Annotated in this window: 38 protein-coding genes, 1 tRNA gene, 1 rRNA gene and 2 pseudogenes; 24 read left to right on the top strand and 18 right to left on the bottom strand. The window is 70.5% G+C overall.

All coding sequences use genetic code 11. The features are described 5' to 3' along the window. Window positions 1-7: 7 nt before the first annotated feature. Window positions 8-124 (top strand): 5S ribosomal RNA (rrf, locus tag E1166_RS08455). A gap of 189 nt (window positions 125-313) precedes the next feature. Further along, the gene (locus E1166_RS08450) at window positions 314-940 is read left to right on the top strand and encodes an NADPH-dependent F420 reductase (RefSeq protein WP_132337279.1); all 627 of its coding nucleotides are present in this window, start codon (window positions 314-316) and stop codon (window positions 938-940) included. Between the two features lie 63 nt (window positions 941-1,003). Here the strand turns inward: E1166_RS08450 and E1166_RS08445 are convergent, their stop codons facing one another. After that, entirely contained in the window at window positions 1,004-2,821 is a 1,818-nt protein-coding gene (locus E1166_RS08445; RefSeq protein WP_165944287.1) for a VanW family protein, read from the bottom strand. 273 nt (window positions 2,822-3,094) lie between these two features. Here E1166_RS08445 and E1166_RS08440 point away from each other — a divergent pair, with 273 nt between their 5' ends. Then, window positions 3,095-3,826 (top strand): FkbM family methyltransferase, encoded by a 732-nt coding sequence (locus E1166_RS08440; RefSeq protein WP_207914101.1) that lies wholly within the window; start codon window positions 3,095-3,097, stop codon window positions 3,824-3,826. A 1-nt stretch (window position 3,827) separates the two neighbouring features. Here E1166_RS08440 and E1166_RS08435 read toward each other — a convergent pair whose 3' ends face one another. After that, window positions 3,828-5,105, bottom strand: a complete 1,278-nt coding sequence (locus tag E1166_RS08435) for a polysaccharide biosynthesis protein (RefSeq protein WP_207914099.1) — start codon at window positions 5,103-5,105, stop codon at window positions 3,828-3,830. Window positions 5,106-5,257: 152 nt separating this feature from the next. Here E1166_RS08435 and E1166_RS08430 point away from each other — a divergent pair, with 152 nt between their 5' ends. From E1166_RS08430 to E1166_RS31875, 5 genes and pseudogenes are all read left to right on the top strand, one after another. After that, complete coding sequence (locus E1166_RS08430; protein WP_132337277.1) at window positions 5,258-7,042, top strand: hypothetical protein; 1,785 nt, start codon at window positions 5,258-5,260, stop codon at window positions 7,040-7,042. Further along, window positions 7,039-7,194 carry a hypothetical protein gene (locus tag E1166_RS30820; protein ID WP_165944286.1) on the top strand — a complete coding sequence of 52 codons (156 nt, stop codon included), beginning with the start codon at window positions 7,039-7,041 and terminating at the stop codon, window positions 7,192-7,194. The genes E1166_RS08430 and E1166_RS30820 overlap by 4 nt, the downstream gene beginning before the upstream one ends. Window positions 7,195-7,203: 9 nt before the next feature. After that, the gene (locus tag E1166_RS08425; RefSeq protein WP_132337275.1) at window positions 7,204-8,061 is read left to right on the top strand and encodes a glycosyltransferase; all 858 of its coding nucleotides are present in this window, start codon (window positions 7,204-7,206) and stop codon (window positions 8,059-8,061) included. Beyond that, window positions 8,058-9,533, top strand: coding sequence for a glycosyltransferase family 4 protein (locus tag E1166_RS08420; RefSeq protein WP_165944285.1), 1,476 nt, complete (start codon window positions 8,058-8,060; stop codon window positions 9,531-9,533). The genes E1166_RS08425 and E1166_RS08420 overlap by 4 nt, the downstream gene beginning before the upstream one ends. Beyond that, a pseudogene (locus E1166_RS31875) lies at window positions 9,521-12,010 on the top strand (alpha-(1->3)-arabinofuranosyltransferase family protein); the annotation flags it as partial. The gene E1166_RS08420 and the pseudogene E1166_RS31875, both read left to right, overlap by 13 nt. A gap of 1,629 nt (window positions 12,011-13,639) precedes the next feature. Here E1166_RS31875 and E1166_RS31870 read toward each other — a convergent pair. Beyond that, a complete protein-coding gene (locus E1166_RS31870; protein ID WP_132337269.1) occupies window positions 13,640-15,070 on the bottom strand; it encodes an acyltransferase in 1,431 nt (476 codons plus the stop codon). A 148-nt stretch (window positions 15,071-15,218) separates the two neighbouring features. Here E1166_RS31870 and E1166_RS08405 point away from each other — a divergent pair, with 148 nt between their 5' ends. Continuing rightward, window positions 15,219-16,271 (top strand): DUF3068 domain-containing protein, encoded by a 1,053-nt coding sequence (locus E1166_RS08405; protein ID WP_132337267.1) that lies wholly within the window; start codon window positions 15,219-15,221, stop codon window positions 16,269-16,271. Between the two features lie 76 nt (window positions 16,272-16,347). Here E1166_RS08405 and E1166_RS08400 read toward each other — a convergent pair whose 3' ends face one another. Beyond that, the gene (locus E1166_RS08400) at window positions 16,348-17,082 is read right to left on the bottom strand and encodes a class I SAM-dependent methyltransferase (RefSeq protein ID WP_132337265.1); all 735 of its coding nucleotides are present in this window, start codon (window positions 17,080-17,082) and stop codon (window positions 16,348-16,350) included. A gap of 430 nt (window positions 17,083-17,512) precedes the next feature. On the opposite strand from E1166_RS08400, the gene E1166_RS08395 reads away from it, so the two are divergent. Beyond that, entirely contained in the window at window positions 17,513-18,118 is a 606-nt protein-coding gene (locus E1166_RS08395; protein WP_132337263.1) for a DUF6230 family protein, read from the top strand. 81 nt (window positions 18,119-18,199) lie between these two features. Beyond that, entirely contained in the window at window positions 18,200-19,771 is a 1,572-nt protein-coding gene (locus E1166_RS08390; protein ID WP_132337261.1) for a DUF6114 domain-containing protein, read from the top strand. A 62-nt stretch (window positions 19,772-19,833) separates the two neighbouring features. Here E1166_RS08390 and E1166_RS08385 read toward each other — a convergent pair whose 3' ends face one another. Beyond that, a complete protein-coding gene (locus tag E1166_RS08385) occupies window positions 19,834-21,504 on the bottom strand; it encodes a DUF885 domain-containing protein (RefSeq protein ID WP_132337259.1) in 1,671 nt (556 codons plus the stop codon). Window positions 21,505-21,665: 161 nt separating this feature from the next. On the opposite strand from E1166_RS08385, the gene E1166_RS08380 reads away from it, so the two are divergent. After that, window positions 21,666-22,655 carry a DMT family transporter gene (locus E1166_RS08380; RefSeq protein WP_207914098.1) on the top strand — a complete coding sequence of 330 codons (990 nt, stop codon included), beginning with the start codon at window positions 21,666-21,668 and terminating at the stop codon, window positions 22,653-22,655. A 19-nt stretch (window positions 22,656-22,674) separates the two neighbouring features. Here the strand turns inward: E1166_RS08380 and E1166_RS08375 are convergent, their stop codons facing one another. From E1166_RS08375 to E1166_RS08365, 3 genes are all read right to left on the bottom strand, one after another. Continuing rightward, complete coding sequence (locus tag E1166_RS08375; RefSeq protein WP_132337257.1) at window positions 22,675-23,745, bottom strand: PHP domain-containing protein; 1,071 nt, start codon at window positions 23,743-23,745, stop codon at window positions 22,675-22,677. A gap of 75 nt (window positions 23,746-23,820) precedes the next feature. Beyond that, window positions 23,821-26,697 carry a glycosyl hydrolase gene (locus E1166_RS08370; protein WP_132337255.1) on the bottom strand — a complete coding sequence of 959 codons (2,877 nt, stop codon included), beginning with the start codon at window positions 26,695-26,697 and terminating at the stop codon, window positions 23,821-23,823. A 163-nt stretch (window positions 26,698-26,860) separates the two neighbouring features. Further along, on the bottom strand, window positions 26,861-27,604 hold the full coding sequence (locus E1166_RS08365; protein WP_132337253.1) for a M23 family metallopeptidase: 744 nt from the start codon (window positions 27,602-27,604) through the stop codon (window positions 26,861-26,863). A gap of 128 nt (window positions 27,605-27,732) precedes the next feature. Here E1166_RS08365 and E1166_RS08360 point away from each other — a divergent pair, with 128 nt between their 5' ends. From E1166_RS08360 to E1166_RS08350, 4 genes are all read left to right on the top strand, one after another. After that, the gene (locus E1166_RS08360) at window positions 27,733-28,071 is read left to right on the top strand and encodes a hypothetical protein (protein ID WP_132337285.1); all 339 of its coding nucleotides are present in this window, start codon (window positions 27,733-27,735) and stop codon (window positions 28,069-28,071) included. A gap of 73 nt (window positions 28,072-28,144) precedes the next feature. Next, entirely contained in the window at window positions 28,145-28,312 is a 168-nt protein-coding gene (locus E1166_RS30815; RefSeq protein ID WP_165942613.1) for a hypothetical protein, read from the top strand. A gap of 118 nt (window positions 28,313-28,430) precedes the next feature. After that, window positions 28,431-28,958: a tRNA adenosine deaminase-associated protein gene (locus E1166_RS08355; RefSeq protein ID WP_132337251.1), complete on the top strand. Its 528-nt coding sequence runs from the start codon at window positions 28,431-28,433 to the stop codon at window positions 28,956-28,958. A 208-nt stretch (window positions 28,959-29,166) separates the two neighbouring features. After that, complete coding sequence (locus E1166_RS08350) at window positions 29,167-29,631, top strand: nucleoside deaminase (protein WP_132337283.1); 465 nt, start codon at window positions 29,167-29,169, stop codon at window positions 29,629-29,631. Window positions 29,632-29,690: 59 nt separating this feature from the next. Here E1166_RS08350 and E1166_RS08345 read toward each other — a convergent pair whose 3' ends face one another. The 3 genes from E1166_RS08345 to deoD all read right to left on the bottom strand — a co-directional run bounded on the left by E1166_RS08345 (window position 29,691) and on the right by deoD (window position 31,618). Beyond that, window positions 29,691-30,158, bottom strand: coding sequence for a hotdog domain-containing protein (locus tag E1166_RS08345; protein ID WP_132337249.1), 468 nt, complete (start codon window positions 30,156-30,158; stop codon window positions 29,691-29,693). Next, window positions 30,155-30,793 (bottom strand): TetR/AcrR family transcriptional regulator, encoded by a 639-nt coding sequence (locus E1166_RS08340; protein WP_132337247.1) that lies wholly within the window; start codon window positions 30,791-30,793, stop codon window positions 30,155-30,157. Before E1166_RS08340 ends, E1166_RS08345 begins: the two co-directional genes overlap by 4 nt. A 117-nt stretch (window positions 30,794-30,910) precedes the next feature. Beyond that, on the bottom strand, window positions 30,911-31,618 hold the full coding sequence (deoD, locus tag E1166_RS08335; protein WP_132337245.1) for a purine-nucleoside phosphorylase: 708 nt from the start codon (window positions 31,616-31,618) through the stop codon (window positions 30,911-30,913). Window positions 31,619-31,693: 75 nt separating this feature from the next. On the opposite strand from deoD, the gene E1166_RS08330 reads away from it, so the two are divergent. Then, window positions 31,694-31,780 (top strand) — tRNA-Ser (locus E1166_RS08330). 62 nt (window positions 31,781-31,842) lie between these two features. On the opposite strand, the gene E1166_RS08325 is transcribed toward E1166_RS08330, so the two are convergent. Beyond that, complete coding sequence (locus E1166_RS08325) at window positions 31,843-33,330, bottom strand: aldehyde dehydrogenase family protein (protein WP_132337243.1); 1,488 nt, start codon at window positions 33,328-33,330, stop codon at window positions 31,843-31,845. A 149-nt stretch (window positions 33,331-33,479) separates the two neighbouring features. On the opposite strand from E1166_RS08325, the gene E1166_RS08320 reads away from it, so the two are divergent. Both E1166_RS08320 and E1166_RS08315 read left to right on the top strand, forming a co-directional pair. Next, window positions 33,480-33,899, top strand: coding sequence for an SCP2 sterol-binding domain-containing protein (locus E1166_RS08320; RefSeq protein WP_132337241.1), 420 nt, complete (start codon window positions 33,480-33,482; stop codon window positions 33,897-33,899). Continuing rightward, the gene (locus E1166_RS08315; protein ID WP_132337281.1) at window positions 33,868-35,925 is read left to right on the top strand and encodes a glycogen debranching N-terminal domain-containing protein; all 2,058 of its coding nucleotides are present in this window, start codon (window positions 33,868-33,870) and stop codon (window positions 35,923-35,925) included. The genes E1166_RS08320 and E1166_RS08315 overlap by 32 nt, the downstream gene beginning before the upstream one ends. 85 nt (window positions 35,926-36,010) lie before the next feature. Here the strand turns inward: E1166_RS08315 and E1166_RS08310 are convergent, their stop codons facing one another. The 3 genes from E1166_RS08310 to E1166_RS08300 all read right to left on the bottom strand — a co-directional run bounded on the left by E1166_RS08310 (window position 36,011) and on the right by E1166_RS08300 (window position 37,797). Continuing rightward, on the bottom strand, window positions 36,011-36,541 hold the full coding sequence (locus tag E1166_RS08310) for a hypothetical protein (protein WP_132337239.1): 531 nt from the start codon (window positions 36,539-36,541) through the stop codon (window positions 36,011-36,013). Continuing rightward, window positions 36,538-37,152, bottom strand: coding sequence for a hypothetical protein (locus E1166_RS08305; RefSeq protein WP_132337237.1), 615 nt, complete (start codon window positions 37,150-37,152; stop codon window positions 36,538-36,540). The genes E1166_RS08310 and E1166_RS08305 overlap by 4 nt, the downstream gene beginning before the upstream one ends. Before the next feature lie 75 nt (window positions 37,153-37,227). Continuing rightward, entirely contained in the window at window positions 37,228-37,797 is a 570-nt protein-coding gene (locus E1166_RS08300) for a TetR/AcrR family transcriptional regulator (RefSeq protein ID WP_132337235.1), read from the bottom strand. Between the two features lie 66 nt (window positions 37,798-37,863). On the opposite strand from E1166_RS08300, the gene E1166_RS08295 reads away from it, so the two are divergent. Beyond that, the gene (locus E1166_RS08295) at window positions 37,864-39,771 is read left to right on the top strand and encodes an ABC transporter ATP-binding protein (RefSeq protein WP_132337233.1); all 1,908 of its coding nucleotides are present in this window, start codon (window positions 37,864-37,866) and stop codon (window positions 39,769-39,771) included. 278 nt (window positions 39,772-40,049) lie between these two features. On the opposite strand, the gene E1166_RS08290 is transcribed toward E1166_RS08295, so the two are convergent. Further along, window positions 40,050-40,331, bottom strand: a complete 282-nt coding sequence (locus E1166_RS08290; RefSeq protein ID WP_132265280.1) for a hypothetical protein — start codon at window positions 40,329-40,331, stop codon at window positions 40,050-40,052. An 812-nt stretch (window positions 40,332-41,143) separates the two neighbouring features. On the opposite strand from E1166_RS08290, the gene E1166_RS08285 reads away from it, so the two are divergent. Further along, complete coding sequence (locus tag E1166_RS08285; RefSeq protein ID WP_132337231.1) at window positions 41,144-41,947, top strand: hypothetical protein; 804 nt, start codon at window positions 41,144-41,146, stop codon at window positions 41,945-41,947. Window positions 41,948-43,217: 1,270 nt separating this feature from the next. On the opposite strand, the gene E1166_RS08275 is transcribed toward E1166_RS08285, so the two are convergent. Beyond that, window positions 43,218-43,772 (bottom strand): cysteine hydrolase, encoded by a 555-nt coding sequence (locus tag E1166_RS08275; protein WP_132337227.1) that lies wholly within the window; start codon window positions 43,770-43,772, stop codon window positions 43,218-43,220. A 4-nt stretch (window positions 43,773-43,776) separates the two neighbouring features. Next, complete coding sequence (locus E1166_RS08270) at window positions 43,777-44,943, bottom strand: hypothetical protein (RefSeq protein WP_132337225.1); 1,167 nt, start codon at window positions 44,941-44,943, stop codon at window positions 43,777-43,779. Window positions 44,944-45,651: 708 nt separating this feature from the next. On the opposite strand from E1166_RS08270, the gene E1166_RS08265 reads away from it, so the two are divergent. The 3 genes and pseudogenes from E1166_RS08265 to E1166_RS08255 form a co-directional block, all read left to right on the top strand. Continuing rightward, window positions 45,652-45,897, top strand: a complete 246-nt coding sequence (locus E1166_RS08265; RefSeq protein ID WP_132337223.1) for a DUF6284 family protein — start codon at window positions 45,652-45,654, stop codon at window positions 45,895-45,897. Next, a complete protein-coding gene (locus E1166_RS08260; protein WP_132337221.1) occupies window positions 45,897-46,271 on the top strand; it encodes an RRQRL motif-containing zinc-binding protein in 375 nt (124 codons plus the stop codon). The genes E1166_RS08265 and E1166_RS08260 overlap by 1 nt, the downstream gene beginning before the upstream one ends. Next, window positions 46,268-46,520: pseudogene (locus tag E1166_RS08255) on the top strand (ABC transporter permease); the annotation flags it as partial. The gene E1166_RS08260 and the pseudogene E1166_RS08255, both read left to right, overlap by 4 nt.

Below are 46,520 nucleotides of genomic sequence, written 5' to 3'. Positions count from 1 at the left end.
ATAGTGTTACGGCGGTCATGGCGGAGGGGAAACGCCCGGTAACATTCCGAACCCGGAAGCTAAGCCCTCCAGCGCCGATGGTACTGCACTCGTGAGGGTGTGGGAGAGTAGGACACCGCCGGACAATTCTTCATGGTTCAGGGTCACCCCCCGGTCGGGGGTGGCCCTGAACTGCATACCCGACCCAAAAAACCCGCCACGAGCGAGTGACGTGGCGTACGCCTCCTAAAGGATCGGGGCGGGCCGGTTGGGGTACCTGCTTCCCGTACGGACCGGGAACTGACCGCCGGGACCGGCGGAGGCAGGAGTGGCCATGAAGATCGGAATCATCGGCTCAGGGAACATCGGTGGGACGCTCGCCCGGCGGCTGTGCGCCCTGGGCCACGACGTCACCATCACCAACTCGCGGGGGCCGCAGAGCCTCACCGACCTGGCTCAGGAGACCGGTGCCACCGCCGGCACCCTGGAAGACGCGGTACAGGACGCCGGCCTGGTGGTCGTGGCGATCCCACTGTTCGCCGTGACCCAACTCCCGGCGGAGCTGTTCGACGGCAAGGTGGTCGTCGACGCCAACAACTACTACCCACAGCGTGACGGCGACATTGCCGAGCTGATCGACCGCAGTCTCAGCTCCAGCCGCTGGACCGCCGACCACCTCAAGGGCGCCCGGGTGGTCAAGGCATTCAACAACATCCAGGCGCGGCATCTGATGGACAACGGGCACCCCGCCGGCTCCCCCGGTCGGATCGCGCTGCCGGTCGCCGGGGACGACGCCGAAGCCAAGCAGGTGGTCATGCAGCTGGTCGACGCGCTCGGGTTCGACCCCGTCGACGCCGGCACCCTCGACGAGAGCTGGCGACAGCAGCCCGACACCCCGGTCTACGGCACCGATCGCGACGCGGCCGGCGTACGGCAAGGACTGGCCGAGGCGCGGCCCTGAGCGCGTACGACACGCAGAAGCCCCGCTGGCGATCAGCCGGCGGGGCTTCTGCGTGGCCTGCGGTCAGGACGGCTTGGGGCCGCAGATGAAGCGGGGCTCGGCATCGTAGGTCCAGGTGAACCTCTCCCGCTTCACCACCTTGCCGTCCTTCTTGATGACCCGGAAGGCGTCCTGGGTGAATCCGTCGCTACCCGCGGCGGCGATGCACGTCGGGCCGGGCTCCAGGTGGACGGTCTTCGGCTTGGTGATGTTCCGGCGGGGCCCGTACTCGGTCTTGACGCTGTCGTAGATCTTGGTGCTCCAGACCGACACGGTGATCGTGCTGGACGTCCACGAGGTGTCGAGGAGAACCCCGTGCGGGGTGTTGTTGCGGAACTTGAAGTCCAGATCAGGCCAGAAGATGGTTGACTCGATCACCGCCGGGTAGCGGCTGAAGTAGTACGAGTGCGGCTTGTGCTCGACGTCCTCCAGCCCCGCGTAGTAGGTGGCGTTGAACAGCGTGGTGGTGAACTGCGAGACGCCGCCGCCCACCCCCGGGACCAACTTGCCGTTGAGGATCACCGGGGCGTCCTTGTAGCCCTGGGCGTAGCCACGCTCGCCGGTGTGCCCGTTCAGTGAGAACGTCTGACCCGGCTTCACCACCGTGCCGTCGACCTCCTTGGCGGCCTGAATGATGTTCTGGCTGCGCGGCGAGGAGAGACCACCGGGGAACCGGGTCGTGAAGGTGGAGACCCGCTCCTTGATGCCGAGGCTGGCCAGTTTCTCCTCGGTCAGCTCCGGCTCGGCCGTCTTCAGCGTCGCGGTGACCGTCCGGCCCTGCGTCTTCGGCAGCACGGCGAGCAGGGCCGGGCCGAGGGCCGCCGCGTCGAGCTGCTGGCCGGCCCGCCCCGGCACGACCTTCGGTTTGCCGCCGGAGATGCTCAGCGTCGCGTCCTTCGGCTGCACCTCGATCTTCGCCAGCTTGTCGCCGAGGGCGTCGCGGAGCCGCTTGACGTCCACCCGGGGAGTCAGCTTGCCGGCGTCGTCGGCGGAGAAACGCAGGCTACGGGCGATCGCGGCCGGCGGGATGCGCACCGAACCCTTGTCGGTCGTCAGCGTCACCGGGGCGGCGACGGCCGGCTCGGCCAGCTCGGCCACCAGCCGGTCCACCTCCTCGCGGGTGGTCGCGGGAGCCTTCTCCACCAACGGAACGGTCACCGGTTCCTGCGCGAGCCAACCGGCCCGCACAACCTCGGCGGACCGCTCCGCGTCCAGGGAGAGGGCGGGCTTCGGGTACACCGGCTTCGGGGTGGTGCCGGTGAAGATGATCGCCGGCATGGTCATCTCCCGGCCCTGCTTGCCCAGCACCTTGCGCAGCGCGGCGTCGAGCTTGGCGGAGTCGACGGTCACCACCGGTTCGACCGTACGGGAGCCGACCAGCCGGCTCATCGGGTCCGCGTCGGCCTTCGCCGCGGCGGCCACCGTGGCGTCCACGTTTACGGTCAGGCCCACGTCGGCCGGGTTGATCTCGGCCCGGTTCTCGCCGACCACGACGGTCAGTGGAGCGCTCAGCGCCGCCGCCCGGCGTTCCAGCGCGGCGCGGAGTTCCTTGGCCGCGTCAGCCCTGCTGCGGCCGCCGAGTTCGGTGCCGAGCACGCTCGTGCCCCGGGGGACATCGCCGGCGTAGGCCCAGGCGCCGGTGAGGCCGACGCCGGCCAGCACCGTGACGGTCAGCCCACCGGCGAGCAGCAGCTTCGTGCGGCGCGACCGTGCGCCACCGGTCGGGGCCGCGGAAGTGCCCGCCGGCTCCGGTGCGTCGTCACCGGGCCAGGTCACCGCGGTGACCTGCACCGTGGGCCGGTCGTCGGAGAGACGTTTGTCGCCGTAAAGGGTCACAGCCACCTCGATAGGGACGTACCACAGGGGGGGTTGCCGACCCCCGGGAGACAACTACGGTAACCAACGTGCGGACCGCTCGGCACTGTGCGTCTGCCCATTGCGTGGCGCGCGTGTCGCGCCCCCACCCGGCGGTCGCTCAGCGTGACGTAGGGGCAACGATCGGGCCATATTGGAGTGGGTGGCCATCCGCGAACATCATGGTCACGAGGTGGTCTGCGCGACCCTGGGCCGTTAAGCTCTCCGCTCATGCCGTCCTCGACCGGTCTGATGACCGCGGTGAGTTCACAGGTTGCCGCTCTGCTGCCTGACCGGCTGGTCGGGGGAGCCCTTCGCGCCGTCTACCCCCGCGTCGAGCCCGAACTCGCGCGTATCGCGGACTTCGTGCCGCGCGGTGGCACCGCCGTGGACGTCGGTGCCTGGTACGGGCCGTGGACCCAGCGCCTGCGCAGGCTGGCCGAGCAGGTCGTCGCGATCGAACCCAACGACCGGCTCGCTCGGAGCATCCAACGTGCCTTCCCCGAGGTGCGGGTGGTCCGCGCGGTGGCCTCGGACCGACTCGGCACGGCTGAACTCTTCCTTCCCGACGGCGACCCCGCCGTCGGGACATCCTCGCTGGAGACGGGCAGCGGCCGTTCGGTGACGGTCTCCCGGGTGACCGTCGATGGCCTCAGCCTGCGGGATGTGCGATTCATGAAGATCGACGTAGAGGGCCACGAGTTGGCCGCACTGCGGGGTGCGGCCGAGACGATCCACCGGGACGGGCCGGTGCTGCTGGTCGAGGTCGAAGAACGAATCCAACCGATTGAGCCGATCATCGACCTGCTCGGTGAGTGGAACTACCGCGGCTACGTGATGCCGGAGCAGCAGTGGATCCCCCTCGCCGACTTCGACATCCGGGCCCACCAGCGCGAGGCGATTGTGCGGGTCCGGCAGAGTTTCGCGCGGCGGGTCCTGGTCCCTCGGCCGCGCTACGTCAACTCGGTGCTGTTCAAGCGGGACCGAAGCTGACTCAACCGACCAGGCGCTGAGAGCCGACGGACTTCTCCGCCGCGGCCGGGTGGCCTTCGTGTCTGGCCTCGACGCTGCCGTTGCGGGCCGCGGCCAGGAACGTCAGGACGACCGCGATGAACGCGGCGGCCAGACTGGCCCACATGATGCCCGGGAACGTGCGCGGCACCAGGAGGACCGCCGCGACAGCGAGACCACCGGTAGCGACCCACAGGGGCAGGGAGGGCCACCGGGCACCCGCCGCGATCTGGGCGTTGATCTGCACGAAGACCAGGGCGTAGAGGGCGCCGGTGGCGGCGAAGAACGGGGCGTGTCCGCCGAGCGGCGCGTAGCTCTCGCCACCGGCGAGCCGGAACGCGAGCCCACCGGCCAGAGCCGAGGCGATGACGAGCACGACGCCGCAACCTCCGACAACTGCCAACGCCACGCTGCGCGTTCTGCCGTCCCGGCGAGCCATCCGCGGAAGAGCCAGCACCGTCACCACCTGTGGCGCCCAGAGCGCGCCCTTCGTCAGCACGGTGCCGACGGAGTACGCGCCGGACTCTGCCGCCGGCAGCAGGAGCCGGGCCAGGATCAGATCGGCGTACGACACCACCAGCATCGCCAGCACGGCGGTGCTGGCACTCAGAACCCGTCGGATCGGCATCGCGACCGTCGCGTCGCCTCCGCTGGCCCGGGCCGCGGCCCTCGGGCCCCCTGGCCGTGCGATCCAGGCGATGACCGGTAGCGCGACGTAGACGCTCGCCAGACCGGCGAGGAGGGCACCGGTCGCCCCGGCGCCGAGGACGAGGCCGCCGATCGTTCCTGCGTAGCGTCCTAGGGCCAGCAGCCCCATCCCGACCGCGAGACGCACGAAGCGCTCGTCGCCCTGCAACTCGCCGAGCCACCTGCCGGCCAGTACGACTGCCACGGTCGCCGCCACCACGACCGTCACCAGATGGATCGAGAGATGCAGGGTGCTCACCATGAGGGGAGCGGCCGTGACCAGGGTGCCGGCGGTGATGGCGGTCGTGACGAGGGTGACGCGGCCGGTGGACGCGCCCGGGGACCGGACCCGGTGCACGGCGACGGCCAGCTGCAGACCGACGCCCGGCACACCGGCTATCGCGACGAGGGCGAGCACGGTGGCGAGCACGCTCAGCTCCTCGGCCGGGAGGTGCCGGGCACCGAGCATCGGCACCAGATAGGCCAGCCCGTTGGTGACCATGCCGGCACCCGCCACCGCGGCGCCCGCCGTCCCCAGGCCGCCCGCCCGGGACCTGGCCGTTGTCTCTGTCATCATGCCTCGTGTCGGTGGTGCCGTACCGCAGCGGCCATCGCCACGGGCCTCGCCTCGTCATCCCGGGTCGGGGTCGTCTGGCAAACTACCGCCAGCATCGGGCGATGCCTAGAGTGCTGACACGAGCGCCGGGGCGCTGGACGCTGACATCCGTGGGGGTTCGTGTGCGTCGACCGTCGGCGTTGCCCGGTCCGGCGTCCTTCGGGGCCGGCGCCGGACTGCGCAGTCGGTGGCCGGAGGTGCTACTCGGACTCGGTGTCGTCCTGGCGATCCTCGGTCCGGTACTCGGTCGCGGCTACCTGCTCCGATACGACCTGGTGTTCGTACCCGACCCCCCGTTCGGCGCGACGGTCTGGGGCAGCGGCTCCGAGCTGCCCCGGGCGGTACCCAGCGAACTTCTCGCCGTGGGTCTGTCCCGGCTGCTGCCGGCGGACGTCGCCGAGAAGCTGCTTCTCGCCGGCTGCCTGGCGTCCGCGGCGGTCGGCGCCGCCCGGCTCACACCCGTCCTGCACCCGATGGCCCGGGTCGCCGCCGGGCTCGGCTACGTCTGGAACCCCTGGGTGTACGGACGGTTGCACCTGGGCCAGTGGGCGATCCTCGCGGGTTACGCCGCGCTGCCCTGGGCGTACGCCTGGGCGGCCGGCGTGGTGCGGCGGTGGCCGGGCCCTCCCGCGCCGGGTCGGAACGCGGCGGTCGGCGGCGGACTCGCGATCGTTCTGGGTGGCCCGGCGATGGTGCTGGCCGCGGTGCTCACCTGCGCACCCGCGCTCGCCCTGGCCCGCCAGTGGCGTGCGTTCGTGGCCGGCACCGCGACGCTGCTCGGGCTGACCGCCCCCTGGCTGCTGGCGCTGGTGTCCCGCACCGCACCGCTCGACGTCGACGAGCAGGGGGTGGCGGCGTTCGCGGCCCGGGCCGACACGCCACTCGGCGTGCTCGGAAGCGTGGTGACGCTGGGCGGCGTCTGGAGCCGTAACGCCGTTCCGTTCGGGCGCGACCAGTGGCCGGTCGCGGTCCTGGCGCTCGCGCTCGCCGCCGCCGCCGGGTGGGGGTTCGTCATGCTCCGTAGCCGGTGGCCGGCGGCGCTCTGGTGGGGGCTCCTCGCCGGCGCCGTCGCCGGCACCATGATCGCCCTCCTTCCGACCGTTCCGATCGGCGAACGGGCGATGGAGTGGCTCCTCGGTCACCTGCCGCTGGCCGGTGCCGTCCGGGACGGCACCCGGTTGCTCGCGCCGTTGGCGCTGTTGCAGGCGGTCGGCCTCGGGGTGCTCGTCGAAGCGATGGTCGTGGCCGGCGCCCGGGCCGTGGCCGCGGTGGTGTCGGTCGCCCCGGTTCTGCTCGTGCCGGGTCTCGCGTGGGGTCTGGCCGGCCAGCTCGACACCGTGCGCTACCCGGCCGAGTGGGGCGCGGTGCGTGCGGTGGTGAACGCCGACCCGGTCGGCGGACGTCTCGTCTCACTGCCGTGGTCGTCGTTCCGGGCGTACGGGTGGGCCGGCAATGTGCCGGTGCTCGACCCGGCGCCGCGGGCGTTCCGTCGCGTGGTCGTCGGTGACCAGGACGTCTTTGTGGGGCACCAGCGGGTTCGCGGCGAGAGTCGCGCGGCGGAACAGGTGGCTGCGGTGCTGGCGGCACCGGGCGATCCGGTGCCGGCGCTCCGCCGGCTCGGCGTCCGGTACGTTCTCGTGCAGACTGATCAACCGGGTGCCGCGGAAATCATGGGCCGTTTCTCGACAGTCGAGCCGCTGCGTCGAGGTGAGACATTGACGCTGCTGCGTCTGTCTCAGCTGGCTTCTGTCCCCGGGGAGACGAGTACCAGCAATGTGCCCGTTGTGGGGTATTTGGTCCTCGGGGGCACCCTGATAATCGCCCTGTTGGACCCCGCCAAACGTCGCCGACGCATGCTACTGTCCGGTCACTTGTTTGGAAGGGACCATCAATGAAGGCATCCTTCAACCCGCTCCTCACGGCGATCGTGGCCGCGGCGGTGGGCGCAGTGCTGGGAATCCTGGCCGTTTCACTCGGGACGTCCTACGTCACGAGCACGACTCCGGTCAAGGTGGACCAGCCGCTCATCGTGTACGGCGAGCGCTGACGGCGCTTCATGGAGGCGAGTCCTCCTGAGGCGTCGTCGCCCGCCCCGGTCCTCGACGTCATCGTCCCCTCCTACAACGAGGAACGTCGCCTGCCGGACACGCTCGTCCTGCTGCGCGCCGCGCTGGCCGACCTCGGCGTGCCCTGTCAGGTGACGGTCGTCGACAACGCGAGCACCGACGGCACCGCCCGCGTCGCCGCCGAGGCGCCGGCCAACCCGGTCCCGGTCCGCCTGCTGCGCTGCGACGAGCGGGGCAAGGGCTTCGCCGTCCGTACCGGCGTGCTGGCCACGCGGGCCCGGTACGTGGGTTTCTGCGACGCCGACCTGGCGACCGCGCTCGACGACCTCGGGCACGTGCTCGCCCTCCTCGCCGGGGGCGCGGACGCGGTGGTGGGATCGCGGGCCCACCCGGATTCGGTCGTGCAGGACCGGCACAGCTCGCTGCGGCGGTGGGGCGCGGTGGCGTTCCGAAGCGCCGTCCGTCAGGTGGTGCAGAGCGTCGGTGAGACGCAGTGCGGCTACAAGTTCTTCCGCGCCGATGTCGCGCGCCGGGCCTTCGAGCCGCTGCGGTGCGGGGGTTTCGCGTTCGACGTCGAGGTGCTCGGACGTACCGAGCGTGCCGGCGCCCGGCTGGTGGAGATCCCGGTCAACTGGGTCGACGTACCCGGCTCCACCTTCTCCACGCTGCGCCACGGATGGCGCAGTTTCCTGGAACTCGCGGCGATCTCCTGGCAGCTGCGACGGGAGGCGACCGTACCGGCGCCCTCGACCCTGTCGACCCCGACCTTGTCGACCGTGCCGGTCGTCAATCTCCCGGTGCAACCCGACGTGACCGGTGGCGCCGCCACCGTGGTTCTGCGGCCGTGACCGCCTCCCCGTCCCGGACCGATCCCGTCACCGACACCGTCGCGGGGCGTCGTCTCGCGATTCTGAACTGGAAGGATCCGTGGCACCCGGATGCCGGCGGGGCCGAGGCGTACGCCTGGCGGGTCGCCCGGGACCTGGCGACAACCGGTGCCGAGGTCACCTTCGTCACCGCTCGTGGACCGGGCCAGAGCGCCGAGGAGACGCGCGACGGCATCCGGGTCGTCCGGCGTGGCGGCCGATGGGGCGTCTACCCCCGGGTGCTGGGTTGGCTCCTGCGTCGCCGACGTCGGTTCGACGCCGTGATCGACTGCCAGAACGGCATACCCTTCTTCAGTCCGCTGGTCCTGCCGCGCGGTGTGCCGGTGCTGTGCGTGATCCACCACGTGCACGACCGCCAGTTCCGGCTGTACTTCGGCCCCGTGGTGGGCCGGTTCGGCGCGTGGCTGGAGGGACCGGTGGCCCGGCGGGTGTACCGCGACGGCGTGACTGTCGCCGTCTCCCCCTCCACCGCCCGGGCCGTACGGGACCGGCTGCGCTGGAGCGCCCCGGTCGTCGTGGTGCCGAACGGCGCCGACGCGTCCCCCGGTGCGGCGCGCGAGCGCCGGGCACGCGACCCCCGACCCCGGCTGGTCTGCGTCGGCCGGGTGACCCCGCACAAGCGGGTGAACCTCCTGCTCGACGCCGTCGACCGGCTCCGCGTCCGGCGACCCGACCTGTGTCTGGACATCGTCGGCGGCGGACCGGACGTGGAGACGATCCGCCGGTGTGCCGCCAACCGGGGACTGGCCGACCTGGTCACCGTCCACGGCCACCTCCCGGCGGTGCGGCGGGACGCCCTGGTGGACGCCGCGTGGCTGCACGTCTCCGCCTCCTGGGGCGAGGGATGGGGGCTGGTCGTCATGGAGGCGGCGGCAGCCGGCCTGCCCACGGTCGCCTTCGACGTGGAAGGGCTGCGTGACGCCGTACGGCCCGGGCGGACCGGATGGCTGGTGACCGAGGCCGACGACCCGGCCGGCGAACTCGCCGAGGGCCTCGACCGGGCACTCGACTGGCTTTCCGTCCCCGGCAACGCGGAACGGATGGCCGCCGAGTGCCGACGGTGGAGCGGGTCGTTCCGCTGGTCGGGCACCGGTGAGCGGGTCCGCGATGTGCTTGGCGACCTGCTCACCCCGCAGGCCCTGCCGGGGAGGGCCCGCCGTGCCGCGGATCGGCGGGTGGACGTCCCGCCGGACACCTGCCTCCTGGTCCGCACCGACCAGCCGGACGACGTCCTCGCCCGGATCGCTCCGCTCCTGCCACGTTCCCGGCACACCGCCGTCGGGAACGGCACGCTGTGGATCCTCGTTCCGGCGGCGGACCCGGCCGCGGTGCGCGCGGTGCTGACCGGGGCCGGTGTGCCGGCCTCGGCCGTGACAGAGCGGGCGGCGTCCGTCGAGGAACTCCTCACCGGCGCTCCGGAATGGCAGTGCTGAGCGGCTGGTCAACCGCCCGACGTACCACCGGAGCCTCCACCACACCGGTGTCCGTGGCGGTGTGGCGTCTGCGTGAACTGCTGGTCTGTCTGGCCCTGACCGGTCTCTGCGTCACGCAGGAGCCGGGTCTCGTCGTACCCGACACGAAGCTGGACATGGCCGTGAACCCCGGCGGGTTCCTCGCCCGGGCAGCCGTCCTGTGGACGTCAGAGTGGCAGTTCGGGACGCTGCAGAACCAGGCGGTGGGCTACTTCGTCCCGATGGGGCCGTTCTTCGTTCTCGGCGAGGCGGTGGGCCTGCCGACGTGGTTCGTCCAGCGGTTGTGGATGGCGGCTCTGCTCTGCGTGGCGTTCACCGGCACGGTGCGGTTGGCCCGCGCGCTGGAGATCGGCGGGTCGGCCACCCGACTGGTGGCGGGTGCGATGTTCGCGCTCTCACCCCGGGCGCTCAGCCTGGTGGGCACCGTCTCACTGGAGTTGCTGCCGTATTGCGTCGCCCCCTGGGTGGTGCTGCCGCTGGTCCGCGGCGCCGCCGGCGGCTCGCTCCGCCGAGCGGCGGCGCTCAGCGGCCTGGCGGCGGTGTGCATGGGCGGCGCGAACGGTGCCGCCGCCGCGTGCGCCGTCCTACCGGCCTTCCTGTACGTGGTGACCCGTCCGCCGGGTCGTCGCCGGTGGCGTCTGTTCGCGTGGTGGACGCTGGCGATGGCCCTCGCCACCTTCTGGTGGCTGGTTCCGTTGCTGCTCATGCAGCGTTACGGCTTCCCGTTCCTGCCGTACACCGAGAGCGCGGCGGTCACCACCAGCGCGAGTTCCCTCCCGGCCGCGGTACGCGGGGTCACTCACTGGGTGGGTTACCTGGCCGTCGACGGGGTGCCCTGGTGGCGGTCCGGCTGGGCACTGGTCACGGTGCCGTGGCTTACGCTCGCCACCGCGCTCGTCGCCTGCCTCGGCGTGGCCGGCCTGGCCCGTCGGGACCTGCCGGAGCGACGATTCCTGCTCATCGCGGCGCTGGTGGGGTTGCTGACGCTGACCGCGGGCAACCTCTCGGTCGGCGGCGCGGCGTTCGCCGGGACCATGCGGGAGCTCCTCGACGGTTCACTCGCGGCGCTCCGCAACCTGCACAAGTTCGACGTCGTCGTCCGGCTGCCGCTCGCTCTCGCCGCCGCCCACCTGTTGGACAGCGTCGGCCGGATCGCCGCGATCCGCCGGTTTCCCCGGCCGGCCAACCTGGCGCCCCGCCGTGCGGCGATCGGTTTCACCGCGGTCGCGCTCGTCGCCGTGGCCACCGGCGCCGGCACAGCGGGTCTCGCGGCGCCCGGCGGTTTCCCCGGGATTCCGGAGCACTGGCGCCAGACGGTCGACTGGCTCGACCGGCACGCGGGGTACGGCACGACACTGCTGGTGCCGGGGTCGAACTTCGCCGAGTACGGGTGGGGACGATCGTTGGACGAGCCGATCCAGCCGCTGCTGGAGTCGCGGTGGGCGGTGCGCGCGCTGGTGCCGGCCGGATCGGTCGGCAACGCCCGGCTGCTGTCCGCGATCGACGAACGGCTGGCCACGGGTGCCCTGTCGCCCGGGCTGACGGACGTCCTCGGTCGACTCGGGGTGCGGTACCTCGTCGTCCGAAACGACCTCCGTCCGGCCCTCGGCGCGGCGGCCTGGCCGGTGCTGGTGCACCGGACCCTGGACAGTGCACCGGGGTTGTCCCGGGTCGCCGAGTTCGGCCCGACCGTGGGGGCGGAGCCGGACTTCGGCGGGGCCTGGGACTACGGACTGCACCGGCGCTATCCGGCGGTGGAGATCTACCGGGTGGAGCGTCCGGCGCAGCGGGTCGACCTCGTCGACGCCGCGCAGCCGCTGAACCTGGTGGGCGCGCCGGAGACGCTGCTCGACCTGGCCGACGTCGGGGCGCTCGACGACCGGCCGGTGATCGTCGATGGCGACGCCGGGGGGGCGGCCGGGGCGCGGACCGTGCTGGCGGACAGCCTACGAAAACGCGAGGTCGACTTCGGCCTGGTCCGGGGGAACGTCTCGCGGACGCTCACCCCGGACGAGAGCCCCCGGCTGCCCCGGGCGGTGCACGACATCATCGACCCGGCCTGGCGGTCGTCGCTGACGACCGCCGGTTACGACGACGCGACACAGGTGCGGGCGTCGTCCACGGCAGCCGACGTCACCGGGCCGGTTGGACTGCGCGATGCGTCGGCCTCGCCGTACTCCGCGGTCGACGGTGACACCGGCACAGCCTGGTTGTCCGATGGTGCGCGTAAGCCCGTCGGCCAGTGGTTGGAGGTCCGGTTTCCGCGACCGGTGCGCATCGGCTCGATCGACCTCCAGGTGGTCGAGGACGAACTGCTCGGCGCCCCGGTGACCCGGGTGGAGGTGAGCACCGCCGCCGGCTCGTCCGTACATGGGACCGAGCGTTCCGGGACGACCCCGGCGCGACTGACGCTCCCCTCCGGAGCGACCGACTGGATCCGCGTCACGATCGACGGTGTCGCCGACCGAGACGTCCCGGGCCGCCGGGTGGGCATCCGTGAGCTGCGGATCCCGTACCTGGATCCGGAGCGGTACCTGCGCCTGCCGGAGACACCTGCCGGGTCCGAGGCGCCGGCAATGGTGGTGCTCGCCCGCCGGGCGATCGACCGCCCGGCCTGCACGTACGCGGGCGACCACTACCTCTGCGCCCCCGACCTGATCCGTCAGGGCGAGGAGCCGGGACTCGACCCGCGCCGCTTCACGCTTCCGGCGGCGTCGACCGCCCGGATCACCGGTCTGGCCCGTCCCACGCCGGCCACCGCTCTCCAGCGGTACGACGAGATGGTCGGCGGACCCCGCTTCACGACGTCCAGCACCTGGTTCTCCGATCCGGTGGCCTCGTCCCGCGCGCTGGGCGACGGTGACGACGGCACCGCGTGGTGGGCGGATCCGGAGGACCACCAGCCCACGATCGAGTTGCGTTGGGCGAATCGGCGGAAGGTCAGCTGGATCCGCCTGCGCTTCCCGGCGACTCTGGTCGCGGCCCCACCGAAGACGGTGCAGGTCACCGGTGACGACGGCATCCGGCAGGCGACGGTGGGTCCGGACGGCATGGTCCGGTTCAAGGCGCTGCGTACACGCAGCGTCTTCGTCTCCGTGACCTCGACCCTGCCGCGGGTGAACCGGTCGATCGCGTTGTTCGAACCGCAGACGCTGCCGGTCGGACTGAGCGGGGTGGACGTCGGAGCCGTACCCGAGGCCAACCAGCCACGGGACCTCGCCCGACCGGTCACCCTGCCGTGCGGCGCGGGGCCGACCATCGTCGTCGACGGTAAGCCGGTGGCGACGACGGCCGCCAGTTCGCTCCGCGACCTACGCGACCTGCGCCCCCTGCGGTACCGCTCGTGCGGGGCCGTCAAGGGCTCAGGATCCCGCTCCGCGGCGGAACGGGTGCGGTTGGCGGCCGGACCGACCGAGGTGTCCGCTCCGCCGCACAGGTTCGTCGTCGACACCGTGATTCTGGACAGCGGTCCACGACGAGCCGACGACGAGCCGTACGTCCGGTCGGTGAGTGTCGCCGGCTGGCAGGACCGTCGCCGGACCGTCGAGGTTGGGCCGGGCGACGACGGCTACCTCGTCGTGCCGGAGAACGCGAACCCGGGCTGGCAGGCCACACTCGACGGCGCTCGACTGGAACCAGCGCGCATCGACGGCTGGAAGCAGGCCTGGCGGGTGCCGGCCGGTGCCGGTGGACGGGTCGAGATGGTCTTCGCGCCCGGCGAGCAGTACCAACTGATCCTGCGGGTCGCGGCCGGTCTGCTCATGGTGCTGCTCGTCGCCGCGATAATTCCCGCCCGGCGCCAGCGGCCCACGTACCCCGTGGTGCCGGACACCATGCCCACCGCGCCGCTGCTCGCGGTCGGCGTTCCGGCGCTGCTCGGCGGGCCGGTCGGTCTGGGTTGTGCCCTGGTGGTCGTCGTGCTGCACCCGCGCCGGGTGCCCTCGCCGGTGTGGATCTGGTTGCCGGCCCTCCTCGGCCTCACGGGCCACGCGACCGAGCGGTGGTGGTCGGCCCGGATCGGCGACGAGATGCTGGTCGACCTGCTCGAGGTGGTCCCGACCGGGCTGTTACTGGTCGCCGTGGCCGCCCTGGTGCTGCGGTACCGCCGGGTCCGGGGCCGTTACGAGACCGGCCGAGAGGGCTGGCTGGCCCGGTGGCGTCGACGCCGCGCCCTGGAGCGCGGGAACCGGGGTGGGTTCGCCTGCGTCAACAAGCGGGCGGGACGGTGGTTCGGGTTCCGCTTCCGGGCGTCGCGTCCGGGCGTCGACGTGCCGACGCAGCCACTGCAGCGGCCACTCGATCAGGTAGTAGCTGGCGGCGGCGGCGGGGATGGTGAGGGCCAGGCTGAGCAGCAGCAGGCCCCAGAACGAGCTGTTGAACCGGGTGAAACCGAGCAGGCGGAGGCAGACCTCGATCGCCAGCAGGTGCCACAGGAAGATGCCGTAGGAGATCCGGCCGAGGAAGCGGACCACCGGGTGGCCGAGAAGGATGTGGGGTAGCCGGCCTGTCCGTGGGCCGACGAGGGGAGCGATCACGAACCACACCACCATGGCGAACAGCAGGTGTTCGGTCAGCGACTCCACCGTGCCGGCGGCTTCGACGCCTCGGGGGCCGGCGATCGGGGTACTCGCGATCCAGAGCAGCACGCCGGCGATGAGCCATGACGTACCGGGAGCGAAGGTGATGACGCGCAGCCCTCGCGGCGTCGCCAGCCACGGGTCCGGCTCACTGTGCGACGCTCCCGGGTAGAACCCGCTGAGGACGGGTGTTTCGGCCGCGCTGACCGGCCAGGACGCGAGCACCGCGAGCACCATGCCGAGGCCGAACCAGTCCAGGTACGCGGGAAGCCACAGCACCGCGAGCATCGGCAGTGGCGCGCCCGGCCCGTGGGCGTACACGTTCCAGACCAGCCCGGCCATGATGAGCAGGACGCCCAGGATGAGCTGCCGCCGGGCACGGGCCCGGGGAGTACGGCCACCCATCCGCCGGCCGAGGACGGCGAACAGGGGTAACGCGAGGTAGAAGGCTGCCTCTGTGGCGAGGCTCCAGGTCTGTTCCATGCCGACGGGCAGCTGCAACGGCTGGTAGATGTGCACCAGGAGCAGCGGGATCGCCCAGTCCCGGACGGAGTGCAGGTAATCGATGTTGAGCCACACCAGCGCGACGACTGCCATTGCCCAGTACCCGGGCAGAATGCGCAGGGCGCGATGCCAGAGATATCTGCCGACGGGCGGTTGGGGGCGAGCGTCAATGGTGGCGGCGGCGAATGGTCGGTAGAGGAGAAAGCCGGACAGAGCGAAGAAAAGAGTCACTCCCACGTCGAGTCGGGCCAGGAGTCCACCGAAGTGTCCCGGTGCGGTCGTGAGACCGCTCAGGTAGGAAACGTGGTGGACGAGCACGCCGAGCACGGCCACCGCCCGCAACCCCTCGAGCGCTGGTGACCAGCCGGGTGCGCCCGCTTGCCGGCCACCCTGGGCTGGTTTGACAGGTTCGCTCACGGTTCCTCGACAAGCAGATAGATGCGGCGATCACTCGGCCGCCCACGGTCGGCGTCGGTGCGGCTCAGGAAGCCCGCCGGACCGTATCCGAAATCAACCCTCATCATGTACTGTCAGCCGACTACTGGACAGTAAGAAGGGGAACTCCATGCGACCTGCGCCGGGTGCCGTCTTGGTGGCGGCGGGCACGTTCCTGATCGTCGGGGCCTTGGCGATGCCGCTGTACGTCGCACCGGCGCTCGTGAAGGTGCCGCTCAACCAGAAGTCGGTCACCCACTCCAAGGCGGAGAACGCCACCGTCTTCGACTTCGCCACCCTCTCCGAGCGGACCGGCGTGAACCTCACCGCGACTCGCGCGGTCCGCGGTGACACCGAGGCCGGCAACGCCGAGCGGGCGGTCTTCGACGTGGGCCTCACCGTGACGGACGACGCCGCCGCCGACCCTGCCGAGGCGCCGATCACGCTCAGTACGGACCGGGTGGCGCTCGACCGCCGGACCGGTGAGGCGGTCGCCTGCTGCGCCGAGAACATCAACGGCACGGCGTTCAAGCACGAGGGCCTGACGTACACGTTCCCCTTCGGTACGGAGAAGAAGACGTACCAGTACTTCGACAACACCGTCCGGAAGCCGTACCCCATCAAGTACGTGGGAACCGAGAAACTCCAGGGCCTGACCGTCTACAAGTTCGAGATGACGGTCGAGCCGGTCCAGATCAGCGAGATCAAGGTGCCGGGCAGGCTGGTCGGGTCGACCGAACCGAACGTCACCGCCGGTCGCTACTACGCCAACACCCGTACTCTCTGGGTGGAGCCGGAGACGGGTGTCATCGTCAAGGGTCAGGAGAAGCAGCTCCAGACCCTGCGGGATCCGGCGGGCGTTGACCAGCTCAAGATCATTGACGCCACCCTGGCGTTCACCGAGGCGACCCAGAGGCGGCAGGCCGACGCGGCCAAGGACGCGCGCCAGAAGATCAACGTGCTGACCGTCGTCGTGCCGATCGTGCTCGCCGTCCTGGGCGCGCTGATGGTGCTGCTCGGCGTCCTCATCGTGGTGCGGGGCAACCGTCGCGGCGAGGCCGCCGCGCCGGCCATCGACGACCGGCCGGCCGACGACAGCCCTTCGGGCGCAGCGACCGAGTCGGTCGATGAGCCGGCGGTGCCGTCCCAGGGCGGCCGGCGCGTGGAGCGCACCGACGCCTAGCGCGAAGTCTGCCTGTTCTGTCGGGCCGGTCGACCTCAGGTTGGCCGGCCCGACGTTCGTTCGCGCAGTGGGTGGGCTACCGGCGGCGCAGCGCGTACCGGGTGCACTGCCAGTCCTTCGTGTACGGCAGGTCCGGGCGTCGGTCGACGATCTCCCCGCCGTGCGCGGCCACCAGCCGCGTCATCTCGGCGTCGGGTACCGGAGTCATCCGCATCGGAGCCGGGTAGTCCAGCAGGCGGCGCTGCGCCCAGCTGATGAGCCCGAATGGCGCAAACCGCCAAATCAGGCCCCTGAGGGTGCGGGTCGGCCTGGTTGGCAGCCCGACCACGGCGATCCCGCCCGGACGGAGGACGCGGAGGAACTCGGCCAGGTAGCGGTCGACCGCGGGGCGCGGTAGGTGCTGCAGGACCAGGGCGCTGTAGACCAGGTCGAAGTGCCCGTCGGGGAAGCGGCTCAGATCGGGTGCCTCGTTGAGGACGAACTCGATCCGTCCGCCGGTGCGGTCGAGGCGGCGGGCGGTCTCGATCATGGAGGGGGCGATGTCCACACCGACGACGTGGTCGGCGTGGACAGCGAGTGCCTGGGACAGGCGCCCGGCTCCGCAGCCGAAGTCGAGCGCCCGTTCCCACCGCGTGGGCAGGTCGTTCCTGCGTAGCCACTCGACCGTGTCCTCGACGTCGGTGCGCCCGGTGGTCAGAAACTCGTCGACGTCCCACCGGCCACCCCGTTTGCCAGGCTCGACCAGTACGGCCCAGAGTGGGTCCTCGGTGCCCAGCTTGGTCCAGTCGCGCCGCACGTCGTTCAAGCTCACGGGAAGACCCTAGGTCATCCCGCCGGGCCGCCGGCAGTCCGCCGGCCGGGTCGCCCGGATGCCCCCGACCTCGCCCGAGGTTGCCCGCCCCGGCCGGCCGGGACAGCGGTTCCGACGTCACCCTGCGCGCTCGTTATTCAATCGTGACATATCGATGTCGCGTTGCCGAAAGTGACGAAAGTCGACGAGAGGTGTCCTGTTTGTCCCGTTAGCCGCGAGGATTGGCGGCTCCAGCCGATGGCTGTCCGTGCCTGGACGGGTCGCTGGCCTCCGCGTCAGGTTACGGAACCGTAAGTGGGGTCTTGTGACCTACGCCGCACCGGGTGCACCATCAGGCGGCACCTCATTACCCGCCGGTAACAGATGTTCCGGCCCGGCCGGCATCCTCCCCCCGGCCCCCTCGCGAAGACGCCCTCACCAGGAGGAACCCGTGCAGGATCGGATCGACAACCCGGGGCGTACCCGGTGGCGGCGTTTCGCCGCGATGATGGTGCCCGCGGCCGCCGCCGTCGGCAGCATCCTGTTCGGCATGCAGTCCGGCGCGATCGCCGCCGACATCACCGTCTCCGGTCAGACCTTCAAGATCCGCGCCGACCGGTTGGAGGGCGACGGCTTCCGGCAGTACGGCGGCATCGTCAAGGAGAAGGACGGCACCAGCCACCCCGTCGCCCTCTCCGAGATCGACAGCGCCGAGCTCTACAAGCTCTGCCAGTCGGTCCGGGCCGACCTGCCCGGCCTGCCCGTGGTGCTCACCATCAACGCCGGCGACGACGAGCCGGCCACCGCGAAGAACCTCATGATCGCGATGGACACCCTGGAGGGCAACGCCTCCTTCACGAACATCAGGATCGGCCGGGACGCCAGCGACCTGAACCCCACGGCCCAGGCCGGCTCCTTCGGCCAGAGCAGCGAGAAGGTCACCATCCACGGGCTGCGGCAGGTGTCCCGCTACACCACGGCGGCCACCTTCAACCTGACCGGCCTGCGACTGAAGGTCAACGTCGGTGACGAGGCCGAGGGCAAGGAGTGCTTCTGAGGTGACCGGTGACCCGCGCCGGGTGACCGCCGCGGGCCCCACCCGGCGCGTCCCCCGTCCCCGCTCCGCCAGGAGGAGTACGTGACAACCGCCGAACCGCAGCACACCCCCGCCGGGGGCTTCGGCCGGGCGTGGCGCGGGTTCCGCCGCTGGCGGCGGAGCCGGCCCTTCTCAGGTGGCCTGCTCACCGTGCTGGCCGGGGTGGAGATGTTCGCCTCCACCAAGATGACGCTCAACGGGTTGACCTTCTCCAGCGGGTCGACCGGCCTCTACTCGCTGCTGATCCCGGCCATCCTGCTCACTTGCGGACTGCTGCTCTGGCTCAGCCCGGCGCAGCGGCCCTTCTACTCGATCGTGGCCGCGATCACCACGGTCTACTCGCTGATCGGCCTCAACCTCGGGGGGTTCTTCGTCGGCCTGCTGCTCGGCCTGGTCGGCAGCGCGCTGGGGTTCGCCTGGATGCCGGGCCGGCCGGCGGCGAACGGCTCGGCCTCAGGACGGAGCGCCGGGGAGCACCCCGAGGCAGAAACCGGCACCGGCCCGGCCGCGTCGCAGGTCGGTGGCGAGCCGTACGCCGAGGAGCGGAGCCTGGTCGACGACCTGATGCCGGCCGACGAGGGGTCGGTGTCACGACGGCTCGGTGGAACGCCGTACACCGGGACGGGGCAGCCGGCGGCGACCCCGGCCGGGGCGACGTCGCTGCCCCGCGACGCGGCCCCCGCCGGCCATGGCGCCGCGCCGGCCGAACCGTCCGTCGGTGCGCCCGACCCAAGCCGGCTCACGGCGGCGCTGGTGGTGCTCGGGCTCGCCGTGGGTGGGCTCGTCGCGGTCCGGCCGTCGACCGTGCAGGCCGCGCCGGCCGCCGCCACCCCGACGGCGACCTCCTGCGCCAGACCCGGCGCGAAGCCCGGCCGGGCGGCCACCAGCTCCGCGTCCCCGCGTGGCGGCACGCCGTCCGCGACACCGACGGCCAGCCCCAGCCAGTCACCGGAGTCCACCGAGGACACCGCCAACCCGATCGGTGAATTCTTCGACCGGGTCGGGGACTTCCTCACCGGCGGCCGGAGCCGGACCGAGCCGACCGCGAGCGCGCCGTTCGGCCCGACCCCGTCGGCCACCCCCAGCGCCGCTCCGACCCGCCGGGCCGTGAGCTGCGCCCCGGCGAAGCGGGACCGGCCCGGAAAGGTGGAGGCCGGCAAGCTCCTGCCCCGCCTCGCCCCGGACCCGGGACAGCCGAAGGTCGCCGCGAAGCCGTCCAGACTGACCGGTTCCAGGGTCACCATGACCGGCCTGCGGTTCGACGGCATCGTCGACCTGCCGACCGCCAACGGCTCGGTGAAGGTGTTGAAGTTCAGCATGACGGAGGCGGTCACCGACGACTTCAAACTGGTCGCGGACGGGCCGTCCGGCCGCTCCCAGCAGTACGTGACCAACCGGCTGACGGTGCGGGGCGACGTGGCGTTCTACGCCGCCCGGTTCTCCGGCAAACTGCTCGGCATCCCGGTCACCCTGACCCCGGACCTGCCCTTCCCGGACGGGATTCCGATCACCTCGCCGATCCCGATCAGCTTCACCGAGCCGGTGATCGAGCTGGCCTTCGTCGACTGCGACACGCTGACCGCCGCGCCGTCGCTGCGGCTCAGCGTGCCCTGACCGCGCTCACCACCACCACAACGCCGGGGGCGGGTTGTCCCGCCCGCCCCCGGCACCACAGTTCAGAGGCGGGCCAGCGCCGTGCGGAGCGGGTCGAGCCCGAGCGCGCCGAGGTCCAGCGCCTGCCGGTGGAACTCCTTGAGATCGAAGTCGGCACCCTTGCGGGCCTTCGCGTCCTCCCGGGCCTGGAGCCAGATCCGCTCGCCCACCTTGTACGACGGCGCCTGCCCCGGCCAGCCCAGGTAGCGGTTCAGCTCGAAGCGCAGGTTCTCGTCCGGCACCCGGCAGTGCGCCCGCATGAACTCCCAGCCCAGCTCCGGCGTCCACCGTTCGCCCGGGTGGAAGCCGAACGGGTTGTCCTTCGGGATCTCCAGCTCTAGGTGCATGCCGATGTCGACGATCACCCGCGCGGCGCGCAGCGCCTGTCCGTCGAGCATGCCCAGCTTGTCACCCGGATCCTGCAGGTAACCCAGCTCGTCCATCAGCCGCTCCGCGTACAACGCCCAGCCCTCACCGTGGCCGGACACCCAGCACAGCAGCCGCTGCCAGCGGTTGAGCAGTTCGGCGCGGACGGCGGTCTGCCCCACCTGGAGGTGATGACCGGGAACGCCCTCGTGGTAGACGGTGGTCACCTCCCGCCAGGTGGAGAAGTCGGTGATACCGGGCGGCACCGCCCACCACATCCGGCCGGGGCGGGAGAAGTCCTCGCTCGGGCCGGTGTAGTAGATGCCGCCGTCGCTGGTCGGTGCCAGGCAACACTCGATCCGCCGGACCTGCTCCGGAATGTCGAAGTGGGTGCCGTGTAGGGCGCTGATCGCCTGGTCGGCCAGCGCCTGCATCCAGTCCCGGAACGCCTCCTTGCCCTGGACGGTGCGGGCCGGGTCGGCGTCCAGCGCCGCCACCGCCTCGTCGACCGTCGCGCCGGGCCGGACGATCTGTCCGGCCACCGTCCGCATGTCCGCCTCCAGGCGGGCCAGCTCCGCGAAACCCCAGGCGTACGTCTCGTCCAGGTCGACCTTGGCGCCGAGGAAGTACTGCGAGGCCAACTCGTACCGGTCCCGACCGACGGCCTGCTTGTCGCGGCCGAGGGGGGCCAACTCGGTACGGAGGAACTGGCCGAACTCCGCCGTCGCGGCGGTGGCGGCGGCCGCACCCCGGCGCAGCTCCGCGCCGAGCGTGCCGTCGACGCCGAGCCGCTCGACCAGGCCGTGGAAGACGTTGTCGCCGTCCGGGTCCGTCCAGCTGTCACACTGCTTGGCCACCTCGGACAGTTGCACCTTCGAGCTGACCCGCCCGGCGGTGGCCGCCTCGCGCAGGGTGGTCTTGTAACCCTCCAGGGTGGCGGCGAACCGGTTGAGCCGGGCGGCCAGGTTGGCCTGGGCCGCCTCGCCCTCGGTGGGCATCAGGTCGAAGACCATCCGGATCTCGTGCAGCCCGCTGGTGATCACACTGATCTCGCTGGTCACCTCCCCGGCCTCGTACCGGGCCAGCTCCAGGCCGAGCCGCTCCTGCATGGCCTCCTTCGCGGTCCGCTCCGCCTCGGAGTCCGGCTCCGTCACGTCCAGGTCGGCCAGCGTGCGTCGGGTCAGCTCGACACGGGCCTCGTAGCCGGCCGGGGAGAGGTCGTCGAGCTGGTCGTCGTAGCCGGCGATGCCGACGTAGGTGGCGCCGGTCGGGCTCAGCGGGGCCCAGTCGGCCACGTAGCGGTTGGCGAGGTCATCGATTCGTCCCACCCTGCGACCCTACGTGACCCACCGGCTCGGGTGTCGACCCTGCTTCCCCGGCTCAGGGCCAGTCGGCGTCACCGCGTCCGCCCCGGGTGCGGGTGTGGTGGCGCACACCGGGTACGGATATCGGTGCGACTTTGTCGTACCCCTGCGGCAGAGTGTCAGGGGTGACTGGCGAAATCACTCCTGACAGGCCACCGCTGCGCAGCTGGCTGCCGGGCTTCGTCGCGCTCGCGGCGATCTGGGGTTCCAGCTTCCTGTTCATCAAGATCGGCGTCGAGGAGTTGCACCCGCTGCACCTCACCCTCTACCGGGTGGCCACCGGTGCGGCCACCCTGCTGGTGGTGCTCGCCGTGCTGCGTGACCGGCTGCCCCGGGAGCCTCGGGTCTGGGCGCACCTGACGGTGGCCGCCGCGTTCGGCGTGTCCATCCCGTTCACCCTGTTCGGCTACGGCGAGCAGCGGGTCGAGTCGATGCTCGCCGGCATCTGGAACGCCACCACCCCGCTGATCGTGCTGCCGCTGGCGGTGCTGGTCTTCCGTACCGAGCGGCTCACCGCCCGCCGGGCCGTCGGGCTCGGGCTGGGCTTCGTCGGCGTGCTGGTGGTGCTCGGCGTCTGGCAGGGTGTCGGCGGGGCGCACTTCGTCGGCCAGCTCATGTGCTTCGGAGCGGCGGTCTGCTACGGCTTCGTCATCCCGTACCTGAAGAAGTTCCTCGGCGGCACCGCGTACTCCGGTCTGTCGGTGTCGACGGCGCAACTGCTCGTGGCGACCGCGCAGCTCGCGGTGGTGGGTCCGCTGGTGGCCGGGGCGCCGCCGGCACCCACCGGCCTGTCGTGGCGGGTGGTGGCGAGCGTGGCCGCCCTCGGCGCGCTCGGCACCGGCCTGGCCTTCGTGATCAACATGCACAACATCCGGGTCGCGGGCGCGAGCACGGCCTCCACCGTCACGTACGGGATTCCGGTCTTCGCGGTGCTGGTCGGCACGCTGGTGCTCGACGAGCGGCTCACCTGGCACCAGCCGGTCGGCGCGCTGGTGGTGCTGCTCGGCGTCGCGGTGACGCAGGGTCTGCTCGGCCCGCGTCCCTCGCGGGTGCCGGCCACCGCCACCGAACCGGCGACCACCGAGCCGGCCGGGGTCGGGTCCGTCCGCCGCTGACCCGTCGGGAGCCGGCTGGTCACCGCCGGGTACGCGCCCACCTGACCAGGCGGTCGGCCTTCCAGGTGTTGACCACCCGGTCGGCGGGCACGCCACACAGCGCCGCCCGTTCGCAGCCGAACCGCTGCCAGTCGAGCTGGCCGGGGGCGTGCGCGTCGGTGTTGATGGCGAACCGGCAGCCCGCCTCCAGCGCGCGTCGGATCAGCCGCTTCGGCGGGTCCTGCCGTTCCGGCCGGGAGTTGATCTCGACAGCCACGCCGTGCTCCGCGCAGGCGGCGAAGACGGCGTCCGCGTCGAAGTCGCTCTCGGCCCGGGTACGCGGCCGGTGCGCCCGGTCGCCCGGCCCCTTCACCCCGGCCGGGCGGGACGCCACCATCCGGCCCGTGCAGTGCCCGAGGATGTCCAGGTGGGGGTTGGCGACCGCGGTCAGCATCCGGCGGGTCATCTTCGCCCGGTCGTCGTTCAGGCCGCTGTGCACCGAGCCGACCACCACGTCCAGTCGGGCCAGCAGTTCCTCGTCCTGGTCCAGCGAACCGTCGGCGAGGATGTCCACCTCGATGCCGGTCAGGATGCGGAAGCCCCTCGGCAACGCCTCGTTGATCGCCGCCACCTGGTCGAGTTGCCGGCGCAGCCGGTCGGCGGTGAGCCCTCGGGCCACCTTCAGCCGGGGCGAGTGGTCGGTCAGCACCAGGTACTCGTGGCCCAGCTCCACGGCGGCGAGCGCCATCTCCCCGATCGGTGAACCGCCGTCGGACCAGTCGGAGTGGGTGTGGCAGTCGCCGCGCAGCGCTTCCCGCAACGCGGTCGCCGCCGCGTCCAGGTCGGCGCCCTCGGTGGCGACCAGCCGTCGCAGGTAGACCGGCTCCTCCCCGGCCAGCGACTCGACCACACATCGGGCCGTCACGTCGCCGACCCCGGCCAGTTCGGTCAGCTTGCCGGTGCGGGCCCGTTCGACCACCTCCTTCGCCGGCAGCCCGGCCAGCGTGTTCGCCGCCGACCGGAAGGCCCGCACCCGGTAGGTGGCCTCGTTGGCCCGCTCCAGCAGGAAGGCGATCCGGCGAAGGTCGGCGACAGGGTCCCGCGCGGTCATGACCTGCAACCTACGCGCCCGCGCCGCCGGCCGGGGTGCGGCCGGCGGCGCGAGCCGGTCATGGCGCGTCCGGGATCAGGCGTACGGGAGCCGCACGAGCGACTGGTCGCCGATGCCCAGGGTGGTCGGGTTGGCGCCGATGGCGGACCAGACCTCTAGCTTGACCGTGCCGTTCGACAGGTTGCCCGGCGAGCCGGTGGAGCTGAGCAGGCCGGCGCTCTGGGTGTAGTGCTCGTAGCCGGGCAGCGGGTCGGTGGCGAAGTAACGGTACGTCTCCACCCGGTCGACGGTGCCGTCGCCGGTCAGGTCGTAGGAGATGCGGGCCTGCACCCCGTTGCCCACCGCCGGGCCGGCGTCCAGGAACAGGTCGAACGCGGTCTGCCCACCGGTGTACGCCATGGTCAGCCCGGTCGAGGTGAAGACCAGCGGGTTGTGGGGCGTGCCGTCGTGGTTGGCGCCGCCGGTGCCGGCCACCGTGGCGGTCGACCGGATGCCGGCCGCCCCCAGCCCGCCGCCGGGCAGCAGGTGGCGCGTGGGCGAGGCGCTCGGCGGGGTGCTGCCGGTCGGGGTCGGCGACGGGCTGGTCGGGCTCGGGGCGACGCCACCGTTGGCACCGCCGCCGCTCCAGGTGTGAGCCCCGGTGGTGGCCGTGATACCGGCGGCGACCGTCAGGCGGGTGCCGTCGGAGAAGGTGACCGTCAGCGGCGCGGCGGTGATGTTGCTCGCCACGTAGGTGCGGGCGCCGTCGCGGGTGAAGACCGCCGCCAGTGGGTGGTCGGCGGTGACGCGGGTGTCGACCTGGCCCAGCGCGGCCAGGTTGCGGATCCAGTGCCACGTGTGGGCCCGGCTCTCGCCCTCCTCCGGGGTGTATCCGGGATTGGCGCGCAGGTCGGCCAGTGCCGCGTCCGGGTCGCCGAGGGCCAGGAACTGCCAGTGGATGTCCTGCCAGACGGTTGGCGGGCCGCCGTTGTTGCGCACCAGCTCGGCGTGGTTGGTCCGGTTGTACGCCGGGTCGTGGCCCAGGTACAGGTGTCCGCCGGTGACGGGGAGCATGTTGATGCCCTGGATCATCTCCGGCTCGGCGCTGAACCAGGTGGCGTACGCGGCGCCGTCGCCCCAGACCATGCCGACCGTGGCGTGTCCGAACGTCGCCGGGAAGTTCTCGTCGTCGGCGTCGAACCAGTACTCCCGGATCGCCGCCGCCTGGGTGGTGTACAGGAAGACGCCGGCGTCGCGTACGGCGGTGTCACCGGTCGCCTGTCCCCACTGGATCAGGGCGCTGGCGAAGTTCATCCCCTCCGACGAGGATTCCTGGTTGTTGCCGGCGTGGAACGAGCCGTGCCCGGAGGCCCAGTCGTGCCCGGCGTAGATGTCGAAGTCGCGCAGGTAGGGAAAGCGGGCGTCGGTGCGGCGGTAGTTGTTGGCGTCCCGGATCAACAGGTCGACCATGCCGCCGTACTGGGCGGGGGACGCCCAGGCGGGGTCGAACTTGGCCAGGGTGGCGGCGGCCGCGATGAAGTATCCGTAGTGGAAGTGGTGGTCGTTGAGCTCCTGGTCGGAGCCGTACGAGGCCGGGTAGCCGATCAGGGTTCCCCAGTCGCGGTCGTAGTAGAAGACCCGGGAGGTCTTGCCCGGTGTCGCGGTGAACCAGTCGCTGAGGGTGCCGCGGATCGCGTTCAGCGCGGCGGTACGGGTCTGCGTGTCACCGACCAGGTCGGCGATCTCGGCGATCCGGGCGGCCCGGCCGAGGCCCTTGCCGGTCCAGTAGGTGTCGGCGCCGCGGGCGTCCATCGGGTTGCCCCGCACGGTCGCGAGCTGTTCCCGGAGCCGGGCCAGGTCGGCCCCGGTGCCGGTGCCGACGGCGGGCAGCTCCGGCAGCACCCCGTGGAACGCCATCGAGGTACGGAACTCGGTCACGCCGGTGAGGATCTTCATCCGGCCCCGCGGCGACGGGTAGCTCTGTCCGAGCGGGGTGGCCCCGGTCAGCGCCTTCCACTGGTGCGGGTAGAGGCCCACCACGGTCTGCGCGGCGGCACCCTCCTTGCGGGTGGTGGTGAGGGAGTACGTCGTGGTGACCCGGCTGCGGGCCTGATCGTACGAGTAGGAGACCCGGGTGCCGGTGACGTGGGCGTGGGCGTACCGGCCGTAGCTGGTGGCCAGGGTGGCCCGCGTGTCTGTGTTCGCCGTGGTGGGCAGTAGGGCGATCGAGAAGTAGCCCTTGCCGGCCAGGGTGGAGGTGATCCGTCCCCCCGTGACGGTCCAGGTGGCGCCGGTCGGGGCGTAGGCGACGTAGTCGTGGCCGTTGACGCGGAACCCGATGGTGGGTCCGCTCTGTGACCAGATCGTGGGGGTGCCGGCGGTCGGGTTGATGGTGGCCTGCCCGCCGCTGGTCTGGAAGTAGGTGAACGGCAGGCCGTGTCCGATGGTGGCGCGCATGGTGCGGGTGCCGTCGCTCCAGTACGGGCTGACCGTCCAGTCGGTCCAGTCGTCGACCTCGACGACGGGGGCGCCGAGCCCGGCCACCCCGACGCGGAAGTCCTCGGCGTACGCGTACCGGTACTCGCCGCCGCCGGTGGCGGTGCCGGTGACGGTGGGGGTAGAGGTGGCCGAGAAGCCGAGCCCGTCGCCGAAGGTCCGGTATGACAGCGGGTGCGCGTGCAGCGGCTCGCTGTACGCGCAGTTGGTCTTCTTCCACAGCAGCGACGACCACCAGTCGTTGGTGGGGATCGGCCCGGCCGGGGCGTGGGCGGTGGCGAACCGTCGCGGGTTGGTGGACAGGTCGCCGCAGCCGGCCGGCAGCGGCCCGACCCGGTCGGTGGTGTAGCTGCCCGCGCCGACGGCGGCGGCTTCGGCGGTGGTGGCGGTGGCAGTGAGGCCGCCGGTGAGGATGGCGAGGGCGGTGGTGGTGGCGAGGGCCCAGAGGGCCCGGCGGTGTGGGACGGGAGGTGTCATGGTGCCTCCAGCACACGGAACCGACGGGACGGTTGGCATTGTTTCGTCGGTGTATGAGGATGTTTGTTAGCTGAGAGAGCGCTCTCTGTGACGCGGACGTTAATCCAGCCTGCGACTTCCGTCAATGCGTCGGGCAGATGGCGCGATCCGCCGCGCCCCGCCCTCAGTTGATACCCGGTGCCCCCGGGCAGCCATGTTCGCGCTCCCAGGCGGTCACCTCGGCCACCGGCGACCGGTTGCCACCCGCGCGCCACGAGTCCAGGTACTTCGCCGGCCAGACCACGCCGCGCCGGATCCACCAGTCGTCGTGGCCGGTGCACTTCGGCGACAGGCCGAAGTGCAGGTGGCAGATGTTGTTCGCGTTGCCGGTCCTACCCACCGTGCCGAGCTGCTGACCGGCCCGCACCCGCGCCCCCGCGTCCACACCCCCGCTGATCGCGCTCAGGTGCGAACCGTAGTAGCGCACCCCGTCGTCGCCGAGCAGCGAGACCGACAGGCCGCCGTTGTGCGGCCCGCGCGGCCCTCGCCGGTCGAACCGGTCGGCCCGGCTCACCTCCAGGATCGTCCCGTCGGTCACCGCCACCACCGGCTCCCCGCAGTCGGCGAAGATGTCCGTGCCCGGGTACGTCGCGTGGGTCGGGTGGTAGGCCACCTTCGCCGCCCGTACCGGGAAGACCCGCCGCGCCGGCTCCCGGGCCGGCGCGGGCGAGGCGGACCCCACCGCCGGGCGCGTCGCCGACGGGACCGGCTGCCCGGCCGTCGTCGTCACACTCGGCGCGTCCCACACCGCGCCCGGCGGCGGGACCGGTCGCTCACTCGCGCAACCGGCGAGCAGCGCCAAGGCGAGCAGCAGCAGGACCGGGTACGCCGGACGCACGCGACGAGGGCCGGACGGTGGCGACGACATCCGGTCATCCTGACAGACCGCTACCGTGGGACGGTGCCCCGAGACTGATCCGGGGCCCGCGGACGGGAGCAGTGACGGTGGACGACGGTCAGCCCGCGTACCCGGTCGAGCCGGCGGCCGGCCGGTTCCTGGCCCGTACCCCCTCGGGGCTGTTTCCCTCCGGGCCGCCGCGCCGGCCGATCTGGCGTGAACTGCACCCGGTGACCGGCGGCGGGGTCGCCGCCGGTGCCGCTCTCACCGCCGCCTGGCTGCTGCTCTTCGGCCTGCTCGGTCGGGACGTGCCCGGGTACGCGTGGTGGACGGTGGTCGCCGGCGGGCTCGGCTGGGCCGCCGCGCTGGTGCTGGCCCGGTACGGCGACCGGGGCGTGGCCACCGGCGTGGCGATCGTCACCGCGGGTGGCTGGAGCATCGCGTTCGCGGTCGTCGTCACGCGCTGGGCCACCAGTTCCGACTGGCCGCTGTGGTGACGGACAGTAGGTGATCAACCGCGTTTCGAACACCATCTTGACGTACCGGCTGTGACTGGGGACGCTTTCCGGTATGGCCTGGACCACCCCGCGGCTCGACCCTGAGCGTAGCCGTCGCCGCCTGCAGATTCTCGCCGAGTTGGCGGGAGCCCGCGCGGTACGACAGCGGGAGCGGCCGCAGCGGGAGCGGACAGAACGGCTGCGGCAGCTGATTGCCACCCGGCGCCGCGTCGCCGGCTGAGCCGACTTTCGCAGGAATGGCCGGCCCTTCGGGGCGTTGACCGGTCGCCTGCCGACCCGACCGGTTAACGTGCACGCGTAACGAGTCGGCGAGCTGTGCCGAGGTCATTGGGGGAACCGTGTCGTACTTCGCTGCCGCCGTGGTGCGCGTCGACGGCGGCTGGACCGCCTCCGAGGTCAACCTACGGGGTGCCACGGACGTCGACGAGGTCGCCGAGCGGCTGCGCGACGTCGAGCCGGACGCCGACCTCTCCCTGCTCTTCGTCGAGGCCGACGACACGTATCTGGTGATTCTGCGCCTCGACGAGGGCGAGGACCTGCGGATCTTCGGCTCCGACTCCGCGTACGCCGAGGAGTCCCGGCTGGGCGCGCTGCTCGTCGGTGACCTCAAGACCTCGGTCACCGGCCTGGAGGAGGTCGACGAGCCCCGGCCGGCCGCCGGCGGCGGCGAGGAGAGCGAACAGCCCGCGGTGGACCCGGAAGCCGATCCGGTCGGTGACGCCGACATCCTCGCCGACCTGGGCATCCCCGCCCAGAAGCTGCTACGGCTCTGCGCCCACGAGGGGATGCTCCCGGCCGACGTCACCGCCGAGGTGTGCCTGGTGCTGGGCTGCGTCGACGCGGTCGAGGAACTGCGTGAGGTCTGAGTCGTCCGCCTCGGACGGGCCGGCGCTGCCCGGCGGCGGGTCGCCGCTGGCCGGCGCCGCCGAGCCGGCCGACGCCACCGATCCGGCCCTGGAGACCGTACGCCCCGGACAGCCGACCCCGGGCGCGGTCCGCCGGGTCGGCCCCGGTGCCCACGAGGGGCTGGCCGAGCCGGGCGGGGCGGGCCGCCGGCAGCGGCACGAGCTGTGGATGCGCCGGGCGCTGGAGATCGCGGTCACCGGCCCGGAGCCGGGCGCTGGGCATGCCGCCCCGTCGGCGGGTGGCACGCCCGCCGACGACGTGCCGGTGGGGGCGGTGGTCTACGGCCCGGACGGCACCGAAATCGCCGTCGGGCGCAACGAGCGGGAGCTGACCGGAGACCCGACCGCGCACGCCGAGGTGCTGGCGCTACGCCGGGCCGCCGGGCGGTTGGGTCGGTGGCGGTTGGACGGCTGCACCCTGGTGGTGACCCTGGAACCGTGCACGATGTGCGCGGGTGCCCTGGTGCTGGCCCGGGTTTCCACGGTGGTCTTCGGTGCCTGGGAGCCCAAGACGGGCGCCGCCGGCTCGCTCTGGGACGTGCTGCGCGACCGCCGGCTCAATCACCGCCCGGAGGTCCATGGCGGCATCCTGGAAGCCGAGAACGCCGCCATCCTGCGCGCCTTCTTCCGCTGACCGCGCGCGCCTGCCTTCCCGCGCCGGCCTTCCCGCCCGGGACGACCGATCGGCGACGCTCAGGCCGGGGTCGTGGCGGGACGCAGCAGGGTCGCGGCGACCGCGCGGGCGGCGTCGGTCCACGCGGTGGGCCGCAGGGTCGCCGGATCGAGCCGGACGATCGCCCGCCGACCCTCGGCGTGCACCGTGCGGCCGTCCGCCGAACGGAACTGGAAGCCGTACTCGGCACTGCTGGTGCCGAAGTGGTCGAGCCAGAAGTGCACCGCCACCGGCCCGATCCCCGTGATCGGGGCCCGGAAGGTGATGGCGAACTCGCGGACCGCGTGGAACACGTCGGGGGCGCTGGTCGATCCGCGCTGGAAGGAGATCCCTCGGGCGGCCCAGTACGGGGTCAGCGCGCGTTCCAGCAGCACCGCGTACCGGGCGTTGTGCAGGATGCCGACGGCGTCGAGGTCGTCGAAGTGCACGGTGACGTGCTCGACGTGACCGAACGAGTCGGCGCGCGGGTCGATGGCGGTGTGGGTCACGAGAGACCTTCCGGTAGCAGGGTGGGATCCGGGCACAGTGCCCGGAGACGGTTCAGCAGACCCTGGCGGGCGTGCCGGTAGGCGGCATCCGGGTCCACCAGCCGTGAGCGCATCGCGGCGGCGATCCCCAGCGCGTCGATCTCGTAGGCCAACAGCGGCACGTCGGTGTCGGCGGGAAGTTCGGCGGCGTCCACAGCCTCCCGCACGAGCCGTTCGAGGAATGTGGCCCACCGGGCGAAGACCTCGGCGAGCCGGTCCCGGACCGGGCCGGGGCGGGCGTTGTACTCGAAGTCCGTGCTGGCGAAGAAGCAGCCGCCGGGAAGCACGTGGGCGGCGTAGAAGTCGATCCGGGCCTGGTGCAGCGCCCACAGCCGCCGTACGCCGGCCGGGGCGTGCAGGCCCGGTCCGACGATCCGCTCCTGCCACTGCTCGACGGCCCGGTCGACGGTGGCGAGCTGGAGTGCCTCCTTGGACCGCCAGTGCGCGAAGAGGCCGGACTTGCTGACGCCGAGGGTGTCGGCGAGGCGGGCCAGGGAGAGCCCGTCCAGCCCCACCTCGGTGGCCAGCACCACGGCGGCGTCCAGCGCGGCGCTGCGGGCCCGATCGCCCCGCGCGAGGCGTCCGTCGACTGTCATGGGCAGAGGCTAATAAATAAGCACGACCGGTCGTATAGTTTTGTGGGGTGAGCGTCGTCACCCCACAACGCAGCCGCCCCACCGTCCCATGCGACGGTGGGGCGGCGTGGTGGTCGTTCAGGCGATGACCGTGTCCAGCGCGATCTCGACCATCTGGCCGAAGGTCTGCTCGCGCTCCTGCGACGTGGTCTTCTCACCGGTCTTGATGTGGTCGCTGACGGTCAGGATGGTCAACGCCCGCGCCCGGAACCGGGCCGCGATCGTGTAGAGCGCCGCGGACTCCATCTCGACGGCCAGCACGCCGTAGTCGGCGAGGGTGTCGTAGAGATCCGGCCGGTCCGTGTAGAAGGCGTCCGCCGCCAGGACCGAACCGACCCGCATCGTGATCCCCCGCCGCTGCGCCACGTCGACCGAGGTACGCAGCAGCCCGAAGTCGGCCACCGGGGCGTAGTCGACCAGGCCGTCGAACCGTACCCGGTTCATGTTCGAGTCGGTGGACGAGCCGATCGCCGCGACCACGTCACGCAACCGGAGATTCTCGGCGAGGGCGCCACAGGAGCCGACCCGGATCAGCGTCTTCACGCCGTACTCGTTGATCAGCTCGTGCGCGTAGATGGAGGCCGACGGCATGCCCATGCCGGAACCCTGGACCGACACCGGCACGCCGTTCCACCGGCCGGTGAAGCCCAGCATCCCCCGCACCGTCGAGTAGCACGTGGCGTCCTCGAGGTAGGTCTCCGCGATCCACTTGGCCCGCAGCGGGTCGCCCGGCATCAGGACCCGCTCGGCGATCTCTCCCGGCTTCGCGCCGATGTGCGTACTCATGGTGAAGATCCTGCCAGGCCGGCCTCGGCGACACCGGTTCGGCACCCGCACCCTGGGTCATGTAGCCTACTCGGCGGTGGCGTGTCCGAGTGGCCTAAGGAGCACGCCTCGAAAGCGTGTGAGGGTTTACGCCCTCCGCGGGTTCAAATCCCGCCGCCACCGCTCACGAAACGCAACGCCCGGCAGGTCCGCGAGGACCGGCCGGGCGTTGTCGCATCCGGGGTTCAGTGCCCGTCAGCGGAGGTGGGTACGAAGACCGACTTGACCTGCAGGTAGTTGTCCAGTGCCTCCGGGCCGTGCTCCCGGCCGTACCCGGACTGCTTGTACCCGCCGAAGGGCAGGGCGGAGTCCAGCACCGCCCAGGAATTGATCCAGACGATGCCGGAGCGTAGCCGGCCGGCGATCCGGTGGGCACGGGCAACGTCCCGGGTGTGCAGGCCCGCGGCGAGCCCGTACCGCGTCCCGTTGGCGAGCCGGACCGCCTCGTCCTCGGTGTCGAACGGTTGGACGGTCAGCACCGGGCCGAAGACCTCCTCCTGGACGATGCGAGCGTCGTGGGGTACGTCGGCCACCACGGTCGGGGCGAAGTAGTGGCCGCCGTTGCGGTCGATGCGGTGGCCGCCGATGACGATCCGGCCTTCGCCGAGGGCGAGGTAGTGTTCCACGCTCTCCAGGCGCTGCCTCGTGGCCAGCGGCCCGACGATGGTGTGGGGGTCGCACGGATCGCCGACCGGAACCCGCGCCACCGCGTCGCGGAGCCTGGCGAGCACGCTGTCGTAACACGAGCGTTGGACGAGCAGGCGGGAGCCGGCCATGCAGAACTGGCCGGAGTTGAACACGAAGCCGGGCACCACGGCGTCGACGGCGGCGGCGATGTCGGCGTCGTCGAAGATGATGTGGGCCGCCTTGCCGCCGAGCTCCATCGTGGTGGGGGTGACCGTAGCCGCGGCCGCCGCCGCGATGCTGGCACCCACCCGCGTCGACCCGGTGAAGGCGATCTTGTCGACGCCGGGGTGCCGGCTCAGGGCGGCTCCGGCGTCCTTTCCGCCGGTCACCACGTTGAGCACCCCGGCGGGCAGGCCGGCCTCGGTGCACAGTTGCGCCAGCCGCAGCGCGGTCAGCGGGCACTCGGCGGCTGGTTTGTGCACCACCGTGTTGCCCGCGGCCAGAGCTGGTGCGATCTTCGTGGTGGACAGGATCAGCGGGAAGTTGTACGGCGTGATCGCCCCGACGACGCCCAGCGGTTCCTTCAGCGTGTAGGCGAACCCGGGGGTCCGGATGCTGCGCGTCGCGCCCTCGATCTGGTCGGCCAGGCCGCCGTAGTAGGTGAAGTGGTCGATGGTGTCGCGAAGATCGACGGTCTGGGCGATCATCAGGGGCTTGCCCGTGTGCAGGCTCTCCAGCCGCGCGAACTCATCCCGGTGCTCCTCCAGCAGGGCGGCCACCCTGAGCAGCAGGGCGCCGCGTTCCCGACCGCTCATCCGGGGCCAGGGCCCTTCGTCGTACGCGCGCCGGGCCGCGTCGACCGCGGCGTCGACATCCTGCTCACCCGCCTCCGCCACCGTGGTGACGACCTGATTGTTGGCCGGGTCGATGACGTCTCGTCGCCTTCCCTCGGCGGCGTCGCGCCAGCCACCGTCGATGAAGAGCTGTCCGGGTGGCAGGCCGCGTTCGGTCTGTCGTTCGGCGATGGCCGTGCTCCTACGCTCCATAGCCGCATCCTGGCAGTCACCGCGCGGGTCCGGATCACCTCGATCGGGTGAATCGGGATCTCCGCCGTTCTCATTCTTCCCGGGTGAGGCCCCGTCACCCCGCACGTTCCTAACGTCCGGGTGACGTGAGCCGTGGGAGGGGCGGGTGGATGACCGGGTCGGTTGCCGAACTCCTCGACAAGCTGGGCCGGAACCAGAATCCCGGCCTCAAGGAGCTGCCAGCCTGGGCGGAGGGCACCATCCGCCTCGACATCCGGGATGACGGGAAGGTCGAGCAATGGTTCATCACGTTGAAGAAGGGGAAGGCCCAGGTCTCGACAACCGGTGGTGAGGTGAAGGCGGTCCTCTGTGGTGATCGTTCCGTACTCGACCTGATGGCCAGGGGCGAAACGAAGTTCAGTCCGGCCGTCTTCCGGGCCGACCTGATCGTCGAGGGCGATCTGAGGTTGGCCGACGCGTTCGGGCGGATCCTGTTTCCCGGACCCCCGATGGCGCATCATCCGCGAGATTTCGTGCGCAAGGAAGGTGCGAAACGTGATCGAGAAAACCGTGAGCATTCTGGACGGTAATACGTTCATCGTCACCAACGAGCAGGGTGACGTCACTCCCTCGCGGGTTTACCCGACCGGTTTGTTCTCGTTCGACACGCGTTTCCTCTCGACCTGGCAGCTGAGTCTCAACGGTGAGCGACTCAGCGTGCTGTCCCGGGATGACCTGCAGTATTTCGAGCGGCACTTCTTCCTGGTCCCCGGCGAACCGACGCACTACGTCGACGCGAAGGTCTCGGTGATCCGGGAACAGTCGATCTGCAAGGACTTCACCGAACGGCTGACGGTCCTGAACCACGACCTCGAACCGGCCCACTTCCGGCTCCGGGTGGAGATGGGCAGCGACTTCGCCGATCTGTTCGAGATCAAGGACGTACGGGACAAGAGCGGGTTGACCTCGGTACGCCAGGAGGGGGGCCGGCTGTGCCTGCGCTACGAGCGGGGCGGCTTCCGACGCGACACGATCATCTCCAGCACGGAGGAGGCCGAGGTCGACGACACGGGGATGACCTTCGACATCCGGCTGGAGCCGCGGTCGGCCTGGCGTACGCAGTTGAACGTGCAGCCGGTCATCCAGGAATCCCTCGAAGCGGAGGACGAGACGATCTGGGCCGCGTACCGCCGCAGGAGCAGACCGAAACTGCGGGAGGACCTGGATCACTGGCTCAAGCAGACCCCGACGCTGATTTGCGACTACGAGCCGCTCCAGACGGCGTACGAGCGGAGCCTGATCGACCTGGCCGCCATGCGGTACGCGTCACTGACCAACCCGTCGTCTCCCCTGCCGACGGCCGGCCTGCCCTGGTTCATGACCATCTTCGGCCGGGACAGCATGTTCATCTGCCTGCAGGCGCTGCCCTTCGCCCCGCAGCTGGCTCCACCGGTGCTGCGCCTGCTGGCTCTGCTCCAAGGGGTGACCTTGGACGACTTCGAGGAGGAGGAGCCGGGGAAGATCCTGCACGAGTTCCGCTACGGGGAGTCCGCCGCCTTCGAGGAGCAGCCGCACACGCCGTACTACGGGTCGGCGGACGCCACCCCGCTGTTCGTGATCCTGATGGACGAGTACGAGCGGTGGACCGGGGACTCCACGTTGATCCGCAGGCTGGAGCCGAACGCGCGTAAGGCGCTGGACTGGATCGACGAGTACGGTGACCTGCTCGGTAACGGCTACCTGTCCTACTTCCGGCGCAACACCCGCAACGGGTTGGAGAACCAGTGCTGGAAGGACTCCTGGGACGGGATCTCGTACCACGACGGCCGGCTGCCCCGGCCGCCGCGCGCCACCTGTGAACTCCAGGGTTACGCCTATGACGCCAAGATGCGCGGCGCCCGGCTGGCCCGCGAGATCTGGAACGATCCGGCCTACGCCGACCGGCTCGAACAGCAGGCCGCCGAACTCAAGGAACGGTTCAACCGCGACTTCTGGCTTCCCGACCGGGAGTATTTCGCGCTGGCCCTCGACCCCGACGGGCAGCCCGTCGACGCTCTCGCCTCCAACATCGGCCACCTGCTGTGGAGTGGCATCGTGGAGCCCTCCCGGGCGAAGAAGGTCGCTCAGCACCTGCTCAGCCCGCACATGTTCTCCGGGTGGGGGATACGCACCCTGGCCGACACCGAGGCCCGGTACAACCCGGTCGGTTACCACGTCGGCACCGTCTGGCCGTTCGACAACTCGATCATCGCGTGGGGGCTGCGGCGTTACGGCTTCCGGGAGGAGGCGGCCCGGGTCGCCGAAGCCGTCATCGAGGCCTCTGCCTACTTCCACGGCCGGCTGCCCGAGGCTTTCGCCGGCTACGACCGGGCGCTGACCAACTACCCGGTCGAGTACCCGACGGCGTGCAGCCCGCAGGGCTGGTCCGCCGGGGCCCCGCTGTTGTTCCTGCGTACCATGCTCGGCCTCGAACCGCACGAGAACCACCTCGCCACCGACCCGGTCCTGCCGCCCGCCATCCAACGCATCGAGCTGCTCGACCTGCCGGGTCGCTGGGGACGGACCAACGCGTTCGGTCTGCGCACCGTTCACCACCAGAAGCGCCTCGTCAGGTGACCGCTGGGTCCCGACGGGGTGGCTCCCCTCCGGCTCAGGTCCGCGCCTCGGTCGTCGGATGCGTGTCGCGGGTGCGCGCCTGCCGTCAGCAGGGGCCGTGGCCTTCCTCGAAGGCACGTTGCGCCCAGTCGGCGTACCCGGCGATGACCTTGCGGACCGTCCGGCCGTCGTGCAGGAAGAGGTACGCCCGGTCGCCGTCCCGGGCGAGCAGGCCGTCGAACCGGTACGTCCCGGGTGGCGCGTCGAGGTGCCGCGCGTTCGGGTAGCGGTGGCGCACCTGGGTGAGGGGGGTGCCGGCGGCCACCCCTTCCGGGGTACGCACCGGGTCGCCGACCCAGAGCAGCACCAGCCGGTTGTCGACGAAGATGGGGGTGACCGTCTCGTGGTCGGTCAGCGCGGGGCCGCACGGGTCCACGTCGGTGCGCAGGACACCCCGCCGGGTGAGTTCGTTCTCGGTGTCGCCGAAGTCGACCTCGGGCAGCCCGTCGAGGTCGACCACCGTGACCGCGCCGGCCGGTTCGGGTTCGGCTGCCCGGTTGGTCGGTACGGAGCCGCTGCCGGCGATCGAGGCAGCGATCGTCAGTGCGGCAATGAAGCCGAATTGTCGCAATTTCATGGAATCCCCCAGTCCCCAACGGACCGGGGGCGGTCTGGTTGCTGGCCGACGGCGGATTCCTGCTCCTCCCACTCCTCGGCCAGCTCGTCCCAGTAGTCGACACTCAGCCCGCGCCGCCCGTGGGCCAGCCAACCGGCGGTGTCCCGCTCGACGTGCAGCCCCAGCTCGGCGAAGGGGTCGATCCACGGGCCGGGCTCCACGCCCAGCTCGACCAGGGCGGCGTTGATCGGCCAGTGCCGGCGCGGACCGTCGAACACCGCGTCGAAGCGTGGCCCCCAGGACCGCACGCCGCCGAGCCACACCACCGCCGCCTGGTGGCCGACGCCGCCGGCGAACTCCGCCTCGACGTATGCCACCGGTCCCCGTCGGGACCAGCGGGCCAGGGCCTCGGTCAACGCGGGGGAGAGCACCAGCGTGAACGGCTGCCGCGCATCCGGCTCCCCGACCGCGTAGTCCGACGGTGTGCCGGTCAGTTCCGCCACGAGCTGCGGGGTCACCGGTAGCAGCGCGAAATCCTGGCGCAGTGCGCCGAGGACCGCGTGGTCCAGCTCGCGGGTCTCCTCGCGCAGCAGTTCGGCGTCCGCGACGACAGCGCTGAGTTCGTAAGTCACCCGGCGTCCACAGCCTGTGGATAGAACATGTGTACGACGGGGTCCGTCATGACTCGGCCAACCTTCCTGCTCGTGTCAGCTCTTGGGTGCGATGGCGCCGCTGAGCGTGCGAACGACGAGGCGCAGCGCCTCGTGCCGGGAGATGCGGGTGTCCGCGAGGTAGCTCCATCCCGCGTAGAGCTGGGACCACAGCACGCTCTGTATCCAGGTGGCGGGCAGTTCCGGGTCGATCGTCCCGTCGTGGTGCCCGCGCTCCACGAGGGCGCTCAGCCCCGGGTCGCAGGCGCCCTGCTCCGACCAGTCGGCGTCATCGATCAGCTGAGGCTCGCTGAAGATCAGCGAGAGCAGGCTGCCGAGTTCGAAATACTCGTGGCAGAGCCGCCGTAGCGCGTCGGCACCCGTGCCCTCGTCGAGCCGGGCGTTGTCGGCGGCTCGGTTGAGTCTGGTCGTCCCTTCGGCGCTGAGGGCCGTCAACAGGTCGGACCGCTCGGGAAAGTAGCGGTGCAGGGTGGTGCGCCCGACATTGGCCGCCGTGGCGATCTCACCGAGCGTCGCGCTCGGATTCTGTCCGAGCACCTCGATCGCGGCGTCGATGATCGCCTGCCGGGTCCGGGTCCGGGTGCCGCTCTCCTGCGTGTCCGTCACCCGCCCAGGATACGAGTGCGGTAATCAAGTTGACCCTTATGGAACATGGATGTTCCACTATAAGACATGAATGACCCGAAACCACGCGAGGTGCTTCCCAAGCTCCGGACTCTGGCCACCTTCCTCGCGCCCCACTGGCGCGTGCTGCTGCTCGGGCTGCTGCTCGGGCTCCTCGCCAACGCCGCCAGCCTGGCCACGCCCATGGCCACGAAGTGGGTGCTCGACTCCCTCGGCGGCTCGGCTGCGCTGACGAAACCCATCGCCACCCTGGTGGCCCTGGTCGTGGTCGGCGCCGGGATCACCCTGGGGCAGTGGATCCTGCTCGGAGCCCTCGCCGAACGGGTGGTCCTCGACGCCCGCACCTCGATGATCCGCCGCTACTTCGCCGCGACCGTCAGCGCGCTCACGGCTCGACCGACCGGGGAACTCGTCACCCGGGTCACCTCCGACACCGGGCTGCTGCACGCCGCGTCCTCAAGCGTCATCGGACTGGTCAACGGTGCCCTGGCCCTGATCGGGACGCTCGTGCTGATGGGCGTGCTCGATCTGGTGCTGCTGGGTTGCACGATCACCGCGGTGATCGTCGTCGGCGCGCTCATGGCCGCGCTCCTGCCGTCGATCGGACGCGCCGAGGAGGCGGCTCAGGAGTCGGTCGGTCGACTGGGGGGCACGCTCGAGGCAGCCCTACGGGCGGTCCGCACCGTCAAGGCCAGTCGCGCGGAGACCCGTCAGGGCGACCGGATCATCAGTCACGCCCGGGAGTCCGCCGCGCACGGCGTTCGGGCCGCCCGGCGTGGCGCCACCGTCTGGACGGTCTCCTGGACCGGTATCCAGTTGGCCATCATCGTGATCCTCGGTATCGGTGCCTGGCGCGCCGAACGCGGGCTGATCGACATCTCCAGCCTCATCGCCTTCCTGCTCTACGCGTTCCAGCTGATGGGTCCGATCGGCGAACTCACCCAGAACCTCACCGCGCTGCAGTCCGGCGTCGCCGCCGCCGCGCGGATCCGTCAGGTCCAGGCCATCGACGCCGAGCGGTCGCAGCCCCGGCACGCCAGCCCGCACGGCGGCGGCCAGGACACCAGCCCGTACGACGGCGGCCAGGCCGACGATGGGCCGCTGCTCGTCCTCCGCGGTGTCACCGCGACGTACGCGCCCGGCACCGTGCCGGCCGTCCGAGATATCGACCTGGAGATCCCCCGACGGGGACACGTCGCGATCGTCGGACCCTCCGGAGCCGGCAAGACCACCCTGTTCTCGCTCATCCTCCGCTTCCTCGAGCCGCAACAGGGCGAGCTGATCCTCGACGGCCGCCCGTACCACACGTACACGCACGGGGAGATCCGGGCACGGCTGGCGTACGTGGAACAGGAGACGCCCGTCGTCCCCGAAACGATCCGGGACAACCTGCTGTTCACCCACCCCGACGCCACGGAGGCCGAACTGCGGGGCGTACTCGAGGCCGTGCGGCTGGACGACAAGATCGACTCACTTCCCGACGGGCTGGACACCTCGCTGGAGTCCAGCGGGGTGTCCGGCGGTCAGCGCCAGCGCATCGCCCTGGCCCGGGCCATCCTGCGTACGCCGGAGTTGCTGCTGCTCGACGAGGCGACGGCCCAGGTCGACGGGCTGACCGAGGCGGCGCTGCAGGAGTGCATCCGCGACCGCGCCCACCGTGGAGCCGTCGTCACCATCGCCCATCGCCTCTCCACCGTCCTCGACGCCGACACGATCGTGGTCATGGAGTCGGGCCGGGTCCGCGCCCGCGGCACCCACACCGAACTGCTCGCCACCGACGAGCTGTACCGGCAGTTGGTCGAGGCGCTGCGGATCGCCGAGGGGTCGCAGCCGGAAGGGGATCGACGTCACGCCGACGCCCTCGCGACGGCGAACGCCGCCTCGACGTGCGCCACCGGTCCCCACCGGGACCAGCGGGCCATGGCCTCGGTCGACGTCGGGAGATCACCAGCGTGAACGGCTGCCGCGGGTTCGGCTCCCCGACCACGTAGCCACGTTCTCCCACGCGCCCGGTATCGCCGCGATCTCGGGCGGCGCACCAGCCGATTCTGGTGCCGCCGTACGGCCCGGGGCCGCCCTGTTCAGAGCGGCCCCGGCCGTCGTCGTTGCGTGAAACTCCCTCGGTTCGCCACCGCGGGCTGCTGTGGCGGCCGCTCGCCGGGTCGGGTTACGCGGACCGTGACGGCGGCCACCACGAGCCCGGCGATGCTCAGCCCGAGGATCAGCCAACACGGTCACTTGCCGGAGAACTCCCACAGGTGCCCGGCCGCCCACGAGTTGTGGCTGTAGCGGACGCCGCCGCGTACCCGCTTGGTGCCGTCCTCGCTCCAGTCGAAGTTGCACCTGGCCCAGGTGCCGTTTCCATGGGTGTTGCGGCAGTACCGGTCGGCGACGCCGTACTGGCTCCAGATGTACGCCAGCCCCGAGTAGCTGTCGGCGTCGTTGTCCTTGACGTAGACGTAGTCGCCGCTGTAGTCGACGCAAACGATGGTGGAGTGGTAGTAGGCGGTCGTCATGAGGCATTCGCCGACCGGCCCCGCGACCTTGACTCCGGTCTGACAGGACACTGACGAATAACCGCACACGTCGAGGTAGTCGTCATCGGCGGCCATGCTCGGTGTCGGCGCGGCGAAAACAGCCATGATCGTCGCCACAAGGGCGAGAGCCCCGCCGCGAAAGCCGAGCCTGGACCGCAAGATTCCCACCAGAAGTACCTGCACGCGTCTCTCCTTCATTAGGGCGCCGAAGAGAGGGGATTATGCCGGCATGGCCGTCGCTGGTCATCGGAGTGCCGCTTCTCTTGAGGAGAAATTGAGCCCGCCCCGCTGACGCTCGACCCGCTGGTTCCGGTGGGCCGCGAGTGGCAGTGCTGCCGCCCGCACACACGGCCGCGCCCGTTCCCGACGGTGCCGGGGAGGCCGGGTGGGCGTGCCCGGGCCTGGATCCACCGGGACGAGAGCGACCGCAGAGACGATTCAGGGCCGGTCCCCGTGGGGGCCGGCCCTGTCGTTTTCCCTGCTCAGACGAGCGGAGGATACGAGATTCGAACTCGTGAGGGTGTTAACCCAACACGCTTTCCAAGTCTGTTGTCCCGCGTTCGCCTACGGCTGCGGCTGTATTAAGCAGCGGCCTCAACTTGAGGCGGGACCTTGCCGGACGTGCGCGTACGTGAACGAACGAGACTGTGATTGAGACTGCCGAGGGGTCAGCCGGCCGACCGGCGGCGGGCGGGCGGCGGGGCAGCGCTCCAAGAGCGCAAGGCTATGTGACACAGCTCACATCGGTTCAGTGAGCGCAAAAAAGTTAGAGATCAGATAGTGTCCCCTTCATGGACGAGCAGGAAGAAGTACTGGCGGATCTCAAGGCCGCCGGTGTTCTTGCCGGGTTGCAGTGGGCGCGTCGGTCGGCGTACCAGAGGACCTGGCGCGACTACGACCCCGAGACCGGCCACGACCAGACCACAGTCGGCACCGTCGGTCACAAGCTCATGTGCGATCGGCTCGACCGCGTCTTCTCCTGCGGTAAGTACGCCGTGGAATCTGCGGAGCAAGCGGACGCGGGCCTCGATGTAGTTGCCGCAGGCATCAGCGGCGCTGAGTTCCGGTCCATGCCCAGGATTCCACCCGGCACGGTGGCAAGAGCGGACCTGACTGGCTCTCCAGGTTGGAGGCTCGGCCGCTGGCGTTGGCTCCTCGCCTCGACCAAGGCCGGCGAGGTCAAGTACCTGAGATGGAAGAGCCCGACTAAGCGGCGGGCGGCGTCGCAGCCGTATCCAGGCCAGCTCCCGCTGGAGATCCCGCCTGGCCTAGAAGATATCTTCCGACTGATTAGTGGCGATGCAAGCCAAAGCGACGACACCACGACTCTGGTTGTCGCACACGGCATTGACCTGGATTTCGGTCTGCCCGAGTTCTACCTGGGCCGGCCAAAAATCCGGCAGCGTCGTCGCACCGCTTGGCATTGGTGCGCGAATATCCTGGAGGATGACGGCGGTTCGGGCCAAGGCCCCCGTCGTGGCGGCATTCCGGACCCACGCACGCCCGAGAGGCTCGCCGACATCGGCGTACCGGATGCGCCTGTTCGTCTCCGTACTAAGGACATCCGAGAAAACTCAGCACAGAACGAGGGATAATGACTCCCCCCAAGCCTCCCGCCCTCGAATTACTCGACGTTGCACGACTGTTTAGCGGCAGGCGCCTAACTATTGCCCGCCAGATTGCGGGTCTTAGGAAGAACGGACTTGCCGACCTGATCGGGAAGACGCCTACTGCGGTGTCTTCTTACGAGAACGGCACAAAGCGGCCCGCCCCTGCCACTGTGGCCCAACTATGCCTATCGCTCGGTGTGGAGCCAGCGTTTTTCCTGGCCGGGGATGGGGACAGAGGTGGCCTGCCTGCGCCACATTTCAGGTCGCTGCGATCCACGCCGCAGATCACGCGAGACCAAGCGTACGCGTATGGGCTGCTCGTAAACGATATTGCCACCGTGTTTGGTCGGCACGTCGAATTTCCAGATTGTGATGTGCCGGAAATTCCCGTTGCACCAGATTGCATGGATCTGAGCCAACCGGAGGCAGTAGCTCGCCAGCTTCGGCAGCTCTGGCGAATTCCGCCTGGCCCTATTGGGCATTTGGTTCGCCTAGTGGAAAATCACGGAATTCTCGTGGTCTTCTGCCCTCCCCAAGCAGCGTCCGTGGACGCCTTCTCTTTCAGTGAGCCAACTCGTCCTATAGTTCTACTGAACCCGGTTAAGGACGACTACTACCGCCAGCGATACGACGTAGCTCACGAACTCGGCCATCTAGTCATGCATGCGGAGGCAGAACCAGGCGACCGCATCGTGGAGGACCAAGCAAACCGGTTTGCGGCAGAGTTCCTTATGCCTGCGGAGGAAATATCCCAGGTCTTACCCCGGAAAGCAGACTGGCGAAGCCTGATGATCCTAAAGGACGAGTGGCGCGTCAGCATGCAGGCGCTTCTCTATCGGGCGCGTCAACTCGGTGTTATGAGCGCAACCACCTATGAGAACGCCATGACCACGCTATCCGCCAGAGGATGGAGACGCCGGGAGCCTGGCCCAATGCCGGCTGTTGAAAGTCCTTCGGCTCTCCCTAAGGGCAGGGAACTGTTGATTGGGGGTGGCTATACTGCCGTGGCTTTGGCTCGGGAATGCCGAGTGCCGCTCTCGATATTCGAAGCAGCAACATCTCGTATCCCTGTCCGCAATATCGGCCCTGACGAAGTGCCTAACGCTTCCCGGCGGAAGGTTGCTGATTCCGTTGCTGACTCGGAAAGTGTAGTCCCTCTATTTAGCGTTAGGGCGTAGGTATTCGGAGAGGTCGGGCGGCGAATGTGCCCCCGGCCTCTCCCTCTCGTGAACAGTGGAGATAGAGGCAATATCGCCTAAATTTCTCCGCCTGCTAACAGGCCCGCGGGGATCTCAGCCTTCGTTATGACCTGCTTGGGGCCGATGAAACGTCGAGCAACTAGTAGGCCCGCGTTATGGGCCTCAGTGCCAGCATGACTGGCGGATGCGTCGGCGATTAACCAGGGTGTGTAGCCGCGCTCAAATGCGTCGACGGCTCCCTTTAGTACGCAACTCTCGGTCGCTATCCCGCAGAAGTAGAACTCGTTCCATCCCTGCTGCTTGAACAATGCTTCGCCTTCTAAGGTGAAGGGGCTGTAGATCTTCTTATCTAGAAGGAGCCCCCGTTCAAGGTGCGGCAGCAGTTCAGGCACGATATCCGTATCGGGAGACGATTGGAGGCGTCTCCAGTCGAAGAACCGCTCAAAGGGGCTTCCAGGATAATTGATGTAGCGCGTGAATAGCGTTTCGCCGCCGGCTGCTTGCCAACGCCGAACCAGCTCGACGATGACCGGTACGACATGCTCTGACTGCTCTCGGACGAATCCGTTTTGCATGTCGGTCACCACGAGGACCGGCCGATCCTTGGTCACTGCCTCAACCTCGATCCGTGTCGTGGAGAGTTTCGATGGCTTGTTCTAAAGCTGGCAGGAGATCGCTCGTCCTTAGGATCACCCGACGCATCGCCTGATGTTGGCCGGTCTCTCGCGGCCGAGAAGTCGTCAAGCGGGAACGAACGCCCCGAAGGTACCGCCACCCGTACTCATGTGGCACTTCCGGGTCATGGCCCTGCTCGATGCGGCGTGTAATGGCGTCCGTGAACGCCCACATGGACTGGACCGCGAGTTCGCAGGCGACCAACTCGGCCTCCGTCAGCGCCCGCTCCGGTGCAATTGGGTGGTAGACGACGCCCGACCAGGACGCGTATCCGGATGAGATGCCCCGTACGCCGAACGATTCGATGCCCCCGTGGTCGTACGCTTCGGCGAGCAACGACTGCTCGATCAGCTCGGCGTGGGCCAGATGCTCGTCATCCATTGGGCGGTCTCGATGCAGTAGAACGGAGGGCGTCGACATGATGCGTAGGGCTGGCTCGACCAGCTCGGCCGGCCACGCCGGCTCGATCAGCCAATGCGTTCCAAGGACGTAGAGCCCTGCGTCATCAACGTCAGGCACGATGCGGCTCAGGTAGTCCGATGCCCACTTGATGTTGTCGCCGTACGACACCTTTCGCCAGGCCGCCAGCGCAGCAATGGACGACATCTGCAACGACTCGACTAGGTGGAAGACTGCTGAGCCGCAGGGCCAGACGTAGAGGGCGCAGTCACCCTCGGGGTGCTCAACCGCGGCCGAGTCGCAGGGGTACCACTGGCCCTCGGCCGGCACGCAGCCCGCGTCATCTCGCAGCAAGGCTGCCGCCTCGGCCCCGACAAATGCTGGCACGAACTTGTGCGACCGGACGGAGAAGTGGGGCCGTTCCTCCCCACCCCGCGTCAGCTCGCCGAACAAGTCGTGCGGCTTTGCTCCGTACGCAAGGCAGTAGAGCTGCCGGTAGATCGGGTCTGTGACCGCCACGCGCCCGGTCTCGTGCCGGTACATCGCCTTTTCGATGGCCTCGACGGTCGGCGTCTCGCGGATGCCGTGCTGTAGACCCAGGCGGTGCAGCTCGCGCGCGGCGCGCTTTCGTGAGTCCCATCCTGCCGCCTTGCGCCGATTGACCAGCACAAGGTTGGGCTTGAACTGCCGACTGGCCTCAATGGACATGCCGCGTGTCCTTCGTGTCCGTGCGTAGGACCTGCCCTGTCCGTCGATCTCCGGGCACTCTCATTGGCAGGCGAGCAAGCTGCCGCCGCAGATTGACGGGGAGGACGGGAGGCAAGAGTGATCCGAGCTAGTCAGCCGGAGTGCCCCGGCGCGGCCTCCCGGCCTGCCACTGCTGAATGGTCTTTGGTCGCCAGGCAGGCGACCGGCCGAACATGCGATCCGGCGCGGGCGCCTGACCTCGGGACACATATGAGGCCCAGGTGGCACGACTGATCGGCACGCCTACCGACGCCAGGTAGGAGCGCACGTGCTCGGTGGTCCACCAGTCGGTGGGCAGCTCGGCAGCAGTCATCACTACAAGCCTACGCGGTAGAGGTGCTTGCGCGAATACAACGTCGCGCTGTACCTTGCGAATACAACGCCAAGTTGTAAAGCCGGATGGTTCGGGCAACGGCGGCACATCGTTGCCGCACGTCCAGGAACCGCCGTGAGCTGCACGTTCATTGAGAACTCCACAGCGACAGGAATGAGTGCGCGTGGGCTGCCGAGTGGTGTCCCTGCCTTGAGCCACCTGGTGGTCGACCCCGGTAGGTCCCGGGCGAGCGGGGCGAGCGGAGCGGCCACGCGCACTGCACCAACCGGCCTCGGGCGTGGCCCCGGCTATCGCCCGAGGCGTCCCCGCTTCATCGATCCGTCCTGGAGGTTCCCGTGAGGAAGCACCTCGCCCTCATCGCCGCCGAGCCGGCTGCCGAAGACCTGGCCGCCATCGAGGCGGAATGGCCGCTGATCGCGGCCGAGCTCGACGTACTCGACGCCGAAATCACCCTGCTCTACGCCGAAGACCACGGCGGCCCGACCGCACTGGACTGGCGACGGTTGCGCCGGGCCGAGGCCCGCGTCACGCGCGCCGCCGCCGAGCTGGCCGCCCACGCGATCCCGCACCGCGCGGCCTGATGTCGCGCATCCGCGCCGCCTTTCACGATCCGGACGGGGCTCGGTACGGCATCCCCACCTACTGGTGGCGAGGTGCCCCGCCCGGCTACGCCACCCGCCGTCAACTGACCGCCGCCGGCCTACGCCCCGGCGGTCAACCGGTCGCCGCCCAGGTTCTCTGGCAAGGGGTGGGCGGCACCCGCGCCGCCTACCTGTACCGGGTCGACCTGGCCCGACCGAAGCGCACCGCCACCCCCGCCCAGCGGCGCGCCATTGCCGCCGCGCTGACCGTCCGCCGGACCTGCCCGACCTGCAGGCACGTCCGGCCCTACTACATCCCGCGCTCGCTGGGCGAATGCCTCGCGTGCGCCTACCCACTGGAGGACGCAGCATGACCGCCCCGACCATCAACGGCACCCGCTACCCGCAGCCCATCGAGGACCTGTTGCCCGCCGCCCGCGCCCTGGACCTGCCCGACGGAGAGGCGTTCCCGTCCCGCAACCGGCTCATGCGGGAGTTCCGCATCGGCGCACCCAAGGCCGGGGAACTGCTCGCGCTGCTCAAGACCGAGCCCGCCGCGCCGCCGGCCGACACCGCCGAGCCGACCACCACGGACCCGGCCAAGGTGCCGCCCGCACCCGAGC

This window comes from Micromonospora sp. KC213 (assembly GCF_004348325.1).
Lineage (GTDB): Bacteria > Actinomycetota > Actinomycetes > Mycobacteriales > Micromonosporaceae > Micromonospora.
The sequence above is the reverse complement of the archived record's forward strand: the minus strand, read 5'-3'. Positions and strand labels throughout refer to the sequence as shown.

Coding starts and splice junctions, on each gene's coding strand:
- E1166_RS08450 (WP_132337279.1), top strand. CDS start 314: ATGAAGATCGGAATCATCGGCTCAGGGAACATCGGTGGGACGCTCGCC.
- E1166_RS08435 (WP_207914099.1), bottom strand. CDS start 5,105: ATGACAGAGACAACGGCCAGGTCCCGGGCGGGCGGCCTGGGGACGGCG.
- E1166_RS30820 (WP_165944286.1), top strand. CDS start 7,039: ATGAAGGCATCCTTCAACCCGCTCCTCACGGCGATCGTGGCCGCGGCG.
- E1166_RS08425 (WP_132337275.1), top strand. CDS start 7,204: ATGGAGGCGAGTCCTCCTGAGGCGTCGTCGCCCGCCCCGGTCCTCGAC.
- E1166_RS08405 (WP_132337267.1), top strand. CDS start 15,219: ATGCGACCTGCGCCGGGTGCCGTCTTGGTGGCGGCGGGCACGTTCCTG.
- E1166_RS08375 (WP_132337257.1), bottom strand. CDS start 23,745: ATGACCGCGCGGGACCCTGTCGCCGACCTTCGCCGGATCGCCTTCCTG.
- E1166_RS08370 (WP_132337255.1), bottom strand. CDS start 26,697: ATGACACCTCCCGTCCCACACCGCCGGGCCCTCTGGGCCCTCGCCACC.
- E1166_RS08365 (WP_132337253.1), bottom strand. CDS start 27,604: ATGTCGTCGCCACCGTCCGGCCCTCGTCGCGTGCGTCCGGCGTACCCG.
- E1166_RS30815 (WP_165942613.1), top strand. CDS start 28,145: ATGGCCTGGACCACCCCGCGGCTCGACCCTGAGCGTAGCCGTCGCCGC.
- E1166_RS08350 (WP_132337283.1), top strand. CDS start 29,167: ATGCGCCGGGCGCTGGAGATCGCGGTCACCGGCCCGGAGCCGGGCGCT.
- E1166_RS08340 (WP_132337247.1), bottom strand. CDS start 30,793: ATGACAGTCGACGGACGCCTCGCGCGGGGCGATCGGGCCCGCAGCGCC.
- deoD (WP_132337245.1), bottom strand. CDS start 31,618: ATGAGTACGCACATCGGCGCGAAGCCGGGAGAGATCGCCGAGCGGGTC.
- E1166_RS08325 (WP_132337243.1), bottom strand. CDS start 33,330: ATGGAGCGTAGGAGCACGGCCATCGCCGAACGACAGACCGAACGCGGC.
- E1166_RS08320 (WP_132337241.1), top strand. CDS start 33,480: ATGACCGGGTCGGTTGCCGAACTCCTCGACAAGCTGGGCCGGAACCAG.
- E1166_RS08310 (WP_132337239.1), bottom strand. CDS start 36,541: ATGAAATTGCGACAATTCGGCTTCATTGCCGCACTGACGATCGCTGCC.
- E1166_RS08295 (WP_132337233.1), top strand. CDS start 37,864: ATGAATGACCCGAAACCACGCGAGGTGCTTCCCAAGCTCCGGACTCTG.
- E1166_RS08290 (WP_132265280.1), bottom strand. CDS start 40,331: ATGACGACCGCCTACTACCACTCCACCATCGTTTGCGTCGACTACAGC.
- E1166_RS08285 (WP_132337231.1), top strand. CDS start 41,144: ATGGACGAGCAGGAAGAAGTACTGGCGGATCTCAAGGCCGCCGGTGTT.
- E1166_RS08270 (WP_132337225.1), bottom strand. CDS start 44,943: ATGTCCATTGAGGCCAGTCGGCAGTTCAAGCCCAACCTTGTGCTGGTC.
- E1166_RS08260 (WP_132337221.1), top strand. CDS start 45,897: ATGTCGCGCATCCGCGCCGCCTTTCACGATCCGGACGGGGCTCGGTAC.